This window comes from Alteromonas sp. KUL17, from assembly GCF_006538305.1.
GTDB lineage: Bacteria > Pseudomonadota > Gammaproteobacteria > Enterobacterales > Alteromonadaceae > Alteromonas > Alteromonas macleodii.
This window is the reverse complement of the sequence record NZ_BJKJ01000028.1, coordinates 1-51,041: the sequence shown is the minus strand read 5'-3', so window position 1 is coordinate 51,041 and position 51,041 is coordinate 1. Positions and strand designations below refer to the sequence as shown.

At 46.1% G+C, this 51,041-nt stretch carries 44 protein-coding genes; 9 read left to right on the top strand and 35 right to left on the bottom strand.

Annotated features, from left to right (window positions below):
* Positions 1–40: 40 nt before the first annotated feature.
* The 6 genes from lpdA to ampD form a co-directional block, all read right to left on the bottom strand.
* Positions 41–1,462, bottom strand: a complete 1,422-nt coding sequence (gene lpdA / locus KUL49_RS18075; RefSeq protein ID WP_131138176.1) for a dihydrolipoyl dehydrogenase — start codon at positions 1,460–1,462, stop codon at positions 41–43.
* 132 nt (positions 1,463–1,594) lie between these two features.
* Positions 1,595–3,634: a pyruvate dehydrogenase complex dihydrolipoyllysine-residue acetyltransferase gene (gene aceF / locus KUL49_RS18070; protein WP_131138175.1), complete on the bottom strand. Its 2,040-nt coding sequence runs from the start codon at positions 3,632–3,634 to the stop codon at positions 1,595–1,597.
* Between the two features lie 21 nt (positions 3,635–3,655).
* On the bottom strand, positions 3,656–6,331 hold the full coding sequence (aceE, locus tag KUL49_RS18065) for a pyruvate dehydrogenase (acetyl-transferring), homodimeric type (RefSeq protein WP_131138174.1): 2,676 nt from the start codon (positions 6,329–6,331) through the stop codon (positions 3,656–3,658).
* 211 nt (positions 6,332–6,542) lie between these two features.
* Positions 6,543–7,289 (bottom strand): pyruvate dehydrogenase complex transcriptional repressor PdhR, encoded by a 747-nt coding sequence (gene pdhR / locus KUL49_RS18060; RefSeq protein WP_014950397.1) that lies wholly within the window; start codon positions 7,287–7,289, stop codon positions 6,543–6,545.
* A 365-nt stretch (positions 7,290–7,654) separates the two neighbouring features.
* On the bottom strand, positions 7,655–8,557 hold the full coding sequence (gene ampE / locus KUL49_RS18055) for a beta-lactamase regulator AmpE (protein ID WP_110288249.1): 903 nt from the start codon (positions 8,555–8,557) through the stop codon (positions 7,655–7,657).
* 42 nt (positions 8,558–8,599) lie between these two features.
* Positions 8,600–9,139, bottom strand: coding sequence for a 1,6-anhydro-N-acetylmuramyl-L-alanine amidase AmpD (gene ampD, locus KUL49_RS18050; RefSeq protein WP_131138173.1), 540 nt, complete (start codon positions 9,137–9,139; stop codon positions 8,600–8,602).
* Between the two features lie 183 nt (positions 9,140–9,322).
* Between ampD and KUL49_RS18045 the strand changes: the two genes are divergently transcribed.
* The 9 genes from KUL49_RS18045 to KUL49_RS18005 all read left to right on the top strand — a co-directional run bounded on the left by KUL49_RS18045 (position 9,323) and on the right by KUL49_RS18005 (position 17,048).
* A complete protein-coding gene (locus tag KUL49_RS18045) occupies positions 9,323–9,841 on the top strand; it encodes a TIGR02281 family clan AA aspartic protease (protein WP_014950400.1) in 519 nt (172 codons plus the stop codon).
* 32 nt (positions 9,842–9,873) lie between these two features.
* Entirely contained in the window at positions 9,874–10,728 is an 855-nt protein-coding gene (gene nadC / locus KUL49_RS18040; RefSeq protein ID WP_131138172.1) for a carboxylating nicotinate-nucleotide diphosphorylase, read from the top strand.
* 569 nt (positions 10,729–11,297) lie between these two features.
* On the top strand, positions 11,298–11,735 hold the full coding sequence (locus KUL49_RS18035; protein WP_039227996.1) for a prepilin-type N-terminal cleavage/methylation domain-containing protein: 438 nt from the start codon (positions 11,298–11,300) through the stop codon (positions 11,733–11,735).
* A 71-nt stretch (positions 11,736–11,806) separates the two neighbouring features.
* Complete coding sequence (locus KUL49_RS18030) at positions 11,807–13,015, top strand: type II secretion system F family protein (protein WP_131138171.1); 1,209 nt, start codon at positions 11,807–11,809, stop codon at positions 13,013–13,015.
* A 52-nt stretch (positions 13,016–13,067) separates the two neighbouring features.
* Positions 13,068–13,961, top strand: a complete 894-nt coding sequence (locus tag KUL49_RS18025) for an A24 family peptidase (protein ID WP_131138170.1) — start codon at positions 13,068–13,070, stop codon at positions 13,959–13,961.
* 18 nt (positions 13,962–13,979) lie between these two features.
* Positions 13,980–14,591 (top strand): dephospho-CoA kinase, encoded by a 612-nt coding sequence (gene coaE, locus KUL49_RS18020; RefSeq protein WP_131138169.1) that lies wholly within the window; start codon positions 13,980–13,982, stop codon positions 14,589–14,591.
* 243 nt (positions 14,592–14,834) lie between these two features.
* Positions 14,835–15,587: a cell division protein ZapD gene (gene zapD / locus KUL49_RS18015; protein ID WP_131138168.1), complete on the top strand. Its 753-nt coding sequence runs from the start codon at positions 14,835–14,837 to the stop codon at positions 15,585–15,587.
* Between the two features lie 141 nt (positions 15,588–15,728).
* Positions 15,729–15,956 (top strand): DNA gyrase inhibitor YacG, encoded by a 228-nt coding sequence (gene yacG, locus KUL49_RS18010; RefSeq protein ID WP_014980027.1) that lies wholly within the window; start codon positions 15,729–15,731, stop codon positions 15,954–15,956.
* A 219-nt stretch (positions 15,957–16,175) separates the two neighbouring features.
* A complete protein-coding gene (locus KUL49_RS18005) occupies positions 16,176–17,048 on the top strand; it encodes an aspartoacylase (RefSeq protein WP_069944752.1) in 873 nt (290 codons plus the stop codon).
* Between the two features lie 87 nt (positions 17,049–17,135).
* Here the strand turns inward: KUL49_RS18005 and KUL49_RS18000 are convergent, their stop codons facing one another.
* The 29 genes from KUL49_RS18000 to mraW all read right to left on the bottom strand — a co-directional run.
* On the bottom strand, positions 17,136–18,425 hold the full coding sequence (locus KUL49_RS18000) for a methyl-accepting chemotaxis protein (protein WP_131138167.1): 1,290 nt from the start codon (positions 18,423–18,425) through the stop codon (positions 17,136–17,138).
* Positions 18,426–18,434: 9 nt separating this feature from the next.
* The gene (locus tag KUL49_RS17995) at positions 18,435–18,803 is read right to left on the bottom strand and encodes a response regulator (protein WP_014950410.1); all 369 of its coding nucleotides are present in this window, start codon (positions 18,801–18,803) and stop codon (positions 18,435–18,437) included.
* 16 nt (positions 18,804–18,819) lie between these two features.
* Positions 18,820–19,554, bottom strand: a complete 735-nt coding sequence (locus KUL49_RS17990) for a ParA family protein (RefSeq protein WP_131138166.1) — start codon at positions 19,552–19,554, stop codon at positions 18,820–18,822.
* Positions 19,551–19,808, bottom strand: coding sequence for a hypothetical protein (locus KUL49_RS17985; protein ID WP_131138165.1), 258 nt, complete (start codon positions 19,806–19,808; stop codon positions 19,551–19,553). Before KUL49_RS17985 ends, KUL49_RS17990 begins: the two co-directional genes overlap by 4 nt.
* The gene (locus KUL49_RS17980; protein WP_131138164.1) at positions 19,799–22,429 is read right to left on the bottom strand and encodes a chemotaxis protein CheA; all 2,631 of its coding nucleotides are present in this window, start codon (positions 22,427–22,429) and stop codon (positions 19,799–19,801) included. The genes KUL49_RS17985 and KUL49_RS17980 overlap by 10 nt, the downstream gene beginning before the upstream one ends.
* 4 nt (positions 22,430–22,433) lie before the next feature.
* Positions 22,434–22,799, bottom strand: a complete 366-nt coding sequence (locus KUL49_RS17975) for a response regulator (protein WP_039227970.1) — start codon at positions 22,797–22,799, stop codon at positions 22,434–22,436.
* A gap of 1 nt (position 22,800) precedes the next feature.
* The gene (locus KUL49_RS17970; RefSeq protein WP_039227968.1) at positions 22,801–23,655 is read right to left on the bottom strand and encodes a protein-glutamate O-methyltransferase CheR; all 855 of its coding nucleotides are present in this window, start codon (positions 23,653–23,655) and stop codon (positions 22,801–22,803) included.
* On the bottom strand, positions 23,648–24,289 hold the full coding sequence (locus KUL49_RS17965; protein ID WP_014950416.1) for a HEAT repeat domain-containing protein: 642 nt from the start codon (positions 24,287–24,289) through the stop codon (positions 23,648–23,650). The genes KUL49_RS17970 and KUL49_RS17965 overlap by 8 nt, the downstream gene beginning before the upstream one ends.
* Before the next feature lie 14 nt (positions 24,290–24,303).
* On the bottom strand, positions 24,304–25,341 hold the full coding sequence (gene cheB, locus KUL49_RS17960; RefSeq protein ID WP_131138163.1) for a chemotaxis protein CheB: 1,038 nt from the start codon (positions 25,339–25,341) through the stop codon (positions 24,304–24,306).
* Positions 25,342–25,360: 19 nt separating this feature from the next.
* Entirely contained in the window at positions 25,361–26,908 is a 1,548-nt protein-coding gene (locus KUL49_RS17955) for a chemotaxis protein CheW (RefSeq protein ID WP_039227966.1), read from the bottom strand.
* Positions 26,909–26,944: 36 nt separating this feature from the next.
* Positions 26,945–28,852 carry a methyl-accepting chemotaxis protein gene (locus tag KUL49_RS17950; protein ID WP_039227964.1) on the bottom strand — a complete coding sequence of 636 codons (1,908 nt, stop codon included), beginning with the start codon at positions 28,850–28,852 and terminating at the stop codon, positions 26,945–26,947.
* Positions 28,853–29,226: 374 nt separating this feature from the next.
* Complete coding sequence (gene mutT, locus KUL49_RS17945; protein ID WP_101565594.1) at positions 29,227–29,607, bottom strand: 8-oxo-dGTP diphosphatase MutT; 381 nt, start codon at positions 29,605–29,607, stop codon at positions 29,227–29,229.
* Positions 29,607–32,315: a preprotein translocase subunit SecA gene (gene secA, locus KUL49_RS17940; protein WP_014980040.1), complete on the bottom strand. Its 2,709-nt coding sequence runs from the start codon at positions 32,313–32,315 to the stop codon at positions 29,607–29,609. Before secA ends, mutT begins: the two co-directional genes overlap by 1 nt.
* Positions 32,316–32,496: 181 nt before the next feature.
* Positions 32,497–33,375, bottom strand: coding sequence for a M23 family metallopeptidase (locus tag KUL49_RS17935; protein ID WP_131138162.1), 879 nt, complete (start codon positions 33,373–33,375; stop codon positions 32,497–32,499).
* A gap of 208 nt (positions 33,376–33,583) precedes the next feature.
* Positions 33,584–34,495: a UDP-3-O-acyl-N-acetylglucosamine deacetylase gene (gene lpxC, locus KUL49_RS17930; protein WP_014980041.1), complete on the bottom strand. Its 912-nt coding sequence runs from the start codon at positions 34,493–34,495 to the stop codon at positions 33,584–33,586.
* Positions 34,496–34,709: 214 nt separating this feature from the next.
* Positions 34,710–35,876 (bottom strand): cell division protein FtsZ, encoded by a 1,167-nt coding sequence (ftsZ, locus tag KUL49_RS17925; protein ID WP_014980042.1) that lies wholly within the window; start codon positions 35,874–35,876, stop codon positions 34,710–34,712.
* Positions 35,877–35,984: 108 nt separating this feature from the next.
* Positions 35,985–37,214 carry a cell division protein FtsA gene (ftsA, locus tag KUL49_RS17920; RefSeq protein ID WP_014980043.1) on the bottom strand — a complete coding sequence of 410 codons (1,230 nt, stop codon included), beginning with the start codon at positions 37,212–37,214 and terminating at the stop codon, positions 35,985–35,987.
* A 7-nt stretch (positions 37,215–37,221) separates the two neighbouring features.
* Entirely contained in the window at positions 37,222–37,992 is a 771-nt protein-coding gene (locus KUL49_RS17915) for a cell division protein FtsQ/DivIB (RefSeq protein ID WP_014977223.1), read from the bottom strand.
* A 2-nt stretch (positions 37,993–37,994) separates the two neighbouring features.
* A complete protein-coding gene (locus tag KUL49_RS17910) occupies positions 37,995–38,978 on the bottom strand; it encodes a D-alanine--D-alanine ligase (protein WP_014950427.1) in 984 nt (327 codons plus the stop codon).
* A gap of 1 nt (position 38,979) precedes the next feature.
* Entirely contained in the window at positions 38,980–40,425 is a 1,446-nt protein-coding gene (gene murC, locus KUL49_RS17905; RefSeq protein WP_131138161.1) for a UDP-N-acetylmuramate--L-alanine ligase, read from the bottom strand.
* Entirely contained in the window at positions 40,425–41,555 is a 1,131-nt protein-coding gene (gene murG / locus KUL49_RS17900; RefSeq protein ID WP_131138160.1) for an undecaprenyldiphospho-muramoylpentapeptide beta-N-acetylglucosaminyltransferase, read from the bottom strand. The genes murC and murG overlap by 1 nt, the downstream gene beginning before the upstream one ends.
* Positions 41,548–42,969 (bottom strand): cell division protein FtsW, encoded by a 1,422-nt coding sequence (ftsW, locus tag KUL49_RS17895; protein ID WP_131138159.1) that lies wholly within the window; start codon positions 42,967–42,969, stop codon positions 41,548–41,550. Before ftsW ends, murG begins: the two co-directional genes overlap by 8 nt.
* Entirely contained in the window at positions 42,966–44,498 is a 1,533-nt protein-coding gene (murD, locus tag KUL49_RS17890) for a UDP-N-acetylmuramoyl-L-alanine--D-glutamate ligase (protein ID WP_131138158.1), read from the bottom strand. Before murD ends, ftsW begins: the two co-directional genes overlap by 4 nt.
* A 21-nt stretch (positions 44,499–44,519) precedes the next feature.
* Entirely contained in the window at positions 44,520–45,602 is a 1,083-nt protein-coding gene (gene mraY / locus KUL49_RS17885; protein ID WP_014950432.1) for a phospho-N-acetylmuramoyl-pentapeptide-transferase, read from the bottom strand.
* Positions 45,596–47,005, bottom strand: a complete 1,410-nt coding sequence (gene murF / locus KUL49_RS17880) for a UDP-N-acetylmuramoyl-tripeptide--D-alanyl-D-alanine ligase (RefSeq protein WP_131138157.1) — start codon at positions 47,003–47,005, stop codon at positions 45,596–45,598. Before murF ends, mraY begins: the two co-directional genes overlap by 7 nt.
* Positions 47,002–48,567, bottom strand: a complete 1,566-nt coding sequence (locus tag KUL49_RS17875; protein WP_131138156.1) for a UDP-N-acetylmuramoyl-L-alanyl-D-glutamate--2,6-diaminopimelate ligase — start codon at positions 48,565–48,567, stop codon at positions 47,002–47,004. The genes murF and KUL49_RS17875 overlap by 4 nt, the downstream gene beginning before the upstream one ends.
* Entirely contained in the window at positions 48,557–50,332 is a 1,776-nt protein-coding gene (locus tag KUL49_RS17870) for a peptidoglycan glycosyltransferase FtsI (RefSeq protein ID WP_014977227.1), read from the bottom strand. Before KUL49_RS17870 ends, KUL49_RS17875 begins: the two co-directional genes overlap by 11 nt.
* Complete coding sequence (gene ftsL / locus KUL49_RS17865; protein WP_131138155.1) at positions 50,329–50,664, bottom strand: cell division protein FtsL; 336 nt, start codon at positions 50,662–50,664, stop codon at positions 50,329–50,331. Before ftsL ends, KUL49_RS17870 begins: the two co-directional genes overlap by 4 nt.
* On the bottom strand, positions 50,661–51,041 hold a 381-nt coding region (gene mraW / locus KUL49_RS17860), incomplete at its 5' end, for a 16S rRNA (cytosine(1402)-N(4))-methyltransferase (RefSeq protein WP_131138154.1). The genes ftsL and mraW, both read right to left, overlap by 4 nt.

Here is a 51,041-nt window from a genome sequence, read left to right as displayed (position 1 = left end):
AAAAGAGCGGTTTTTTCGTAGTTCGAACAAAGAAGCTAATTTACTTCTTTTTCTTTGCTTTCGGGTTTGGCAGGTCAGTAATACTTCCTTCGAAGATTTCAGACGCAAGACCAATTGATTCGTTAAGCGTTGGGTGAGCGTGGATAGTCAATGCTACGTCTTCAGCGTCAGCACCCATCTCAATAGCTAGGCCGATTTCGCCAAGCATTTCGCCCGCGTTGGTACCTACCATAGCACCACCGATTACGCGGCCCGTTTCTTTTTCGAAAATCATCTTAGTCATACCGTTAGTTGCATCAGATGCAATTGCACGGCCTGAAGCAGCCCATGGGAACGTCGCTGTTTCATAGCTTACGCCCTGCTCTTTCGCTTCTTTTTCAGTTAGACCAACCCAAGCAACTTCTGGCTCAGTGTACGCTACTGAAGGAATAGCACGTGGGTCGAAGTAATGCTTCTGTCCAGCAATAACTTCTGCAGCAACGTGACCTTCGTGAACCGCTTTGTGCGCAAGCATTGGCTGGCCTACAAGGTCACCGATTGCGAAGATGTGGTCAACGTTAGTACGCATTTGCTTATCAACGTTGATGAAGCCACGGTCGTCAACGTTTACGCCAGCTGCATCTGCGCCAACTAGCTTACCGTTTGGCTTACGACCAACAGCAACAAGTACTTTGTCGTAGCGCACTGGCTCAGCAGGTGCGTTCTTACCTTCAAATGTTACGTACAAGCCATCGTCTTTTGCTTCAACCGCAGTCACTTTGGTTTCAAGCATGATGTTAAACTTGTCTTTGTAGTCTTTCATGAACACTTTCATGATGTCTTTGTCAGCTGCTGGAATTAGCTGATCTAAGAATTCAACTACATCAATGTTCGAGCCAAGTGCTTCGTACACAGTACCCATTTCTAGACCGATGATACCACCGCCTAGTACTAGCATTTTCTCTGGAATGTCTTTCATTTCCAGTGCGCCAGTTGAGTCGATTACACGATCATCTTCTGGGATGAACGGTAGGCTTACTGGCTCAGAACCCGCAGCGATAATCGCTTTCTCGAAAGTAATAGTAGTAACGTCGTCACCATTTTTTACTTCTAGGGTGTTTGCGCCTGTAAATTTACCGAAGCCTTGTACATGCTTGGTTTTACGCATTTTAGACATACCGCTAAGGCCATTTGTCAATTGCTTAACAACGCCGTCTTTGTATTCACGGATTTTGTCTAAATCGATGGTAGGCTCGCCGAAAGATACACCGTGGCTAGCTAGGTGTTTCGCTTCTTTCATCACTTTTGCAACGTGAAGAAGGGCTTTTGAAGGGATACAGCCAACGTTAAGACAAACACCACCAAGCGTGTCGCGTGAGTCTACGATAACTGTTTCAATACCTAAGTCAGCCGCACGGAATGCTGCTGAATAACCGCCAGGGCCGCCGCCCAGTACCACCAATTGCGTTTTAATTTCGCTCATTGTGAACCTCAATCCTGTTCTTGTAGGGTCATGCTATTACTTTTGTGTAATAGCATAACCTAAATGCCACCAAATGGGCTTATAAAATCGTCGAAAATGTTACTGATATTGTAATATTTTTCGACCTTTTATTTAAAGTATGATTCTGCGCAAGTCAGTTAGGTTTGCAGCAACCTCAGTAGAGAATCTTGCACCTACCGCACCATCGATTACTCGGTGGTCGTATGACAGGCTTAGCGGCACCATTAAGCGCGGCTCAAACTCTTTACCATTCCACTTAGGCTTCATCTCAGACTTAGACACACCTAATATGGCGACTTCCGGTGCATTTACAATAGGCGTAAACGCCGTACCACCAATACCACCTAGGCTAGAGATGGTGAACGTACCACCCTGCATGTCAGCCGCTTTTAGCTTGCCTTCACGGGCTTTCTTAGATGTTTCGATAAGCTCTTGAGACAGCTGCTCAATACCTTTCTTATTCACGTCACGAATAACAGGTACAACAAGGCCTCCCGGTGTTTCAACCGCAATACCAATGTTGATAAATTTCTTAATGATTAAGCTCTCGCCATCGTCAGACAGTGATGAGTTGAATACTTCGTATTTCTCAAGGGCTTTCGCTACCGCTTTCATTACGAATACTAATGGTGTGATCTTAAGACCAGACTTAATTTTCGCGTGATAAGCGTTTTGCTCTTTACGGAATTCTTCAACTTCAGTGATATCTGCTTCGTCGAACTGCGTAACGTGAGGAATAGTTGCCCAGTTACGGTGTAAGAACGGACCAGAAATTTTCTGAATACGAGATAACGGCTGCTCTTCAATCTCGCCAAACTTGCTGTGATCAACAGGTTTAACTGGCACGATTTGCAGTACGTTGTCGCCTACTGGTGCGCTGCCAGAAGCGGCTGCTGTGCGAGGTTTCGCAAGCTCAGCTTTCACGTAAGCTTGAACGTCTTCTTTCAAGATACGGTTTTTAGGGCCAGAGCCGCTAACTTGAGTCAGGTCTACACCGAATTCGCGTGCAATACGGCGAACCGAAGGTGAAGCATGTGCTTTACCTGTATTCTTAGCTTCTGGCGCTGGCGGCACAGGAGAACGGCCTTGAGAGGCTTCTTGCTGTGACGCTTGTTTAGGTGCTTCTTGCTTAGGCGCTTCAGCAGGCTTTTCTGCTTTAGGTGCAGATGGTGCCTGTTCAGATGAGCCACCGCTAGTTTCTAGCTTAACAACTAATGTGCCTTGCTTAACTTTATCGCCTGTTTTGATAAAGACTTCTTTAATGGTACCTGCGTGCGTTGAAGGTACATCCATGGTGGCTTTATCAGTTTCTAGCGTAATTAGGCCGTCTTCTTTTTCAACGGTATCGCCAGCTGATACAAGTACATCGATAACGTCAACTTCACCGTCTTCACCAATGTCTGGTACAGCAACTTCGATAGTCTCGCTACCTGCAGACGCCGCTGGCGCTGATTCTTGCTTTGCACTTTCTGGCGCAGCCGGTGCAGATGCTTCAGAAGAAGCATCGCCAGACGCCGATTCACTTGAAGACGAGCCTGAGCCCGCTACTTCCAGCTTGATCACTACCGTACCTTCTTTCACTTTATCGCCAGTACTGATGAATACTTCTTTCACCGTACCTGCGTGTGTTGAAGGAACGTCCATGGTTGCTTTATCGGTTTCAAGGGTAATTAGCCCATCTTCTTTTTCAATGGTGTCGCCCACTGAAACCAATACGTCGATTACGTCTACTTCGTCATCAGAACCGATATCCGGTACTGCAACTTCAATCACTTCGCTGCTGCCAGACGCAGCTGGCGCTGCTTCTGACTTGCTTTCGCTTTTTGGTGCTTCTTCTTGCTTAGGTGCAGCTTCTTTAGAAGATTCATCTGAAGCGTTTTCTTCAGACGCGCCTTCATCGGCACTGTCACCATTGGCAACTTTCATTTCACCAATCACATCGCCTTCTTTGATTTTATCGCCTACTGATACAGACAGACTTACAATCTCACCTTCAAACGGTGCTGGGATGTCCATTGACGCCTTGTCACTTTCAACAGTAACAACGCCTTCATCAGCCTCAATGTTGTCGCCTACGGCAACACATAGCTCGATAACTTCAACTTCGTCACCGCCTACGTCGGGTACGATAATCTTTTGAATATCTGACATATGTTAAATACCTTATCTGGCTTACGCGTAAAGTGGGTTAAGTTTTTCAGCGTTAATTTCAAAACGCTTAATGGCTTCTGCTACCACTTTCTTCTCAACGTCACCGCGCTGAGCCAATTCGTAAAGTGATGCAACCACAATGTATGACGCATTAACTTCAAAGTGAGTACGCAAGTTTTCACGGCTATCGCTTCGACCGAAACCGTCTGTACCTAGGCATCGGTATTCAGTTTCGATGAACGCACGTACTTGGTCTGAGTAGTTCTTCACATAGTCAGTGGCAGAAATCGCAGGACCTGCGTCTTTCGTAATTACCTGACCAATGTAAGGTACTTTTTGCTCAGCTTCTGGGTTTAGCATGTTCCAGCGTGCTACGTCTTGACCTTCACGCGCTAGCTCGTTGAACGAGGTTACTGAGTAAACGTCAGAAGATACGTTGTAGTCGTTACAAAGAATCTGCGCCGCTTTACGCACTTCGTTCAAGATAGTGCCTGAGCCCATCAACTGAACATTCAGCTTAGACTTGTCATTTACAACACGCTCAAGCTTGTAGATACCTTTGATGATTTGCTCAGCAACATCATTACCTTCTGGCATTGCAGGGTGCTGATAGTTCTCGTTCATCAATGTTAGGTAATAGAAGATATTCTCGTTATTACCGTACATGCGACGTAGACCGTCTTGAACGATAACTGCTACTTCGTAACCATACGTTGGGTCGTAAGTAATACAGTTAGGAATTAGGTTCGCTTGAACATGTGAGTGGCCGTCTTGGTGCTGTAGACCTTCACCGTTAAGTGTGGTTCTACCCGCAGTTGCGCCTAATAGGAAACCACGCGCTTGGCTATCGCCTGCCGCCCATGCAAGGTCACCAACACGTTGGAAACCAAACATTGAGTAGTAAATGTAGAACGGAATAGTGGTAGCGTTACACGTTGAGTAAGACGTACCCGACGCAACCCACGATGCCATTGCACCTAGCTCGTTAATACCTTCCTGAAGTACCTGACCTTTTTTATCTTCGCGATAGTAAGCGACTTGGTCGGCATCTTGAGGTACGTATTTCTGGCCTTCATTGGCGTAAATACCTACCTGACGGAACAAGCCTTCCATACCAAATGTACGGGCTTCATCAGGAATAATTGGCACAATACGCTTACCAATTTTCTTATCTTTCAATAGCGCGTTAAGTACACGTACGAACGTCATGGTTGACGATACTTGACGGTCACCTGAACCTTTTAAGATGGCGTCGAATGCACTTAGCTCAGGAATTTCAAGCTGCTCTTCAGCCTGTTCACGGCGAGAAGGCAAGTAACCGCCTAGTGCTTCACGACGCTCGCGAAGGTACTTCATTTCTTCGCTGTCTTCGTCGAACTTGAAGTATGGCAGGTCAGCAATTTTTTCGTCTGCTACTGGAATATTGAAACGATCGCGGAACGCTTTGATTGAATCAACGTCCATCTTCTTAACGTTGTGCGCCACGTTTTGTGCTTCGCCTGATGCACCTAGACCGAAACCTTTAACCGTTTTAGCAAGGATTACCGTTGGACGACCTTTCGTATCAATGGCTTTTTGGTAAGCCGCGAATACTTTAACTGGATCGTGACCACCACGGTTCAAGCGCCAGATGTCGTCGTCAGACATATTCGCTACAAGTGCCGCTGTTTCAGGGTACTTGTTGAAGAAGTTTTCACGGGTGTACTTGCCGCCTTTGGCTTTACAGTTCTGGTATTCACCATCTACCGTTTCACCCATAAGCTGAATTAGCTTGCCAGATTTATCACGAGCTAATAGCTCATCCCAGTAGCTACCCCAAATAACTTTTACCACTTCCCAGCCTGCGCCGCGGAACGTACCTTCAAGTTCTTGGATAATTTTGCCGTTACCACGTACCGGGCCGTCTAGACGCTGAAGGTTACAGTTGATAACAAACGTTAGGTTGTCTAGGCCTTCACGAGAAGCAAGACCAATTGCACCCAAGCTCTCTGGCTCATCACACTCACCGTCACCCATGTAGCAGTAAACGCGCTGACCTGAACAGTCTTTGATACCACGGTTAGTTAGGTACTTAAGGAAGCGCGCTGTGTAGATAGCTTGAAGTGGACCAAGACCCATAGATACCGTTGGGAACTGCCAGTAGTCTTTCATCAAGTGAGGGTGTGGGTAAGACGACAGACCATCGCCAGCACACTCTTGACGGAAGTTGTTTAACTGTTCTTCAGTTAAATTGCCTTCCATATATGAGCGCGCATAAATACCTGGAGAAATATGGCCCTGAGCGAAAATAAAGTCGCCGCCTTGGTTCTCGTTAGGCGCTTTGAAGAAGTGGTTAAAGCCAACATCGTAAAGCATAGCCGATGATGCGAAGCTACCAATGTGGCCACCAAGCTCTAGGTCTTTTTTAGATGCACGCAATACAATCATCAACGCGTTCCAACGAATCGCCGCACGGATGCGCGCTTCGATGGTCAAGTCACCAGGCATTTTTGGCTCTTGCGCTGCTGGGATAGTATTGATGTAGGCAGTAGTTGCGTCATACGGTAGATGCGCTCCGCTGCGACGAGCTTTATCAATAAGTTTTTCGAGTAAATAGTGGGCGCGTTCTACGCCTTCCTCTTCTAAAACCGACTCAAGCGCATCAATCCACTCTTTAGTTTCTTGAGGATCTACATCTTGGTGCATCATATCAGACATGGTGCCATCCTATTTTTTGCTTATATAGAAAATCCTCCCTTAGCATTGCCTCTACTCTTAAAGGCGCTAAAAGAAGGAAAACTAAATTACGTTGTACTCACAGTGACCCAATCTGGCTCACCTGCTTTTGCAGTGGCACAGGAAAAACCTGACCGGCCTCTGCGAATGAATAGCTATCTAGCCCTTATCTTATAAAAGGTCAGACTAGTAACTAAATCTCTAATCGTCGCAATGCGCGCTGTACGCGGGTATCGCGTTGATTAATGGTTAATAGCGTTTTTTCAATAAACGCCAAATGCGTATTACATGCCTGACGCGCAGCTTCAGGGTCGCGAGAAGCAATGGCTTCTACAATTTCACGACGCTGCTTAGCAATGTCTTCCACCGCTTCAGGGTGCGCTGCCAACATGTCAAAGTTTCGTTCAATATTGTCCACCAGCATGCTTTGCATGGTGCTCATTACGTGCAACAACACCATATTGTGTGATGCTCTTGCCATAATGATATAAAACTGTCCTAGCGCCTCAGCTTGGGCACGCTTGCTTTCGTGCGCTTTAGGCGTAGGTACGTCGTTCAATGCTTGCTTCAATGCGTTGTAATCTTCAGGTTGACCACGAAGTGCCGCGTAGTACGCCGCCATCCCTTCAAGCGCATGACGAAATTCAAGCAAATCAAATTGAGTTTCAGGACGCTGGCTAACTAAGTCCATTAGGGGGTCTGTCATGGCAGAATTAAGGTTGCGGTTAACAAACGTACCGCCGCCTTGCTTACGTTCTACCAACCCACGTGCCTGTAAATTACCAATGGCTTCCCTAAGCGAAGGTCGCGATACATCAAATTCAAGCGCAAGCTCTCTCTCTGGCGGTAATTTCTGACCCGCCAATAACGTACCGTCGAGTATCATTGACTCGAGTTGCTCGGTAATCACATCAGAGAGTTTTTTTCGCTGCTGCCGCATGCGCGCTACGTATCCTTCTATTTAAACCGTGCTCTATAACAATAGCGACGTTATAAGAGCGGTGAATGTAAAAAATAATCGTGGAATATTTAATCACAAACACAATTGGTAATACCATTTTACCTATCTAGTTTAAGGCAGATCGATTTCGAGGTAAATACTCACAAGCATAGCAAAGCATTTACCTTTTGCTGGGTGTTAAGCTTTATTGTTGAATTTGTTAAGAAAAATCAGTAACCGCAAACTGGTCTGATGAGGAAGGGAGAATGCAGTAATAGGGGCGAAGCGCCTGATCTACATACAATTAATAAATAGACCAAACGCCCTTCTAAGCCGAGTAGACTAGTAAATGTTAAAAATAATGACTATGCAAGACTGCCTACAAGCGTGAGCGCTGATGTTATTACAAGAAGAAAAATAACATTACGTTTTGCTAACTTTACAAGCACCTTCGGTTCTATTGCTGCATTTTCAGCCTGCAACTGCTGTTCATCAGGCGTTAAAATCTCAGCTTTCGAAGAAATTTGTGTAAGCACATCGTATGCAGGTACATCGAACTGAAGTGCATACTTAATCCACTCAGGCAACGCTCGTGAGAAATGTCCCATCATCAACATGCCAAAAGCGGTAACGCGAACAGGAATATAATCGAGCGCAAACATTAATCTTCCCGCAGCGGCTTTTAAAGGGTGATTTGCATCACACAATGCCTCGGTTGTGCTTCGACTCAAGCTATAAAACAGCGCGCCAGGTGCACCAAAAGCAATAAACCACAGCATCACAGCGGCATAGTGTTGATAGTTAAGCCAGGTAAGGTGTTGGCCAAAAGTTTTGCCTTCTGTACCCGCACTTCCGTCACTGTCTGATTGACTTGCACAATGCCCTAATTGGTCGGTGTACATACTGCACGCCTGAAGGTCTCCTCGGTCAGCAGCATTCAAAAAACTCTTGTAGACGGCTCGCAATGCAGGGCAGCCAATACAGATGAACAAAATTATGCTTTGCTCTATAAACGTAAGAAATGCGCCAAGTACCCAGTATTCAATTGCTCCCAGCACTACAGCGGGAAGTAAAAGAAAGAAATAAAGTGCTGTAGATGAGACCTTTTTAGTCCCCTCCTCATCTTCATTTCCTTCTTGAAACTTAATCAACCCTTTATCTTGAAGAAAAGCACGATATTGAGCGGCATACTTTTCAATATGCCAATTAGGTGTTTTTGTTATCAACCGCTCGAGGCTGAGTACTAATAGCAAGCTCATTAACATCATAGGTATTGAGTTTCCTTTTTTCTGCAGTGCGGATTAATTAAATTATTTAAACCCAGCAACGCGCATTCTATATCTTGCCCAATCGAAAGCTGCACCAGGGTCAGTTTTTCGCCCTGGTGCTATATCATTATGGCCTACGATACGCCCTAAAGTGATCCGAGGATAGTATCTCGTAATAAAATCAGTGAGTTCGCCAAGGGCTTGGTACTGTGCATCGGTGTAAGGCAACGTATCAGTACCTTCAAGTTCAATACCTATAGCATAGTCGTTACAGCGGCTGCGGCCTTGAAATGAAGACAGGCCCGCGTGCCATGCCCGCTGTTCAAAGGGCACAAATTGCTCTATTTCACCCGTTCGATAAATTACACAATGAGCAGAGACCCGTAACCCAGTAATTTCTCTATAGAACGGATGTTCATCAGGATTGAGGGTTCCGGTAAACAATTGGCGAATGCCCGGCGTACCAAACTGTGAAGGAGGTAGTGAAATATTGTGTATCACTAACAGGCTAACGTCTGCGCAGTCAGGACGGGCATCATAATGCGGACTTGCTGTGTACTTTGCTTCGTTGTAAAGCACCATAGTATTTGCTTCGATAATTGATTTTCTGCGTTATAGCCTACATTGTATATGGATATAAGTGTATAGGGCTATACATTGCATTCTAATAAGCTAATCAGCACGTTAGTCCTTTGCTTAAGAGATTACGCCGAGTATTTAGCAATACGAAAAGCGGTGCACCACTATTATAAGAAAGGTAGAAGCATGAATGAACAACAAGACCCGACAGCGTCGACGGGTAAATGGATGGTTGCGCTTGCTTGGATTTGCGGTTTTGGTCTACTGGTTTTTGTTTTCTCAGATCTTTTAGAAAAACAAATTAACCCAAATAGCGAACCAACATCAGAGCGTATTGGTTCACAAACCGAAGTCCGACTTAAGCAGAATCGCCAAGGTCACTATGTGACAACAGGTTATATTAATGGTGAGGAAGTCGTATTTCTTGTTGATACAGGTGCAACTGACGTGGCCGTTCCCGCTCATTTGGCTAACAAGCTTCAACTCAAAGCGGGTCGAGAAGGGTTAGCCAGCACAGCTAACGGCGTGGTAAGAGTCGCCGAATCGACCATTGAAACTTTGCGCATTGGTGAAATTGTGGTGCGCGATGTAAAAGCAAACTTAAACCCCGGTATGCAAGATGACCATATATTGCTGGGAATGAGTGTTCTTCGCCAATTAGAGTTTACTCAGCGCGGAGAATGGTTAATATTGCGTACCCTTTAAATACACAGATAGCATAGATCATAGCGATGAAGATGACATCACCAGACATGCAAGCGATTCGAGAGCAAGTATCGAACGCGCTTATTGAAGATCTTGGCGGCGAATTAATTGCTGCAAACGACATTACGGCGAACCTGATAGATGAAAGCGTCAATGCAAAAGCCACTATTATTACGCGAGAGCCTTGCGTGGTTTGTGGAATCGCATGGGCAAATCAAGCATTTGCACTCATTGACGAGTCGGTGTCGCTAACGTGGCATGTAAAAGATGGTGACAAAGTTGATGCCAACACCGTACTGGTTAGTTTGGAAGGCTCTGCTCGCGCGATATTGACGGCAGAACGTACGGCGCTTAACTTCCTACAAACCCTGTCGGCAACCGCCACTGTTACTGCCTTTTACGCTAAGTATTTAGATGGCTCCAACACTAAAATTCTCGATACCCGCAAAACGTTGCCAGGTTTGCGGCACGCACAGAAATACGCGGTGCGTTGTGGTGGTGGTCAAAACCATCGTGTGGGTTTGTTCGATGCATTCTTAATTAAGGAAAACCACATATTTTCTTGCGGAAACATCGAAAAAGCCGTAAGCCGAGCGAAAACAATGATGCCGGGCAAGCCCGTTGAAGTAGAAGTAGAGAACTTAACCGAGCTTGAACAAGCCCTTAGTGCAGGTGCCGACATTGTCATGCTGGATAATTTTTCTAACGAACAGATCCAACAGGCAGTAGCGCTCAACAAAGGTCAATGTAAACTGGAAGTATCAGGAAACATTACTGATGAACGACTGGCGTCTCTCGCTAAGCTAGGCGTAGATTACATTTCATCTGGAGCTTTAACCAAGCACGTTCAGGCCATTGATTTGTCGCTGCGCATTAATTTGTCATAGCAGAGCAAGAAAGATAAAGAGTCAAATTAAAAGCTGTAAAGGTGGATTTAACATTAGGTAAGCGAATGTGTTGCTTATCCCCTTGTACTTCCACCTTTATAACGCGGCTTCTTTGTTGCACGTGTTTTATTATAAAGATACAGTGTTTCAGTGAAATCTACGTTATCGCAATTATCACTTCCCTATACTGTGGCTTTAAATGCTGAGACCTTAATGGTTGAGGTTGCACAGTGATTTTAAATCACCGAGTAGATGTATAATTTACAATACGATTACTCGTCATTCTGTTCAGTCATTTCTCGATAATGCTTTTTGTGTATAGATAGACATACGCACTTAAGTCATTAACTTTTATACGAAAGTTCAAGTGATAAAGCCTGCCAAGGCGCGGCGAACCGTGTCATACTGAAAAAGCTAGACATAGGTATATTTGCCTATACTTGTCAGTAACAAATAAAATTCTATACTGAGTATCAAGTACCAGGGGCGTTAAATGGACGACTCGGGTATAAACGTCAATTTGAATTAGATTTAAACTTTGCGTGTTATACACGTCCCGGAGAAAAACCATGATGAACATGAATACTAAAAACCAAAAAGGTTTCACCCTAATCGAACTAATGATTGTTGTTGCAATCATCGGTATCCTTGCAGCAATCGCACTTCCTGCTTACCAAAACTACACAGAGAAAGCTCGCTTTACAGAGGTTGTAAACGCTACAGCGGCAGCTAAATCTGCAGTTGAAGTTTGTGCGCAAACTGAGTCAGGCGCTGATGCGGCTGCTATACTAGACGCTTGTGACAGCAACGCGAAGGGCATAGCTGCAGTAGTAACCGCAGCAGATGGTGTGGTCGGTTTAGCTGTTGCTGACGGTGTGATCACTGCAACAAAGCCTACTGACTCATCTATTACTGGTGCCGGAACTTATGTAATGACTCCAACAGTAGACGTGGCGACTCGTCGTGTTACTTGGAATACTGTATGTACTCCTGCAACACTATGTTAATAAACCATGTTGTTACAAAAAAGGTCCAGTGAACGGGCCTTTTTTGTTATAAAAACGATAGAGGACTTATTTTGGCAAAAGCACTTATAACTTTTGTGTGGCAAGGGAAAGACCGCCGAGGTCAGTCAAGGAAAGGTGAAATATCCGCAGCCTCTTTATCAGAAGCAAAAAACCTACTTCGACGCCAAGGAATCTCAGCAAACAAAGTTAAAAAGCTATCTAAGCCTCTTTTTGGCGGAAGCCAGAAAATTACTGCTGCAGACATCTCTGTCATTTCTCGTCAAATCGCCACCATGCTCGCCGCCGGTGTTACCCTTATTCAATCGTTAGAAATGATTTCCCAAGGTCACGCCAATTCTTCAATGCGCAAACTTCTTGGCGAAATAACCGATGAGGTAAAAGCGGGTAATCCACTTTCATCAGCGCTTAGAAAGCACCCCCTTTATTTTGACGATTTATATTGCGACTTGGTTTATACCGGTGAGCAGTCGGGCGCACTTGAAACCATTTATGACCGCATTGCGACCTATAAAGAAAAGGCCGAAGCACTAAAATCAAAAATCAAAAAGGCGATGTTTTACCCTATCGCAGTTTTGGTTGTTGCTTTTATTGTTACGACCATCCTTCTTATATTTGTTGTGCCGCAGTTTGAAGAGATTTTCAGCAGCTTTGGCGCAGAACTCCCTGCCTTCACCCAGTTCGTATTGGCTATTTCACGGTTCGTCCAAGACTACGGTATTTTTATCGCCATAGGTATTGGTGGTGCTGGATTTATGTTTATGCGCACCTATAAGCGAAGCCAGAAGCTACGTGACACGGTAGACCGCAACATTTTAAAAATTCCCGTTATCGGCGAGATACTAAAAAAAGCCAGCATTGCGCGATTTACCCGAACCTTAGCCACAACTTTTGCAGCAGGTGTGCCGCTTATTGGCGCACTTGAATCCGCCGCAGGGGCATCGGGCAACGCGGTATACCGCGAAGCCATTTTATACATGCGTAAAGAAGTGGCGGGCGGTATGCCAATGCATGTTGCAATGCGCGCTACACAAGTATTCCCTGACATGGTGACGCAGATGATTGCCATTGGTGAGGAGTCGGGCGCGGTTGATGAAATGCTCAGCAAAATTGCCACCATATATGAAGCTGAAGTCGATGATATGGTAGACGGTTTAACTAGCCTACTTGAACCTATGATCATGGCCGTACTTGGCGTGGTAATCGGCGGCTTGATTGTGGCTATGTACCTCCCTATATTCCAGATGGGTAACGTGGTATAACGTGGCTCAGCACCAAAAGAACGAAAATCAACAATTATAAGAACCACATACCATGGACGCGATAATTACGCTTAGTCAGCTTTACCCTGCTGTATTCTATTCCCTAGTCTTTTTTGTAAGTTTAATGGTTGGCAGTTTCTTGAACGTGGTGATTTACCGCTTGCCTATTATGATGGAACGCAGCTGGCAGCAAGAGTACCAAAGCTATTTTAGCGAGGGTGCGCCGACACCTCACGATAAAAACTCAACAGCGTCAGAGGAAGTATTTAATCTTGTAAAACCAGACAGCACATGCCCTAGCTGCGGCCACAAAATTCGCGCATGGGAAAATGTTCCTGTTATTAGCTACCTGTTCCTTAAAGGTAAATGCGCTAAATGCAAAGTTGGAATATCAGTTCGTTACCCGCTGGTTGAATTGTTTACTGCTTTAGCCTGTACGTTTGCGGCCTATCAATTTGGTGTCACATCGCAAGCACTATGGGCCGTATTGTTTACTTACATACTCGTTGCTCTGCTGTTTATTGACTTAGATAAGATGCTATTACCTGACCAGTTGACACTGCCTCTACTGTGGTTAGGGTTATTGTTGAGCACGCAATACATTTTTGTAGGCACCACCGACGCTATTATTGGCGCAGCGGCAGGTTACTTAAGTTTATGGTCTGTTTATTGGCTATTTAAACTTGCCACTGGCAAAGAAGGCATGGGCTATGGCGATTTCAAGCTGCTCGCCGCACTTGGCGCTTATACGGGCTGGCAAGGTTTGCCCATTATTATTTTGCTCTCTTCGTTTGTTGGCGCAATTGCAGGCATACTCATAATGGTGATTCAAAACAAAGGTAAGTCGCTGGCAATTCCTTTTGGTCCCTATCTCGCAGTGGCGGGTTGGCTGACACTGCTTTTTAAAGATGCCATTATTACCACCTATCTTGATTACGTACTTTAGTTAGAAGGTGCCGGCATTATGAATAAGCAGACTCCCTTTGTAGTAGGTCTTACTGGCGGGATAGGTAGCGGTAAATCTGCTGCCACTGATATTTTTGCGTCGTTAGGCATAGACATCGTGGATGCCGACGAGGTCGCAAGAGATGTGGTTGCTGTGGGCTCACAAGGGTTACTTCAAATAGCTGAGCATTTTGGCGAGCATATTTTGCTTGAAGACGGTAGCCTTGATCGCGCCGCACTTCGAGAGAAGGTTTTTGCTAACCCAGATGAAAAAGCCTGGCTGAACGGCCTTCTCCACCCGCTTATTCGTTCTCGCATGCAACAGCTAATCATGGAATCGACTTCCCCCTATTGCATCTTGTCTGTTCCACTATTGGTTGAAAACAAGCTTACTGAAATGTGTAACCACGTAGTAGTGGTTGACTGCCCTGAAGTGCTTCAGCTTGAACGCGCCTTAAAGCGAGATGGTAGCTCTGAAGCAACGATAAAAAGTATTATGGCGTCACAAGCTAGCCGTAAAGAACGGCTGAGCGCTGCAGACCATGTATTAGACAATAGCACCAGCCTAAACGCCCTCTCTTCGCAAGTTTCGGCCTTGCATGAACACTTACTTTTGCTATCTAAAGCGTGAAGTTGATAGACGAAGTTAACGCAAAAACACATCCCTAATAACTAAATTCACCACCTAAAAGCAGGGCGTTACAGCCTTACGGATTGATTTTTGAAACTTTTTTGACCAATTAACGTCAAAGTAAAGATTTGGCGAACAAGTATACTTGGCTTAAACGCTTTGATGCTTTAGGCTTGTTGCCTTTCACTGTTCAGCTAAATTTTTAGCGACATTTCTCTAAGTCTATGTGTTTTAAGGGGTTCCATGGGTCACGCTGTTTTCGAATTTCCACTAAAGGAAAAAGTACGTAACTATTTACGTGTTGAGCAGCTGCTTGGACAACTTAAAATTACGGCTAAATCAGAACATACTCATCTGCAGCTGGTGTTCTTTGAACAGCTTTTCGAATTACTTGATCTCATTGAAAGACTGGATCTTCGCTCCGATCTTACCAAAGACCTCGAAGCCCATGAAAAGAACTTGGTGTATTGGTCTAAGCACCCGAAAATTGACAGCACCGCCTTAGAGCAAGCGCTAAAAACCGTGCTTACCCTAAAACAAAAGCTAAAAACAGATCGCCGTTTTGGTAGTGCTTTGAAAGAAGATAAACTGCTAAGCGCAATCAGGCAGCGCTTTGCCATTCCAGGTGGCGCGTGCAGCTTCGATTTGCCCAATCTTCATTTTTGGTTACAACAACCCCTTGAACAACGCCTCGCTGAAATAGCGCAATGGCTTGAAACGTTAGCCTTACTCGATGATGCTATTGCTGTTAGCCTGTCGTTCATTCGCGAACGAGGTCAATTTGTCAATGTGGTTGCTGACAACGGTTTTTATCAAGGCGCTGCAGAAGATAAAAACGAGTTAATTCGCGTTAAATGTAGCGTTGATGAAGGGTATTACCCTACGCTTAGCGGCAACAAATACCGTTACGCACTCCGCTTCATGCTATTTTCTCCTCAAGAGGGCCAATCTGGCGCAGTGGACAGCAGTATTCAGTTTCGTTTAGCTGCCTGTTAAACTTAAGACCTGTTGATGTTTGATGTACCGCAAAGATCAAAAGATCAGCAGGCCAGAGTCTTTAATTTATTATTTCCCGTCTGCGGTAGTATAAGCAAATCGCAAACTTCGCCGTTTAGACGTATTTCACTGGAGTAAATAATGGAAGTGAAATGTCCTATTTGTGCCAAGCAGGTTGTTTGGGCACCAACAAGCGAATATCGCCCTTTTTGCAGTAAAAAATGCCAACTTATCGATTTAGGTGAATGGGCCGCTGAAGACAGAAAAATAGCCGGCAAGCCTGCAGAAGACGCAACGCCCAAGCATATCGATGTTGAAGAGATAGAGGCGATGCTAGCACAGCAAACAGATGACTTCTTTAAGCACTAATACGCGCTGTTTTTCCCCACAATTTGGCAAACACCAGTATTTAGGTAAATTCCACTAAGACGTATTCTCGTACAAAGCGCAGTGGTGTAGTATCGGTTTACTTGATCTCCAAGTCGTGGGTAGATGCGCAGACAGCGAACGTATTAATTCATCACAATATTACTCAATAGCTCGCTGCGCAGCCTTCCTCATCCTCAACCTATACAAAAAGGAACATGAATGTTTAATTCTATCGCGCTTGTTGGTGGTACTCATGGAAATGAAACCAGTGGTATTCAGCTTATTCGAAACTGGCAACAGTTTGGGCTACCTTCGCGATTTAATGAGCTAAATGTTTCGTTAAGCATCGCCAATGAAGCGGCCATTGCGGCAAACGTTCGTTTCGTAGACGAAGACTTAAACCGTCAGTTTACCTTTGAACGTTTATCGAATAACAATTCTGCGAAAGAAGCTGAGCTTGCTAAGGCTCTTAACCAACAGTTAGGGCCTAAGGGTGATTCGAACACAGATTTTGTGATTGATATTCACAACACCACCAGCGAAATGGGTGCTACGCTTATCATTTTGGAAGCGGATGAATTTCATATTCAGCTGGCGCGATACGTAAAGCAGCAAATGCCAGAAGCCAACATTTTGGTAGAAGACGAAAAGCCCTACCTTGAACATGGTTACCTGTGCACCACTGGTAAGAAAGGTGTAATGATAGAAGTGGGTGGGCAGCCACAGGGCGTGTTAAGAGAAGATGTTTACCTTCTAACACAAACCATGGCTGAAGCAATATTGGATTTTTGTGCCGCGTATAATAAAGGGCAAATCAGTACTGACGCTTTGCCTGCCTGTGAAGCTTTTCGTTTAGGCGATAACGTGTCTTTTCCGTTAGATGCTAATGGAAAACGTACCGCCATGATCCATCATTCACTGCAAGATAACGATTTCAAACCTCTCATACCTGGGGCACCTGTATTTCGGACGTTTGACGGCAAAGATATCGTGTGGGAAAACGAAACTGAAACCTACCCGCACTTTATTAATGAAGCCGCTTATTTCAAACTGGATGTGGCATTTGCCACCGCTGAACGAATAATGCTTTAAGCGTAAGTTATCTTGTTATTTGACTTACCAGCAAAAGAATAACAAAAGCACAGTCAGAAAGGCTATTGGGCCCTGATGGGCCCTCAGCTAAAAGAGTTCTATTTTTGGCTCTCGCGCCTCTTCAAACTCATTTTTCTCTTCTGTTGAAGATTCATTGATGTCAAAATGGATTTTACGCTGATCTTCCATAACGTATTTTTCAAACATTTCTTTCGTGCTTAAATTAAAAGACTCGTCAAAATGTTCGCGATTATTGATGTAAGACGAGAATTGTCCGAACAGGCTAACAATGGCATCTTGCTCTAACTTCACGTGTTCGGTGCGCTGGCGAATAATATCTTGGAATTGAATCTTGGCTATTGCACCACTCACTTTAGACGCCACTTCTGTCGCGCTTTGTGAAAAGCATGCCAGCATTTTGGGATTGAGTTCTTCTAATACCCGATAGTGGCTCGTAATGTTTTCTAACGATTCAGAAAACCCCGTTAATAGTTCACACGTATCGTTAGCACGCGTTGAATTAAGCATTTTCTCTCCCTGATGATGCGCGGCATCAAGAGCGGACTTTATACCTGATTCTATTTTTTCAGCCGCTTCTGAAGACTGGGAAGACAATATACGTACTTGCTCTGCCACTACCGCAAAGCCCCTTCCGTATTCTCCGGCTCTAGCTGCTTCGATAGCCGCATTTAGCGCTAACAAGTTGGTTTGTGAAGCAATATTTTTAACCAGTTCCGTAAGTTCTTTGAGGTTCTCAACTTCACGCATTACCCCTTGAATCGCTTCTGTATCTGCAATTTGCTGTTCCCGCTGGGTGCTTATCATGGCTTTAATATTCGATAAGCGCTTTGCAGCCAGCTCAAACTCATCGGCGCTTTTTTCTTTGCAGCTAAGCGCGTTCTTCTGCCCTAGCTCAACGTTATCTATACTGTCTTGAATGCTACTTTCAATTTCGTACAGCGCCTTCATCAATTCCATCGATGCATCTTCTGTGATAGCGCTTATGCCGTCCATTTGGCCTTTGAGTATGGCTACATATTCACTGACTTGAGCATGTGTTTCGTTGAGTTGCTCAGACGTTTCTTGTAAATAACTCTCCTGTTTATTAAGACTGGCTTTGAATACGCTTGTTTGCCTATGCGAATACCATGTAATAAAACTCAAGAAACCCAGAATTGTGGCAACGGTACCTGCTTGCCCATTTAATAGCTGTGGCGATATATTCAACGAAATTGCCATGCTCAATATAGACACACCAACCAAACCGCTCCAAAGTAAAAGTGAGTCCTGAACTTTGTTCGTCTTATCCTTAAGCACTTTAAACTTCTCAGCGAGTACCAACTCATAATACTGCTTTGTTTTTTCAAGTACTTTCATAATCTAACCTTATGCAGTTGGCACCAACTGCTTTACTACACCTAATAACTGCTCTGGCTCAACAGGCTTAACAAGCCAACCTGTCGCGCCCGCCGCTTTCGCTTCTTCGCGACGACTCTGTTGTGATTCAGTGGTTAACATCAACATAGGGGTGAACCTGAACTTAGACTGCTGTTTCAACGTTTTAATAAGCTCTATGCCGTTCATACCTGGCATGTTTAAGTCTGTGATAATTAGTTTAGGACTGATTGATTCAAGGGCTGTCATAGCCGCTTCCGCACTCTCTGATTTTGTGACCGTATAGCCCGCTCGTTTTAATAACATTTCCATGCTCATTAACATGGTGGCCGAGTCATCTACTAAGTGTATTGCGCTCATTGCATTACCTCTCGTGTTAGCCAATTAATTGTTTACATAATTCAGTATAGTCATGTGCGCCACGACTGTTAGGAGCATAGGCAAATACAGGCTTATTCTCTGCAAATGCCTCGGCGAGTTTGATGCTCTTTCTAATGGGATTAAGCACTTTGCTTCGTCCATAGCGCCCGTACCAGTTACTTAACTCCTGTCTGTGCAATTTTAGATTTTGTTCTACCATGACGGGTAAAATAGTGAGTTTGGTTGCTCTAAACTTTCGCTCTGCCATTGCATTTCTGCGGGCATTGAGCAGTTTCTGAACACCGTCACTTGCCAGTGGAAGGGGCGTTGCTGGAATAATAATGTCGGTCGCTGCCGATAGCGCAGTCATAAGCTGCGGGCTCAATGTTGGCGGTGTATCAATAAGAACAATATCGAAATGTTTCGTTACCGCTTCCGAGTCGCACCAGTTACGCAATACATCTAGCGTGATTTTTTCATTTGTATTCGCATTACAAGTATCAACATCGGTGGCATAAATGTTGTCAGCGCACTTCACAATAGAGGTAAAGAAGGTGTTGAGAGGCAGTTCAGTTATATCGCTTTGTTGTACGCACCCTAGTGCTTTTAAGCCATGCATAACATGGCCTTGATTATCAAGATCCAACACAACGACCCGTTTATTCGCTTGTGCGAAGCCATAAGCGAGATTTACCACCGTAGTGGTTTTCGCCGTACCGCCTTTGCGATTAGCCACCGTGATCACTCTCATTCGAACCACACTTTACTCTGCTTGTTTTGCATCATTTCAGTCAGCCAATATAGTGCATCAGCTTCAGGCCACGCGCTCACTTTTGGCTTCTTAGCTAGCAATACCTGATACACAGCGGTATGTGCGCTACCTAAGGCTTTTAAATTAACTTGTCGGGAAGTCTCTTCATTCAACCAAGCAAAGAGCGCTTCAGCTTCTTCTATTTCACAGTGCCCGGTCATGACCGCGACTTTCTTTTTGTAAGCTATAGGCATTTTGCTAAAACCTCTTGAACGTTGATAATCAATAACACACGTCCGTCGCCAAGCAGCGCCGTTCCCGAGAAGTGAGCGTATCCGGCCAACACGCCTTCAAGCGGTTTTTGAATGACGTCAATCCCTTCGTGAAACTTATCAATGATTAATCCAAACTCTCCCTGAGGCGTTGATACCACAAGAATTGAATGCTCTTCCCTTTCTTCGGCTGCTTCGAAACCTAACGCTTCACGCAAGTCACAAAGAGGTATGAGCTTTTCGCGGATAACCAGTACGTGTTCGTTGCGAATACGCTGGATATCGGCAGTAGGCACTTTGACAGTCTCAACAACGGCATCCATTCCAACACCAAACATTTGATCATTCACTTCGAACATCATTACTCGGTTCACTGACATAGTTTGGGGCAGCAATAGTTTGAAAGTACTTCCTACTCCCACTTCGCTTTGCATTTCGATTGTGCCGCCGGCCTGACTAACCATCGTTTTTACCGCATCCATTCCAACGCCGCGCCCAGATAAATCTGACACTTGCTCAGACGTAGAAAAACCAGCGGCAAAGATTAATTGTAGCGCTTCATTATCATCCAAGTTTTCAAGCTGCGTTTCGCTGATAACCCCTTTTTGAAATGCCAAAAGCTTTATTTTTTGAGGGTCAATGCCTTTACCATCATCGCGAATCTCTATGATTACGCTATCATCAAGCGGCGTTGCAATGAGGTCGATGCGACCTACTTCAGGTTTTCCTGCTGCAAGTCGCTCTGCAGGAGACTCTATGCCGTGATCTATGCTATTTCTTAGCAAGTGAATAAGCGGTTCAGATAAGGACTCAATTAAATTTTTGTCAAACTCGGTATCTTCCCCCTGCATACACAACTCGATTTTTTTATCGAGCTTTCTGGCTAAATCCCGCACTAAGCGAGGGTAGCGTTGAAATACGTGGGAAACAGGCACCATACGAATCTGAAGCACTGCACTTTGGAGCGATTCTGTTAATCGGTTAACAATGGAAAAATGGGCTTTGATTTGCTTACTGAGCTTTCTACTGCCTCCCTCTTCTTCTGCCTGCTTTGCAAGATAAGGCAGAGAATTTTTGGCAACGGTTAGCTCGCCAACAATGTCCATTAAGTAGTCTATTTTTGACTGATCGACCTTGAGCATTTTCACCGCTTGGCGTTCAGCTTTTACAGGAGCAGCCGTGTCTTCTGTCGTTTCTAGTGCGTTAGCTGGCTGTGTATTAGCTGACTGTGTAGCCTCAGCTATCGCGTCATTCGACGTTTGTTGTGCTTGCTCGTCATTTGCTTGCGCTTGAATTGTTTCCTCATCTAACGCATTACTAATGGCAACCGCCAGCGCGTCCTCATTTTCAAACTCAGCGCCCAGAATATTACCCACCAGCCCTGCGATAGAAGGAAACATGAACTCAGATTTATAGTTATCCGAATTTAGTAGCGTGAGCTGTTGTGTCAGCATTGCTCGTTCATGCAACGCTAAGTTTTTTGGCTTAGACGCTTCTCTTCTCGAGTCTCCTGCTTCGTTTGTCGAACTATTACCGACTTCAGGAGACGTATTCATATTAGTGTCTGTACCTGAACATCCATCCTCTCGGATTTCGTTACCAAGAAAACTCAAATCGTCGATTGAAGATAGCAGGCTCAGCACAGCCCTATTAGCGCTGCCATCTTCGCTGTCGTCAAAGTTCAGTGAGGCAAGCAGTAGTCCAGCGCTAGCATGCACTTGGTCTATGTCTGTGTCATTCAGGGCACTGTTCAAGGTTTCGTCGTCGATAGCCTCAACGCACTTTAGAATTTTACCGGTGCATGCAGCTTTTAAGGCTTGAGTGGAAAAACTAACGCAAGAGTACTGCCCCTCGTAATACGCCATATGCTGTTTAATTTCATCTTCGCTGGCAACGCCAAGCGCTTTGATTGAAGTGAAACAGTTATAGATATCTGCATCTTCGCCTAATTCGGGCATTTCAATATTAAACGCCTTTATTCCAGGTAAGGCTACGGTGACATTTATTGGGTCTTCTCCGCGAAAGAAGCAGCCTTCGTCGGGCGTGTACTGAATGAAATAGCAATCTGGGCCAGTCGCTTTACAAAGTAGGTCTAAGTCAGCGTTTCTACCAAAATTGGCGATCAGTGCTATGTGCTCTTCGCTTAGCGTTTGCAGGTCTGCTATTGGGCTTTCGTTGTTAACGATGGCGCTGCTTTCATCGACTTCACTCGATGCTGTCGGGTCGATAAAGTGTCTTAATTGAGCACTAAGCTGTGTCGATATTGGTTTCCATTGCTCTACATTCTGAGAACCTACTTCGAGCTCGTCGAACCATATTGAAATTTGGTCTAAGGCTTCAAGCAACAAATCGCCTATATCATCGCTGTAGGTAACCTCGTTAGACCTTACACTATCAAGCAAATCCTCTGCTGCGTGAGCCAAGCGAGTCAAAGGTTTAATATCAAATAAATCAGAAGAACCTTTAATGGTGTGCAGGTCGCGAAAAATTTTGTCTACACGCTCAGAAGCTGGGCCCGACGATTGAATTTCTAAAAGCTCTTGGCTCGCCGACTCTAAATTCTCGCGGGACTCGCCAATAAACACATCAAGTAATTCACTCATTGGCTTACCCCCCAATCACTGCACTTACTACTGACTTCAACGTGTCTGCATCCACAGGCTTCGTCATGTAATAGTTTGCCCCACATTGATAGGCTCGTTCGGCATCTTGATTAGCCGACTCGGTGCTTATCATGATAATGGGGACCGCACGTAGTGCCTCATTGAGCCGTATTTCCTTACATAGCCTATAACCGTCCATCTTTGGCATGTTCACATCAACAAGAAACAAGTCCACATTTGTACCTATAGCTTTCTCAAGCGCTTCTACACCATTCTCCGCCTCTTCGATAATTCTGTCTGGCGAAGTCACCAGCATTTTGTGGAACATTCTTACCGTAGAGGCATCATCAACAATCATTACTGTTTTCATGTTATGCCCCTCCTGTAAGTGGCTTCTGGTAAGCAATCACATCACCGAATTTGCGTACTTTAAACATAGACGAAATACGGCTCATAGATTCGCTGTGCCCTAAAAAAATGTATCCACCTGGTTTCATCGCATCAAAGAGTACCTGCGCCGCCTTCTTACGCGATTCATCATCAAAATAAATGAGCAAGTTTCGGCAAAAAATGAGGTCAAAATGCCTAAACTGCTTCATATTATTTGCGGATAAAATATTCGCGAGCGTAAAGGATACGGACTCACGTATGTCATCACTAAGCTGGAATTGCCCATTGATTTCTTTGAAATACTTCTTCACCAGCGGGAGCGGTATGTTCTGAACAGAGCGCTTGGAATAAAGCCCTTTTTTTGCTGATGCCAGCACGTTGCTGTCAATATCAGAAGAGATGAGCTCTACATCTCTGTGCGCCAACCCTTTCCAATACTCGATAAGATATATCGCTATTGAGTAAGGCTCTTCGCCCGTACTCGAGGGTACTGACCAAATGCGCAAATCTTCTCCGGCAGGACGATAACCATCTAACTCATCCATTATTTCTCTTGTCATCGCTTCAAATTGATATTCTTCGCGAAAGAAATACGTTTCATTGACAGTCATTGAATTCACGAGGTTTTGAAATTCTTCACCTGACGCTTGGAATCGCATGTAAGTGAAGTAACCTTTAAAGCTCGTATGACCTGTAGCCTTCATGCGTTCATGGAGACGTTTGTCTACAAAATAGCGCTTCGAGTCTTCGAAGTGGATCCCGGTTTTTCGGTAAAACATAGAGCGAAACCGTTCGAAATCGGCAGCACCTATTTTGTCTAGTGCTACACTATTCATCGGCGTTTCTCACTTGATTACGAATTAGTGAAATAACAAACTGAATGTAGTTATGATTCGGAAATCGGCTTTCAACAGTTTGCAAAATATCCAAAGTAGACACATCAGCAATTTCAGCCAGTTTGTCCAGTGCAGTACCCACAACGTTTTCATTGTCGTCATTTAGAGCGAATTGGTGCAGCCAGTTCACTGCATCTATGTGAGCAACCGCACCTATAATGTCTACGCAGAAAATACGGGTGTCAGGGTCCTCGTCGTGCATGAGTAAATTGACATTCGCAGCAAAAATATCAGGGTTTTGCTGCATAAGCTCAATAGCCCCATTTCGCAATTGCACGTGTTCGCTTTTAAGCATGGTAATAACCTGCGAGGCATGACTTTGAGTCATATCATGCTCGAGCGCGCTAAATAAAGCCTCGATCACTGTTGGGTCATCTTCTTGTGGCAATCGATATATAAAGGCGTCGTGCGCATCTTTTTGGCCACTCAAATCTCTTACTGCCCACCGGCGCACATCACTGTCGCTCGAGTTTAGGTCGCTAATGAGTTGCTCTTTCGTTCGAGGGTGTTCGCGCTTTTCCTCAAAGTCATCGGAAACATCGGCAATAGGTTCTACTTTCTTCTTGAGACCCATAATTACTTCTCCTCTTAACGACAAAGCGCGTTCAATTTAGATGCGACTTTGGGACTATCTAGTACGAAGCTGGCGCAACCCGCTTCAATAAGCTCTTTTGGCATACCGAAGACAACTGAGGTCGCCTCACTCTCTGCGATCGTTGTCGCACCTTCTTTAAACGCTTTGCTCATAGCGGCAACACCATCACACCCCATTCCGGTCAGCTGTACGCACAGCATAGAAAGTGGCTTGTAGCAGTTAAGTGCGCTGTCTACCATACGATCCACACTTGGATGCCACAGAAAACTTGGGCTTGATGGCACAGGGCGCGCTGAGACTTCACCGCCGATTTTTGAGAAGGCAAGATCAGCATCCCCTTTTGCAAGATAAACATTGCCAGCCTTTATGGGCATCTTCGCATTCACCTCAACCACGTTGAGCGGACTGATTCCGTCCAAGCGCTTAGCCAGCGCACTGGTGAAAGAGGCTGGCATGTGCTGTGAAATAACGATAGGAATCGGAAATGCGGGGCTTAAGTTAGCTACCAGGTGTTCAAGCTTTTTGGGACCACCAGTGGAAACGCCTACCAGAACGACTTCAAAGGGTACGCTCGTTTTGTGGCGAACAACTTTCTGTGTCACGACTGGGGGCGGTTTAATTGTAGGACGCTGTGGTTTGCCAGTTTTGGCTAGGGCGTGAATTTTGTTTATTAAAGGCGCCTCTAAATCTGAAATATCCCGCGAAACAGTGCCCCCGGTTTTTAACACAAAGTCACTTGCGCCAAGCGCGAGTGCCTCTAGGGTAATGGTGGCTCCCTTTTGCGTAAGCGAAGACACCATGATAATAGGACAAGGATAAAGTTTCTTGAGCATCGCCAGACACGTCATGCCATCCATTACCGGCATATTAATGTCCAGTGTTATACAGTCTGGCTCGAACTCTACAGCTTTAGTTAGCGCTTCTTCGCCGTTACGTGCTACTTGAACAATAAAGCCCTCTTTCTCGAAGAGTTGCGTGAACAGCTTTCGCATTAACGCGGAATCGTCGACGATAAGTACTTTTACTGTCATAAATAACCTCGAATATTAGCTAGCATTGCTCTTGAGCTTTAGATACCGCATTGTCATCGAGCAAGACTTTGGGCTCGATAATTTGAATAATGCGTTTTTCATCATTCAGCTTAATCAGGCGGTTTAAGAACTCAGATTGCATCTCAGAAAGAGAAGGCGCTTCTTCAATAGTCTGTCTAACGACGGTCTTCACTTCGGCAACACCATCAACGATGAACCCGGTACGCTGTTTATCTTTAGTAAGAACAACGATGCGCTGACGCTCTGACGTTTCGCTGCACGGCATACCTAAGCGGCTGCGCAAGTCGATAACCGGCAACACCGTACCGCGAAGGTTAACAATGCCTTTCAGGTAATCTGGCGTACTCGGCACACTTTCAAGCTTTTCAGGTACTCGAGTAATCTCTTGCGTATCGTCAATGCTTACACCGTATTCTTGCCCATTAATCCAAAAGATGACGTATTGCTCGCAGTCATCTTCATCAATTGCTAAATCGTTGCCATCATTCATTTGAGACTCCTGCTGAATATCGGCATCAAGACTGGTTAAAGCGCTCATCAGCGCACGGCTGTAGATGTTAGAAAGGTTGATAATAGACACCAGACGTTTGCCGCCATCGCTGCGGTAGACCGCTTCAAGCAGCCCCGATTCCGCGCCGTCATTACATACCGAAGGAACAGATTCCAGTTCAGCTTCAGAAATAGACACCACATTACTGACTTTGGCTACCACAAAGCCAACGCTACCAAACTCACTGTTTTGTGTTACTACAATGCGCGATGCTTCGTTAATTTCAGTGCGCATCATGCCAATGGAGTTCGACAAGTCGACAATGGGAATGATGCGGCCGCGCAGATTGACCAGCCCCAAAACAGAAGGTGCACTATCCGGAAGTTGCGATATCTCTGCGGGAACACGCACAATTTCTTCTACATCTTGAAGGTGAAATGCGAACTCTTGTTCCTCTAGTGAGAAGCACACTAACTGCTGTAAATTTTCGTCCTCTTGAGAATCTTCAGGCGCATCGTTATCAATATGCTGCATTCCCGACAGCTGCATAGTATTGCCATCTTGCTTGATGACTGCCTGTGCTTTTGCAAGCGCAGAAACATCAAGGATTTGCTCTACAGGCTGGTCGCTTTGTTTAATGATGCCCTGCATATAGTCGTAGGCGATAGAATCCGTCATTGAGGTTTTATCGATAACAGCATCGCTGCTAACACTGTAGACGCGCAGTACTCTGTCTACCAGAAATCCTACGCTACCAAGCTCAGACTCCACTACAACTACGCGGGTAACGTCACTCTCTTGTGACTTCGCTCCAAGTAAGATTGTGCTTAAGTCATACACGGGCAATACGTTCCCACGTAAGTTTGCTAAGCCAATCATTTGTGCGGGACCAAGGGGGACAGACACCATAGTCGGTACGCGAATGATTTCGCCCACCGCAAGCATAGGAAAAGTGAAACGCTCCTCGTTGACCATGAAGGACACGAACTGTTGTTCACCACCTGACATTGGCTCAGTTTCGTTTGCGGTCTCGTTATTCGTATTTTCGTTACTCATGAGGCAAGCTCCTCTATTAGACACAAGCGCTATGGATTAGCCGTTTTGCATTTCGTCAGCCACTGAAGCAATTTCTTCAATGGACTTGGCCAACACTTCCATGCCTTTACTTTGCTGGTCTGCTGCGTTAAGTGCCTGCTGACAGTTACTGCTCGCTTGCTCATTTGCCGTTGCAATTTGCTCTAGTCCCCGCTGGGCCTGTGTAACACCCGCGGCAATTTCTTCACCCCGCTCTTTCATTGCCTGGTTATATTGCACAACTTCGTCGATATCAGTCGCAATTTGCTCGACATCTTGCGTAGTTTGCTTCGCTTTCATGACCTCTCTAGATGCACTTTCAGCAACATTAGTTAAGTCTGTTTTTACGCTCATTGTCTGGTCTTGAATGGCTTTGATGAGGTCTTTTATCTGCTCTACATTTTCAGCAGCTTCATCTGCTAGGCTTTGAATATCTGCAGACACGACCGCAAAACCTTTGCCATACTCACCTGCTCGCGCCGCTTCTACTGCGCCGTTTACTGCCAACATGCTGGTTTTCACTGATACGGTGGTAATAGTGTCGATAACCTTGTCTATTTGGCGCGTCATGACTTCCATCTCACTGATAGCACTCACATTTTCTTTGCTAGTTTCAAGGGCCAGATTTATGCCGCTAACCATTCCCTCAATCAGCGCACGGTTTTCTTTAAGTAATCCAGTAATAGCATTGCCTTTCTCTAACGCTACATCACACTGCGCAGAGGCTTTATCAACACCTTCTCTTAACAGGTCGATATTTCCCACGGCTTGGTCGACAGAGCTTGCTGCCTGCTGCGAACCGTTATTCACTTGAGTCAACGCCGTCATTATTTCACTTGATGAGCGATTGATTTCTTCGAGGGTTGCTGACAGCTCTTCAGCTGACGATGCCACCTCTTCTGCGCTCTTGTTAATGTCTGTGCTGTTTTTAAGCTCTTCGGTAATTATTTCTAGTGACTGTGCAGCCTGTTCAGCTTGAGACAAAGCAACACTCTGCTCAGAGACATTAGATGACACTTCCTGGGCAGCGGTTGACTGCTCGTCGGCCGCGCACGAGATTGCTTCTGAACCAGTTTGAATTTCTTTAGCCGCTGCATCCATCGATTTGACTTGTGCCTGTAGTTCACCCGCACCGTCAGCAATGCTCTGCATGTCTGATTTTATGGTGATAAGTTGCTCGGTAACCGCTTGGCCTTTGGTCACTTCCTCAAGCGCCGCTTGCGATGATGATTTAACGGCATCAGAGACACTGTTAGATTGCTGTTGAATACGCTCTATCTGCTTAGCTATATCTGCAGCACTTTTGTCTGACACTTCTGCGAGCGCGCGAACCGTATCGGCGACTACAGCAAATCCCTTTCCGTGCTTACCAGCCCGTCCCGCTTCAATAGCAGCGTTAAGCGCTAGCAAGTTCGTCTGATCGGCAATGCGGGTCACTTGTTTGACAGCTTCGCCGATGTTTGATGCTTGTTGCTCTAACTCGCTCATCATTACTACAGAGCGTGATTGATGCTCAGATGCGGTTTTAACGCTGGTCATCATGGTGCTTAAATCACCGACAACGCGTTCAAGATAGGTTTGAAGCTCGTTGGTTTTGTCCATTGTCGAGCCTGCCAGTTCAAGCTGTGCAACAAGACCACCTGAAATCTGTGTGATAGCCGCTAAGCTTTCTTGGCTGGCACTGCTTGATTCTTCAGCGCCCGCCGCTATTTCGTTAACTGCAGTGGATAACTGATCGGTTGCGCTTGAGGCCTGATTTATACCACTTGCTAATTCAGTCGTGGCGGAAGCAACGCGCTCTGCGGCTTGCTGCTGCCTCGCGAGTGTTCTTGCTTTGCGGCGCTCCTCTTCCGCTTCTTTACGCATCTTTGCATCAACTCGCACTGCTGGTGCGACTGTTTGTTCGGTAGATTTTTTGAGCGCCATAAGTAACCTCGATATGTGAATGGCTGTGAAAACACTATTCAAATATCGTTGAGAACCGGGCGCATTAATGTATTAAACGAAATACGTTTGTATGGAGAGGGGTACGTTGTTTCCGTAGAAACATAATTCAACGGCAAAATGGCGCAAATGTCATAAATGACACTTTTTTACATATCAATATAAAATCAAAAACTTATATACGTGTGTTCTAGAAAGATGATGCTAGCGACTTTGTCAAAGTACAATAGTCTAATGCGCTTCTGAGGATTGAGATTAATTTTTAAAAAAATCACCGAGGAATTAGCAACTTATACTTAGGTATAAGAAAAAAGCGGCTGAACGCCGCTTCACTTTGTACGGTGGATAACGCAGAACTATTGTAAAGCGTTAATTATGGGAACGTTTGCTTCAGGAAAGTCAGAGGCGTTTAGTGACGTTACCTTGACCCACCGCGACTGTTGGCCTTCTTTGCCGTGCGGCTCGCCGGTAAAATCACACACGCGATGAACATCTAGTTTAACTTGCTTGTCGCCGTAATCATGGGTGATCACAATCACAGGCTCGCTGCGGTTCACAATAATCCCAACTTCTTCAGCAAGCTCTCGCTTCAGCGCCTGTAGAACGGTCTCACCGTCTTCTACTTTGCCGCCGGGAAATTCCCATTTTCCGCCCTGATGAACATTGTCAGGGCGAAGAGTAATGAATATTTCATCGCCGCGGGCGATAACGCCCACAGCAACATGTACTACTTTCATTACTTAAGCTTGCCGTGACACTGCTTATACTTTTTACCAGAGCCACAAGGACATGGGTCATTACGGCCCACTTTCGCACCTTCGCGAACTTGCGTACGTACTTTGTCACTTGCCTCTTCTGGCGTTGCGTTCGCTTCTTCGTGCTCGAAGTTCTTTGGCACATCGTCAGCTTGACGACGTTGTTCTTCTACTTTTTGCACGTCTTCTTCAGCTTGTACTTTTACACGCGCAAGAATAGTGATCACTTCAACTTTAAGCGCTTCTAACATTTGTGAGAACAAAGCAAACGACTCACGCTTGTATTCTTGCTTAGGATTTTTCTGCGCATAGCCGCGTAAATGAATACCCTGGCGCAGGTGATCCATTGCCGCCAAATGCTCTTTCCAATGGCTGTCTAGGTTTTGAAGCATTACCGCTTTTTCAAACTGGCGCAGTACCTGCTCGCCCACTACCGCTTCTTTCTGCTTATAAGCATCAACGACTTCGCCAAGAATGCGCTCGCGAAGCTTCTCTTCGTAAAGTTTGTCGTCATTTTCAAGCCAGGTCTTGATTGGCAAGTCTACGGCGAAATCGGCACGCATGCGCTCTTCAAGTCCGCTTACATCCCACATTTCTTCAAGAGACTGTGGCGGAATGTACTCATCGACAACACTTGAAATAACGTCTTCACGAATAGCCGCGATAGTCTCGCTAATATCGCCTTCATCAAGAAGCTCATTGCGCTGCTCGTAGATGACTTTACGCTGGTCGTTGGCCACATCATCGTATTCAAGCAACTGCTTACGAATGTCGAAGTTACGACCTTCTACTTTGCGCTGTGCATTCTCGATGGCTCGAGTTACCCACGGATGCTCAATGGCTTCACCACGCTCCATACCTAAACGCTTCATCATGTTGCCCATTTTTTCAGAGGCAAAGATACGCATAAGTGCGTCGTCTAATGAAAGGTAAAAACGGCTTGAACCCGGGTCACCCTGACGGCCCGAACGACCGCGAAGCTGGTTATCAATACGGCGAGACTCGTGACGCTCTGTACCAATAATGTGTAAACCACCTGAGGCAAGCACAGCGTCATGGCTTTCTTTCCATTCAGCTTTGATCTTCTCGATTTGCGCTTCAGTTGGATTTTCAATCTTCTCTACTTCTGCCTGCCAGTTACCACCTAACACGATATCGGTACCACGACCTGCCATGTTAGTCGCAATCGTAACCGCGCCTGGCTTACCAGCCTGAGCGACGATATCTGCTTCGTGTTCGTGGAACTTAGCGTTAAGCACTTTATGAGGAATTTTCGACTTCTTAAGAATGCGAGAAATGAGTTCTGAATTCTCGATAGACACAGTACCCACAAGCGTAGGTTGACCGCGTTTAACGCACTCTTTAATGTCTTCAACAATGGCTTCGTATTTTTCTTCTGCCGTTAGGTAGATGAGGTCAGCCATATCTTTACGCTGCATAGGACGGTTTGTCGGAATAACTACCGTTTCTAAGCCGTAAATATGGTTAAATTCGAAGGCTTCTGTATCTGCTGTACCTGTCATACCCGCAAGCTTGTTATACAAGCGGAAGTAATTCTGGAAGGTAATTGACGCAAGGGTTTGGTTTTCGTTTTGAATACGAACCCCTTCTTTCGCTTCTACAGCTTGGTGCAGACCTTCAGACCAGCGACGGCCTTCCATCGTACGACCCGTATGCTCGTCAACAATAACGATTTGGTCTTCTTTAACGATGTAGTCTACGTCTTTAGCAAACAACTTGTGTGCACGAAGCGCAGCGTTAATATGATGAAGCAGTGAAATATTACCTGCAGCAAACAGCGACTCGCCTTCAGGTAGCATGCCCTCTTGTTGAAGAATTTCCTCAACGTGAATTTGACCGCGCTCGGTAAGATGAATTTGTTTTGCCTTAAGGTCAATCGTGTAGTCACCATCGCCCTCTTGGCCTTCTTCATCCTCTTTTTCTTGCTGAACAAGTTTAGGAATAATGGTGTTGATGCGGCGATATAGCTCTGAGCTATCTTCGGCCTGACCAGAAATAATAAGTGGTGTACGGGCTTCGTCGATAAGAATTGAGTCAACCTCATCCACTACCGCATAGTTAAGCGGGCGCTGTACGCGGTCTTGTGGGCTAAATGCCATATTGTCACGAAGGTAGTCAAAACCAAATTCGTTGTTCGTACCATAGGTTACGTCAGCTTGATAAGCTTCACGCTTTTGCTGCGGCGACATACCAGGCACGTTACAGCCCACACGCATACCTAGGTAAGTAAATAACTGGTTACTCCACTCAGCATCACGACGAGCAAGGTAATCGTTCACAGTAACAACGTGAACCCCTTTACCTGACAAAGCATTAAGGTAAGTTGGCAAGGTAGCAGTAAGCGTCTTACCTTCACCCGTGCGCATTTCTGAAATTTTACCTTGGTGAAGTACTTGACCACCTAACATCTGAACGTCGAAGTGACGCATGCCGTATACGCGTTTACTTGCTTCACGCACCGTAGCGAAGGCTTCTACAAGAATATCGTCAAGGGTTTCACCCTTTTCAATACGCGCTTTAAATTCGTCTGTCTTAGCCTTTAGCGCCTCATCGGAAAGCTTTTCAAATTCTGCTTCCAGTGCATTGATGGCATCTACGTTTTTGCGTAATTTTTTTAATAGTCGGTCGTTTCTACTACCGAATACTTTTCGAAGGATGCTTGAAAACATTAGCTTTATTATTCCACTACTTGTCGAGGCGCCGCACAATGTGCACAGCTAAATTAAACGTATAAAACACAACGGTAACCACGCTGTGTTTTGCGATGTTCTAAAATTATGCTTCTTCGTTTTAGATGACTTTTAATGAGTAAAGGCACCGTCTACGAGAATTACCTGGCTGCTACCTACGCTACTTTTTGTAGACAAAAGGCAGAGGATCGACTTGTTTTCCGTTTCTTATTACTTCGTAGTGAACATGAACGCCAGTTGAGCGCCCCGTATTGCCCATTTTAGCGATAGGTTGCCCTTTGGTTACCACGTCGCCTATTGAGACAGTAAGGGTGTCGTTATGCCCATAGCGGGTAACAAAACCATCACCGTGATCAATTTCTACAAGTTGGCCATAGCCGTAGCGATCACCAGCCCAGGTCACAATACCTGCGGCAGTTGCCACTACGTTTTCCCCTGCCTTACCAGCGAAATCTAGCCCTTTGTGCATAGTTGGTTCGCCGGTAAACGGGTCGGCCCGCATACCATAATAAGAAGACAACCACCCTGACTCTATCGGACGACCAGATAATTGGCTCTGTTCGTGGATATGGTGACCCCTGACCAAACTTTCAAGCATAGACAACTGTTGAGACTTCAAATCGAGTGATTGCTCTAGTTTGGCTATTTCGTGAAGGACGGGATCGTCTTGAAGGTTGTCCGGTATCGATACCGGTACGAAAGCGTCCAGGTCAGCCGCTGACATACCTAATTCTGTTGCGATTTGCTTACCTTTCTCGTCCAGCAGGGTAGCCTGCGCAGATAACTCTGCGACGTGAGAAAGCAAAGCTTGTAATTTGACCGTTGTTTGCTGTTTTAACGCTTCAACGTCTTTTTGTCGTTCGTTGACTTCAGTCTGTGCCAAACGAACTCGTGCAATATCTTCTGATACCGATTCTGTTGAACGGCTCGACACTAGCATAAAAATAGACGAGAGCACGGTTGCGCTCACAAGCGTACGGACACTAATACTGTGCCTATAGCGTTTATTTTTACCAGCGAGTGTAATTGTTAGTTTCATACCACGAAGAAAATTGCTGTTTCACGCCACTCTTTTCATACCACTTCATACCACGATGAATGTGTTTTTAGCCAAAGGCGATAACCTTCGACCTATCGTTTTTATGTCGCATGGGTGAAATTTATATTAATTATTCGGCTACTGTATCATTTATTTCAGTAAATGCCATACGAAAAAAAGCCGCCCGTAAGGCGGCTTTTTAAAATTCTTACGCTAATGCGGGCTGTGCATAACGAATTGGTGCTGTTTCCTGCGAATCGTAGGTTACGAACTCCCAACACTCTTTTTGCGCAAGTACTGCATTTAATAGCTTGTTATTCAGACCATGGCCTGTTTTGTACGCACGCAATTCACCAATTAGACTATGGCCGCCAAGGTATAAGTCACCGATAGCATCCAAAATCTTATGCTTTAAGAACTCATCGTCATAGCGCAACCCTTCAGGGTTGAGTACGCGGAATTCGTCCAACGCCACTGCGTTTTCCATGCTGCCACCCAACGCTAGGTTGTTAGCATTCATGTACTCTAAGTCGCGCATAAAACCAAAAGTTCGTGCACGGCTAACTTCGCTTACATATGAGCATGAATCAAAATCCATCACCATATGCTGACGAGTTTGACTGATCACAGGATGATCAAAGTCAATTTGGAAATCAACGCGGAAACCGTCATAAGGCACTAATTCGGCCCACTTATCGCCATCTTCTACACGAACTGGCTTTTTAATACGAATAAATTGCTTAGGCGCGTTTAGCTCTTCGATACCGGCAGATTGAAGCAAGAATACGAACGGGCTAGCACTTCCGTCCATAATTGGCAGCTCGTTACTGTCTACTTCAACAATAATATTGTCGATACCTAAACCTGCAAGCGCAGACGCTAAGTGTTCTACCGTTTGGATAGTCACACCGTCTTCGTTATTCAGGCACGTACACAGCATGGTATTACCTACCGCGTTCGCACGCGAAGGTATGTCAACATGTGGTTCAAGGTCAACACGCCTAAACACGATACCCGTGTTTGCTGGCGCAGGTCGGAGAGTCATTGTGACCTTTTCCCCTTTATGAAGCCCAATTCCGGTCTCTTGTACCGATTGCTTGATTGTACGTTGTCTAATCATCTGCTTAAGCTTTTACCTATTAAAAAAAGCGGGCGCGAATTATAGTGAGTTATTACTCACATGTCAAAAAACACCCGTTCTGACGGATTTAACTCTGTCAGATTACGTATTTAATCAACCTATCCACGCGAAATTTTTCACGTTGTGTAAATACACCTTACTAGGTGAGACATCACAAACGCGAAATAATTCCCTTCCGTTTCAGGCAGCTAAATTAGTCTGCCTGCTTACGAAGAAACGCAGGAATATCTAAATATTCCAAATCATTTTCTGGCTGTGCACTGTCGTCGGCCTTCAGCGCCTGATTGCCCTCTGTACCGCCTACTGCAGAACGTGGTTCACTTGATTGCGTGTTACCGTATTCTTTTGCAGGCTGTGTTAGACGAGAGCCTTCAGAGCTTACTAGCGAAATGTCAGGCTTGCGCTCTGCGCCAATACCGGTTGCAACAACCGTAACGCGAAGCTCGTCTGTCATTTCCATATCGATCACTGTACCCACAACCACTGTGGCATTCTCTGAGGCAAACGCTTTAACGGCGTTACCAACAGTCTCAAACTCGTCGATGGCGAAATCTGGACCCGCAGTGATATTTACAAGAATACCGCGCGCGCCTGACAAGTCGATATCTTCAAGAAGCGGACTGGCAATCGCGGCTTCAGCAGCTTCTTCAGCACGGTCTGGACCGCTTGCAGCGCCACTACCCATCATCGCTTTACCCATCTCAGACATAACGGTACGTACGTCTGCGAAGTCAACGTTGATTAGACCAGGACGGGTAATCAGTTCAGCAATACCTTGAACTGCACCGCGTAATACGTCATTTGCAGCGCTAAACGCTTGAAGAAGCGGCGTGCCTGGACCCATTACTTTAAGTAGTTTTTCGTTTGGAATGGTAATTAGCGAGTCAACGTTGTTAGACAACTCAACAATGCCCTGTTCCGCAAACGAGGTGCGTTTTTTACCTTCAAATGGGAATGGCTTGGTAACTACCGCTACCGTAAGAATGCCCATTTCACGAGCAATTTTTGCCACTTCTGGCGCTGCGCCCGTTCCTGTACCACCGCCCATACCGGCAGTAATGAAAACCATGTCTGCACCGTCTAGCGCCTGACGAATGGTTTCTCTGTCTTCTTGTGCTGCTTCTCGACCAATGTTCGGATCAGCACCCGCACCTAACCCTTTTGTTACACTTGAGCCAATTTGAAGTGTAACGTCTGCACTTGAGCTGCGAAGCACCTGCGCATCGGTGTTAACTGCAATAAATTCTACGCCTTCAATGCTTTGAGACACCATGTGCTCAACGGCATTGCCGCCGCCACCACCGACACCGATGACTTTGATTACGGCTTCTTCGCCGTGACTATCCATTAATTCGAACATACTTACTCTCCGGTTGTACGTCTTTTAAACACTACGCCAGGTCATTCCCTTAGGCTAATTGCTTCCTGCTAGCCTTGATGCCGTAGCTATAGCGCCCCCAAAATAAAATTAAAATTCACCTTTAAACCAGCTTTGCACTCGATGAAATAAGCTTTCACCGGTCTTCTGCGTACTGGACTTCTTATTGTCAGATTGTACTTTGCCATATTGCAGCAGTCCTACGACTGTCGCAAATCCAGCGTCATCAACATATTCGGACAAGCCTTTTACGTTGATGGGTTTGCCCACGCGCACGGGCATCTGGAAAAGTTCTTCGGCAAATTCCACGGCACCTTCCATCTTAGCGGTACCGCCTGTAAGCACAAGGCCTGCAGCGATTTGCTCTTCCAGACCGCTGGCACGAATTTCATCATGTACCAGCTCAAAAAGCTCTTGATAACGAGGTTCAATCACCTCAGCTAACGTATGACGAGACATCACTCTAGCTGGGCGTCCGCCCACACTAGGCACTTCAATGCTGTCTTCCATACTCACCATATCCTTCAATGCACAGGCGTAATTCACCTTAATTTCTTCTGCATTGCTAATAGGTGTTCTAAATATTTTAGCGATGTCGCTGGTAATTTGATTACCCGCAACCGGTATTACCGCCGTGTGGCGAATAGCGCCATCGGTGTAGATAACCATATCCATAGTACCACCGCCGATATCAACCACACACACGCCAAGCTCGCGCTCGTCGTCAGTCAGTACCGCATAACTTGATGCCAACGCTGAAAAGATCAGCTGATCGGCATTAAGTTCACAACGCTCAACACATTTCACCATATTTTTCGCCATATCGTCGGCACAGGTTATAATGTGAGCATCCGCTTCCATTCTTACTCCCGACATGCCAATAGGGTTCTTAATCCCTTCCTGCACATCAATAGTAAATTCTTGTGGTAACACGTGTAGTAGACGACGTTCCGCTGCAATTGGCACACTGCGCGCTGCATGAATAACGTTATCTACGTCTTCTTGTGTTACTTCCTGATTGTTAATCGGTACCATGCCATTTTCATTTTGGCACTTGACGTGTCGTCCCGAGATAGACATAAAAACTGAAGACACACGGCAATCTGCCATTAGCTCCATCTCGTTTACAGCACGCTGGACCGATTTCACCACCAGGTTCAAATCGTTAACGCCGCCCTTATCCATGCCTTTCGATGCATGGGTGCCCACGCCAACAATACTGATTTGATCATCTTCTAGTAATTCACCCACAACAGCTTTTACTTGGCTGGTGCCGATATCTAGTCCTACAATCAAATTGCGTTCAGCAGGTTTTGACATGGTTTCCTTAACTCTCTTCATCTGTGGCGCTGTCGTCTTTCCATCCGACTGCTACGCCCGTGTCATAGCGAAGGTCGACGTATTTCACCGCCTTCTCTTGTTGCGCCAGAAGTGGATAAACATCAATAAAGCGTTGTAGCCTATCGATAAACTCCTGACGTCCTAAATTCAATTTAATGCCGTTTTTCAACTGCACTTGCCATGCAAATCGCTCGCTTAAGGACAGCTCGTCTAACGTCATATCCGTCGTAGCAATCAACGCGTGCATGGCGTTGTAGCCTTCAAGGGCGGTTTTTTCGCTGCCACCCGGGCCGTAAAGGCGCGGTAGATCTAACTTCACGCCTTCGTCGTTAAACGTATCGCCATAAGGATTTAACAACAAATCTTCATTCCATTGCGCAACCGGCTGCTGCTCAACCAAATAAATTTTTAACGTATTTGGCCACTTCTTTCTTACTGACGCGCGATAAACCCAAGGCTGCGCTTCAACAAGCTCAAATACTTCGTTGACGTCAAGCGCGAAAAAACTTCCAGGCTGCGCCTTGCGTATTAACCGCTCTAGCTTGGTAATATCGATGTGCTGATAATCACCAGAAAAATCGATAACCTGTACCGGCATTTGCTGTTCATCCTGCAAATACTGGTTTGCTTTAAGCCCACCAAACACTAATCCAGCAATAACAAACAGTAAGAAAGCGACGCCGCCCCACACTGCCGTTTTACTTTTGCCGCTCTTTGCAGAAGCGGGCTTACCTTGATTAGTATTGGTATCTGCCACGTTTACGCCTTGTTTGCAACGTCATCAAAACTGGTAGAAAGAATACTTAATACCAGTTCATCAAAAGTTAATCCTGCAACTTTGGCTGCCTTAGGCACCAAACTTTTTTCTGTCATGCCAGGCACTGTGTTCGCCTCTAGCAAATAAAACTGCCTTTGGTTGTCCTGCATAACGTCAATTCTACCCCAGCCGCTGCCAGAAATAGCATCAAAAGCACGGGATGCTAGTTTTGCTAGCTGTGCTTCTTGCTCTTCAGACAAGCCGCTTGGGCAATAGTATTCTGTTGTATTATCCTGATATTTCGCAGCATAATCATAGAATGTATGTGGAGTAGACATGCGAATAGACGGCAACGCCTGTCCCTGCAATACAGAAACAGTGAATTCGGGGCCATCTATATACTGCTCTAACAGGACTTGATTATCGTATTTAAAGGCGTCCTGAATGGCAGTTTCGAGCTGTTTAGCGCTTGTCACTCTCGCCATGCCAATACTCGACCCTTCTCTGGCCGGTTTCACCATGACTTCATTCCCCAATTTATCCATTATAGCGCTGCACTTACCAGCTTCAAAGTGCCTTTTATCAGCAATTTCATATTTTGCAGTGGGTAAGCCTAAACTTTGCCACACTTGCTTAGTATGAATTTTGTCCATTGCCAGCGCAGAACCTAAAACTCGGCTTCCCGTGTAGGGGATTTTTAGGAACTGAAGGGCTCCTTGCATAGAGCCATCTTCACCACCGCGACCGTGCAGCATAATGAGCGCTCTATCGACGTTAAGGTCGATAAGGTCGGTCAGAGGTCGCTCTGCTGGGTCAAACGCAAACGCATCTACGCCTTGTCGTAACAATGCATTTAACACCGCATTGCCCGAATTAAGCGATACTTCCCGTTCAGCAGAGTCACCGCCGAGCAGCACAGCTACTTTGCCATACTCGTTCGGCGAGTGGGTTTTCTGTGAGTGAATACTTACTGAAGGTGTAAACATCTTATTCCCCTTCCTTTGCAAGTGTGATCGGCTCTAGCGCGTGACGAGCTAAGAGCTTAGCAATTTGTCCGATGTTGCCCGCCCCTTGGGTCATAACGATGTCGCCATCTTGCATGATATTCGCCAAAATAGCTGGCAAGGCGTCTTTGTCACCTACGTACACAGGCTCTATTTGTCCGCGCTGACGAATGGAGCGGCATAGCGCTTTACTGTCAGCCCCTTCAATAGGTTGTTCACTGGCGGCATATACATCCAGAAGTAAAAGAGCATCAACGCTCGACAGTACTTCAACAAAATCTTCGTAAAGGTCGCGGGTGCGCGTAAAGCGATGTGGTTGATAAACCATAACCAAGCGTTTATCAGGCCAGTTTGCACGGGCCGCAGCAATAGTTGCCCTTACTTCCGTTGGATGGTGACCATAGTCATCCACCAAACACACCTCGCCTTTGCTGGTATTAAACGTACCTAATTGCTCAAATCGACGGCCAATACCACCAAAGCTGGCTAATGCACGAATAATGGCTTCATCATCTACACCTTCGTCGGTTGCCACTGCGATAGCAGCAAGGGCGTTAAGCACATTGTGGTTACCGGTGAGGTTCAACGTTATATCTAACGGTTCGCGTTCTGGGCGAATAACCGTAAAATTCGCTTTACCAAATGACAGAGAAACATTTTCTGCGCGATAGTCATTATGTGATTCAAAACCATAGGTAAGAATGCTTCGACCTATACGATGGCGAATTTCTTGAATATTTGCATCGTCACCGCACACGATGGCCTGCCCGTAAAAGGGTAGGTTCGACAAGAAATCAACAAAGGTATCTTTCACCTTTGAGAAGTCGCCACCATAAGTATCCATATGGTCGGCTTCAATATTGGTCACCACAGAAACCATCGGCTGCAAGTGAAGGAAGGACGCGTCGCTCTCGTCAGCCTCTGCGATTAGATAACGGCTTTTACCCAAACGCGCATTCGTACCAGCACTATTAAGCAAACCGCCGATAACAAACGTAGGGTCATACTCCGCTTCTGCGAAAATCGTTGAAATTAAACTGGTTGTAGTCGTTTTGCCGTGGGTACCCGCCACCGCAATACCGTGGCGGAATCGCATCAATTCTGCCAGCATTTCTGCACGGCGAATAATCGGAATGCGCTTTTCACGAGCCACGATAATCTCTGGGTTTTGCTCGTTGATGGCGCTAGACACCACAATAACGTCCATGCCTTCAACATTTTCCGCACGGTGGCCTATTTTCACATCAGCACCTAATTCGCTTAGCCGCTGTGTCATTGGCCCTTCTTGAATGTCAGAGCCAGCAATAGCATAACCTTCGTTTAATAATACTTCGGCAATACCACCCATACCGGCACCGCCGATACCAATAAAGAATATATTTTTAACCCTGCGCATTTGCGGGCTTTCAAATGGGGTTTTAAAAACCATTAGTCCCCTACTCCTACCACGCTTTTAACGTGGCTTACTACATTTTCCGTGGCATGAGTGCTTGCACATGTTTTCGCAACAGCACCCATCTTTAAGCAGCCTTCAGGGTGTTGTAACCACTGACGCACCGCCTGCCCTAAATTTTCTTTTAATACAGATTGAGCAATCATCAGTGCCGCATTTTGCTTAACTAACGACTGCGCATTTTTTGTTTGGTGATCGTCTACCGCAAAAGGTAGCGGTACGAAAATCGCCGCGCGTCCGGCAGCTGCAACTTCACTTACCGTAAGCGCACCAGCTCTACAGACAACAAAGTCTGCCCATTCATAAGCTGCGGCCATGTCATCGATAAAGTCGCTGACATCGATTTTCGACATATCTGCGCCCACCGACGTGTAGGCTTTGATGACACCTTCACTGTTACCTTTACCGCACTGGTGTTTTATTGATAAACCTTCTAGCACACCGCATGTTTCTGGGACGGTTTCATTGAGAATTTGCGCGCCTAAACTGCCGCCTACGACAAGCATATTCAGGCTATCCGTTCGCTCACTGCTGTTTTCAAGAGTGGCTTCGCCATTACTCGCGTTAATGTCTACAGATTTGGGCATTACCTGCCAAATTTCATCACGGACAGGATTGCCAACAGTATGCACCTTAGCCCTTACACCTGAAAATTGTTCTTTAGCATCGTTAAAGCCAAGCAATACGCGGCTTGCGATTTTACTAAGCAGCTTATTGGTCATGCCCGCAGCAGCATTTTGCTCATGCACTATCACAGGAATACCTAAGCTTTTTGCGGCAACGCCGCCTGGGCCGCTGGCATAGCCGCCAAACCCAATAACGATGTCAGGCTGTAGGCGTCTTATAATTCGTCTTGCTGAAAACAAGCTTTTTACTAAAGCAACAGCACCTTGAAGACGTGCCGTAACACCTTTGCCACGAAGCCCTTTTACCGGAATAAAGTGAATAGGTATGTCGTGCTTAGGCACAACTTGCGCTTCCATTCGCTCGGCGGTGCCTAGCCAATGAATGTCCCAGCCTTCCTTTCGAAGCGCGTTTGCCACTGCAAGGCCTGGGAAAACATGCCCGCCTGTACCGCCAGCCATAATTAAGCAACGCTTAGCCATTATCTGCCTCCTGCGCTACCCGCGCGAGTATGGCTTTAATGCCAGCTTTGCCTTCATCTTCCGCACTTGATGTTTTAGTGGGTTTAGCTTCAACCGTCGCTGTAGAAAAGTCAGCTTCGTCGCTCTTGTCCTCTGCACTCGCCCCACTTTCAGCATGTGCCGCTTTAGATTGCGACGCGTTAGTAGGAATAGGCTTTTTACGGCGGGCTTTGCTTTTACCGGACTTGCTATCGCCTCGACCAATCGCCTGTACGCCATCAACCCGTAATTCAAAATCGATACGAAGTAATATGGCTACCGCTACTGACATAATGATAAGTGACGAACCGCCGTAACTAACTAACGGCAGTGTTAACCCTTTGGTTGGCAGGATACCCGCGCTTGCACCAATATTTACCGCCGTCTGGAAACTGAACCAAATGCCTATGCTGTAAGCCATGTAACCATCAAACGCTCGCCCTTTTTCAAGTGCCTTATTTCCAATACTTAGTGCACGTAATACCATCCATAAAATAAGGCCAAGTACGGCAAGCACGCCAACAAATCCGAGCTCTTCAGCTAAAATAGCCATAACAAAGTCAGTGTGTGCTTCGGGTAAGAATTCCAATTTTTGTAAGCTATTGCCCAGGCCTTGCCCAAACCAGTTACCGCGGCCATAGGCCATTAAAGACTGGGTAAGCTGATAACCAGCACCAAATGGATCGGCCCAAGGATCTAAAAAGGAGGTAACCCGTTTCATTCGGTATTCTTCAAACACAATAAGCGCGACAACCGCCAATATGCCCGCAAACACCAATGCAAAGAACTGCCAAAGTCGTGCACCTGCTAAAAACAACAGGCCAATTGTGGTGGCAAACATCACGACTACTGTACCTAAGTCGGGCTGAAGCAAAAGCAACATTGCAAGTGCAAAGAACACCACAAGGGGCTTTATGAAGCCTTTTAGATTCTCGGTAACTTCTTCGTATCGGCGTACTAGATACCCTGCCAGATAAGCGAAAAAGTAGAGTTTAGCGGGTTCAGCGGCTTGCACCGTAATAGGACCGATGACTAACCAACGGGTACTGCCGTTCACCGTTCGACCAACAAGCAATACTGCTACGAGCAGCGCAATCGCCGCGAGTAACAGGTACGGGTTAGTGGTACGCCAAAACTGCATCGGCAGTTGAAGGGTTATCATTGCAGCCGTCAAGGCACACGCAATATAAATACCGTGGCGAATAGCAAAATAGAAGGGATTGTCGTGCAGCCTATCGGCCACCGGCATCGACGCCGAGGTGACGATAATAATGCCAATACTCATTAGCGCGAGCGCAATTAAGATAAGCGTCACGTCATATGGGTGCGTTGCCGAAGGCTGTCCGTCGTGCTTCGCGGCAAATAACGCGCTAAGTTTGGTAGAGGCAGTCATCATGATGAGACCTCCACAGCGTCGTCGTTCTTACTGTGTAAATTATGTAGGTCGTGTACATCTTGTTTAAACACATCACCGCGATGCATATAGTTTTTAAACATATCTAAACTTGCACACGCAGGCGAAAGCAATACCACATCACCAGGGGCTGCAAGCCTCGTTGCTGCTTTCACGGCGTCTTTCATGGTTGCCACACGAGTAGTATGCGCAAAACTCTTTTCAAACAGGTGTGCATCTTTGCCCAATGCAAACACGTGCGATACATATTTAATTAAATAAGGCGAGAGGCTGGCTATATCAGCACCTTTAGCGTCACCACCTGCAATAAGAATTAGCTTCCCTTGTATAGTCGGGGCTAACCCTTCAAGGGCCGCGACGGTGGCACCAATGTTGGTTGCTTTAGAATCGTCGATATAGCGGATGTCATTTACACGAGCTATTTCCACACAGCGATGTGGTGCAGATTTAAAACTGTATAAGTGTTTAACCGCGAGATCTGGCGAAACACCTAGCTGAAGGCAAATACCCAATGCAGCCATGATGTTTAGTACGTTATGCATGCCCGCTAAATGGATATCGCTAAGGGCAATGAGCTTTTCGCCATTAAACGTAATGTATAGACTTTGTTCATCGCCAAGCGTACTTCCGTCACCGCCAAAAAACGCAATCGCAAACCCTGTGGTCGACTCTCCCAGTCCATATTCAACGATGGTTTTTGACGCTAGCGCGTCGGCATTAGATACGCCATCAGATACTGCATTAGAGACGGCATTTGATGCAGCATTCCCCTTAGCATCAGCAATAAGCTGCTCGTCTGGCGCAACAAACTCACCGTCTCGCCATACAATCGCAGATTTCGCATTATCAAAAATGCGATGCTTGGCATCGATATAGGCTTCAAGGGTACCGTGACGGTCTAGGTGATCATCGGAAATATTAAGCACTGTGGCTGCTTCAAGTTCTAGGCTAGACGTAGTTTCAAGCTGAAAACTTGATAGCTCCATCACCACTACATCTGCATCACTTTGAAGCGCTTCAAGCACAGGGCGACCTACGTTGCCCGCTTCAATACTTTTTACACCACAGCTTTTAAGCAGATGGTTCACTAATAAAGTAACTGTGGTTTTACCGTTAGAGCCGGTTATACCTACTACGCGTTTTGCTGGCGTAGCGCCGTTTTTGGTGGCATTTAAACGGGCGAACAACTCAACATCGCCGATTACTTCAACGCCACACTTCTGCGCTAAAGCTACTTGTTCAATGTTCAGAGCAAGCCCCGGGCTTAACACCAAGGTGTCTACACCAACAAAGTAATCTTCGCTTAGGGCAGTGCAAGAGACCTTCTCTGCCATAAACGCTTGCATGTCAGTATCAAGAGCAGAATCAGGGTCGGTAACTAGAGTAAAATTAGCACGGGTATCAAACGCTTTAACCGTTGCCTGCTTTTGCAACAAAAAGCGCACGCAAGCCTGACCTGTAACACCTAGGCCACCGACTACATAACTATGCTCACGTACGTTATACGACATTACGATTTATCTCTTTACCACTTATCTAAGTTTAAGGGTAGCTAAACCCACTAAAACCAAAATGATTGAAATGATCCAAAAACGCACTATTACGCGCGGCTCTGGCCAGCCCTTCAATTCATAGTGATGGTGAATAGGCGCCATACGAAAAATACGCTGGCCACGCAATTTGTAAGAACCTACCTGAAGGATGACCGACAGGGTTTCCATAACAAAAACACCACCCATGATGATTAACACGAGTTCTTGGCGCACTAATACAGCTAACACACCTAGTGTGCCGCCTAGCGCTAGTGAGCCAACGTCACCCATAAATACTTGTGCCGGATACGTGTTAAACCATAAAAAGCCTAAGCCTGCACCGACCATGGCGGTACACACAATCACCAGTTCACTGGTGAGCGGAATATGAGGAATATTCAGGTATTCAGCAAAGTTCGCATTACCTGTCACATAGGCGAAAATGGCAAATGCGCCTGCCACCAATATAGTGGGCACAATGGCAAGTCCATCCAATCCATCGGTAAGGTTCACCGCGTTACTTGTGCCTACAATGGCAAAGTAGGTAATAATGATGAAGAACGCACCTAACTGCGGGAACACTTCTTTGAAGAAAGGCACCAGTAGTGAGGTTTCAGCGCTTATTGTTGCACTGCTGTATAGATAGAATGCGACGCCTAACGCAACCACAGATTGCCAGAAATATTTCCAACGGGCGATAAGCCCCTTCGAATCTTTGCGGATCACTTTTCTGTAGTCGTCAACAAACCCAATAATACCGTAAGCCACAACCACGGTAAGGGTTACCAACACATAACGGTTAGTCAGGTCAGCCCAAAGCAGGCCGCTTACTACAATTGCTGCGAGTATAAGTAACCCGCCCATAGTGGGTGTGCCTGATTTTGACAAATGGCTTTGCGGGCCATCGTCTCGTACAGTTTGACCAATTTGCATACGCTGCAAATAACGAATCATCTTAGGGCCAATAAGAATGGCAATAAGTAATGCGGTCAGCGTGCTTAAAATTGCACGAAGGGTAAGGTATGAAAATACGTTAAACCCTGAATCGAATTGTGTCAGCCAGTCGGCTAGCCAAATTAACATGCTATTCGCTCCCGACGGCTATCGTGCTTTCCCAGCGCAGAGGCCTCTACCGCCTCTACCACACGTTCCATTCTGGAACTGCGTGAACCTTTAACTAAAATTGAAATATCGCGCTGCTGCACTAACAAATCACTCTCCATTGCGGCCAACAAACTTTCAACATCGCTGAAATGGCCACCATTTTCATTAAACACAGCACTGGCTGATTGACTCAAAACACCCATGGTATACAGGTAATTAATTCCTTTTTGTTTAGCGTATTCCCCCACCTGCTCGTGGTAAAAACGCGCTTTTTCACCCAACTCTTTCATGTCGCCTAGAACAAGAACGCGGATACCTGAAAAGCTACTTAGCGTATCAATTGCCGCATTTACAGATGCCACGTTGGCGTTGTAGGTGTCATCTAACAGGCGAACCTGTTCGGTAAGCTGCTTTACATTCAAGCGGCCGCTAACTTGCTTCATGGCAAGTAAGCCGTCGCGCACGTTTTCTAGTGTGGCGCCAACTTGCAGTGTTAATGCCGCAGCGACAAGGGCATTCCCCACGTTGTGAACGCCAGGAATAGTAAGCTGAATAGACATATCTCCTTGCGGGCAAACCAAGTGGAATGCGGCGCACCCATCTAGCCCAATGGTGATATCTTCTGCTCTAAAATTAGCATCGTTTTTCTGCTGGGGCGAAAACGTTAACGTTTTGGTCTGTTTAAGTTTGCCTTGCCAAAATTCAGAAAACTGGCTATCAACATTGACTACCGCCACGCCGTCACTGCCTAAGCCTTTAAAAATTTCACTTTTGGCGCGCGCTACACCTAGCAAACTTCCAAAGCCTTCTAGGTGAGAAGCGGCGGCGTTTACGATAGTCGCGACGTCCGGCTTAACAAGGTTCGTGGTATAGGCGATTTCACCAATGTGATTTGCGCCTAACTCCATCACTGCATATTCATGCTGAGGTTCAAGGCGTAGAAGGGTTAGCGGCACACCGATATCATTATTGAAGTTACCGTTTGTGGCTAATACATTGCCTCTTCGCTCCAAAATAGCGGCACACATTTCCTTTACGGTGGTTTTGCCACTGCTTCCGGTAATCGCAATCGTTTTGGGTGCCACATAAGCTTTTACTGCCGCACCTAATAGACCAAGTGCTTCTTTGGTATCTTCAACCATGATGACAGGTAACGAGGTTGCTACGTCTTCACTGGCAATAACCGCACTTGCTCCCGCTTTCTCCGCCGTTGAAATAAAATCATGGCCGTTAAAATTCGGACCTTTCAAGGCCAAGTAAACTGCGCCATCTTCTAGGGTGCGGGTATCGGTACTTACTGCAGACACTTCAACGTCAGCAGCGCCTTTCAATAATTTTCCATTAACCTTTTCGGCTATCCATGACAGCGTTGTTGTTATCATTTGCTGTACTCCTGTTGCAGTCGCGCCACAACTGCACGTTCGTTATAGTTAGTCTTTTTGTCACCGATAATTTGGTAATCTTCATGGCCTTTTCCGGCCACGATGATGATGTCGCTTTCATGCGCATGCTCAAGGCAATGACGAATAGCTTGCTCGCGATCGGGAATAGACACTGCCAGCTCACGGTTTTTCAAACCCGCAATGATATCCTCGGCGATAGATTCAGGGCTTTCACTGCGGCTGTTATCTGTGGTGATCACAATAGCGTCAGCACCAACCTCGGCAGCCTGCCCCATTAACGGTCGCTTGCCTTTGTCTCTGTCCCCGCCACAGCCAAACACACACCACACTTTGCCCGTTGTATGGAATTTGGCGCTTAACAGCACTTTCTCCAGAGCGTCTGGTGTATGCGCGTAGTCCACCACCAAGTTAGCGGCACCCGTTACAGAGAAAACTTCCATTCGCCCGGGTACAGGCGTGATCGCATTTACCGCGTTAACCACGTCATCAAAACGCTCACCTTCAGCGAGTAACGTACCTATAGCACTCAATACATTACTGATATTGAACTTTCCGAATAGTGGCAGCGAAATAGCAGCGCTTCCCCACGAACTCACCAGTTCAAAGCTACATCCACCTGCATGATAAGAAGCATTTGTGGCGAAACAATGGCGACTTTGAGGATTGTTATGCTCTCGCAAGTATTCACTTTCACCGCTTCCATCCAGACCACTTTCGTCTATACCTGTCCAGATGCGTGTAATCGACTTATCTGCTGCACCATCCCACTTCTTACTTTCATCATCATTAGCGTTTAATACCACAGCCTTTAAACCTGGCTGCTGAAGCAGCAAGCGCTTGGCTTTGCCGTACTCTTCCATGGTGCCGTGGTAATCGAGATGATCTCGAGTAAGGTTGGTGAAAACAGCGATATCGGTTTTTACTGTACCAAGCCGACCTTGAACCAATGCGTGAGAACTTGCTTCGAAGGCCGTATGGCGCACTTCACTTTGCACAAAGTCTGCCAACAAATACTGCATACGTATGGCATCGGGCGTAGTGTTTGCTGCCGGCGTGTTCGACCACTGGGTTTCATCGCCTTCAAACACACTGCTCCCTAAAGTTCCGATGCTTGCACTACGTGTACCTAACGCATCCTTAAGCTGGGTAAGTAATTGAACTGTAGAGGTTTTTCCGTTTGTCCCTGTCACTGCTACCGTCGTCATTTTCTGAGCAGGGTAGTCGTAAAATGCAGCAGCTAATGCAGAGAGCATTTGTGGTAATTCATACAGCGAGATAATGACGCTGTGGTCACGCATTTCCATCTGACCATGGGCACTACTGTCTTCAGTTTGCGCCAGAATTACACGGGCCCCTAAACTTATTGCCTGGGGTATAAAATCTCGACCATCACGTTCGTGGCCCTTAATTGCCAAGAACGCTAAGCGTGTATTTACTTCTCGGCTGTCTAGCGTTAAACCTTCAACGCGGATATCTGGGGCGTCTACACCAAATTTCGCCAATAAAGCTTTTATACTTTGAATAAAGGCACTAACTACCACTTTGACCTCCTTTCAATAAGCGGCTAGATGTAACCTGCTTGTCATCGGGCGTAACGTTTAACATGTGCAGTGCGCCCCCCATAATTGATGAAAAGACAGGTGCAGCGGTATCCCCCGCGTGATACAAATCACCGCCAGGTTCGTTGATCAATACAATTGTCACTAATCTTGGGTCAGACACAGGTGCGATACCGGCGAAAATGTTGACGTACTCTTCGCCGTACCCGCCGGCCACCGCTTTTCGGCTTGTTCCTGTTTTCCCAGCAACGCGATAACCTGGTACCGACGCTTTTGTTGCTGTGCCGCCACGCTGGGTTACGCTTTCCATCATTTGAACAATAGCGTTAGCGTTTTCTTCGCTGATCACCCGCTCAGATTGAGCCTGCCATGAAGGTTGCTCTGGCGACTTGATGACATTAAGCGGTGTTTTAATACCGCCGTTCGCCAACGTTGCGTAAAGACGCCCCAACTGTGCAGTGGTAACCGAAATGCCGTATCCAAATGACAGCGTGGCTAGCTCAAATTCAGACCAGCGGCTGCGCTCATGAAAGATACCGCTACTCTCACCCGCCATATTAAGCCCGGTATCGCTCATTAAGCCCATATTGTAATAGGTATCCAGCAGGAACTGTTTAGGCACAGAAAGCGCCAGCTTCGACGTCCCCATATTTGAGGAATGCTGAATAATTTCTTCTAGCGTTAGTTCGCCGTAGTTGCGCGAATCTTTTACTAGGCTGCCGCCTAATCGCATCCATCCTGGATGAGTGTTTACTGAGTCTTCAGGCTCCACTTCACCGAACTCTAATGCAGTAAGGACGGCCAGCGGTTTTAGCGCCGAGCCTGGTTCGAACGCATCGGTAATAACCCTGTTACGCATTCTGTGCGCAGAAATATCGCTTCTGTCATTCGGATTGAACGACGGTGCATTCACCATGGCTAACACATCACCGCTTTTTACATCGATGACAATGGCGGAAGCCGAGCTTGATTGGTAATAAATCATGGCTTCTTTAATTTCTTTATAAGCAAGTGCTTGAATACGCTGATCGATGGTCAGCTGCAGGTCACCGGCTTTTTCACCAGACTTTGTTTCCAAGATCTCTACCTGACGGCCTTTCGCATCGCGGCGAATTTTACGAGAACCCGGCGTGCCCGTTAGCCACTCGTTATACATGCGCTCCAAGCCTTCAACGCCCGTGTCGTCAACATCGGTTACGCCGATTAACTGCGCTGAAACTTCACCTGTAGGATAGTAGCGGCGGCTTTCACGGCGAAGATAAATGCCTGGAATATCAAGTTTATCAACGTACTCTGCCATGGCAGGCGACACCTGACGCTGCAAGTAAACAAAGCGGCGTTTGGGGTTTGCCACTTTTTCTTTGAGTTCATTGACGTCTTGGCGCAGTACATCTGCCAGCGCTTCCCAACGGCGTTCTTCCTCGAAGCCGTTGTTTTCATGGATAACCTTCGGGTCTGCGTAGATGGCCCGAACAGGCACACTCACCGCCAGCTCAACACCATTTCTATCGGTAATGAGCCCGCGATAGGTTGGCATGTCACGGGTTCTTAGTGTGCGGTTGTCGCCCTGTTGAATTAGCTCGTCTGGCTCAATAACTTGAATATAGGCTGCACGGGCGGCTAGCACGCTGAAAACTAGCATAATAACAACAAGCACAACGACAAAGCGCCAGTGCACTAGGCTTGGCGTTACATTTTGTTTTGCACCGGTTTTTTTACGTTGGCGAGAAAGTGCTGTTGTACTCATTTTAACTTCACCACTACTTCATCGTCTGCGGTTGGACGGTACATTTCTAACTGTTTTTCAACCAGGTTTTCTATCCGGTTATGCTCGGTCAACGCGCGTTGCTCAAGCACGAGGTTACGCCACTCGACATCAAGCTCATCTTTCTCTTGCATAAGGTCTTCAAGGGCAATGACCTGCTGTCTGTTGTGATGACTGCTTAGTGTCACTGCCATGGCACTTGTGATAACCATTAAATACAACAAAACCCGCAACTTGTTGCGGGTCAAATCTGAAACAATTATTAGCAGTAATTTAAAATTAGTGCTGGCCTTGTCTGGCGAGGCTTTGGTCATAACTTTTCTGCCACACGTAATACCGAACTGCGAGAGCGAACGTTGTTCGCAATCTCCTGTTCTGAAGGTTTTATCGCTTTGCCCAAGGCTTTTAACACTTTATCTGCATCTATTTCAGCCTGAGTAATCGGTAAGTTGTGCGGTACTGATTTCCCTTTACTTTGATCCTTAATGAAGCGTTTTACTAAACGGTCTTCAAGAGAGTGAAACGAAATAACGGCAAGACGTCCTTCTTTCGCCAACACCTGTGTCGCGGCTTTAAGGCCAACACGAAGTTGCTCAAGTTCCGCATTGATATAAATGCGAATGCCTTGGAATGCACGGGTTGCCGGATGTTTAAACTTATCCTTTACAGGAACCGCTTCGTCGATAATTTT

Coding starts and splice junctions, on each gene's coding strand:
- lpdA (WP_131138176.1), bottom strand. CDS start 1,462: ATGAGCGAAATTAAAACGCAATTGGTGGTACTGGGCGGCGGCCCTGGC.
- aceF (WP_131138175.1), bottom strand. CDS start 3,634: ATGTCAGATATTCAAAAGATTATCGTACCCGACGTAGGCGGTGACGAA.
- aceE (WP_131138174.1), bottom strand. CDS start 6,331: ATGTCTGATATGATGCACCAAGATGTAGATCCTCAAGAAACTAAAGAG.
- pdhR (WP_014950397.1), bottom strand. CDS start 7,289: ATGCGGCAGCAGCGAAAAAAACTCTCTGATGTGATTACCGAGCAACTC.
- ampE (WP_110288249.1), bottom strand. CDS start 8,557: ATGATGTTAATGAGCTTGCTATTAGTACTCAGCCTCGAGCGGTTGATA.
- ampD (WP_131138173.1), bottom strand. CDS start 9,139: ATGGTGCTTTACAACGAAGCAAAGTACACAGCAAGTCCGCATTATGAT.
- KUL49_RS18045 (WP_014950400.1), top strand. CDS start 9,323: ATGAATGAACAACAAGACCCGACAGCGTCGACGGGTAAATGGATGGTT.
- nadC (WP_131138172.1), top strand. CDS start 9,874: ATGACATCACCAGACATGCAAGCGATTCGAGAGCAAGTATCGAACGCG.
- KUL49_RS18035 (WP_039227996.1), top strand. CDS start 11,298: ATGATGAACATGAATACTAAAAACCAAAAAGGTTTCACCCTAATCGAA.
- KUL49_RS18025 (WP_131138170.1), top strand. CDS start 13,068: ATGGACGCGATAATTACGCTTAGTCAGCTTTACCCTGCTGTATTCTAT.
- coaE (WP_131138169.1), top strand. CDS start 13,980: ATGAATAAGCAGACTCCCTTTGTAGTAGGTCTTACTGGCGGGATAGGT.
- zapD (WP_131138168.1), top strand. CDS start 14,835: ATGGGTCACGCTGTTTTCGAATTTCCACTAAAGGAAAAAGTACGTAAC.
- yacG (WP_014980027.1), top strand. CDS start 15,729: ATGGAAGTGAAATGTCCTATTTGTGCCAAGCAGGTTGTTTGGGCACCA.
- KUL49_RS18005 (WP_069944752.1), top strand. CDS start 16,176: ATGTTTAATTCTATCGCGCTTGTTGGTGGTACTCATGGAAATGAAACC.
- KUL49_RS18000 (WP_131138167.1), bottom strand. CDS start 18,425: ATGAAAGTACTTGAAAAAACAAAGCAGTATTATGAGTTGGTACTCGCT.
- KUL49_RS17995 (WP_014950410.1), bottom strand. CDS start 18,803: ATGAGCGCAATACACTTAGTAGATGACTCGGCCACCATGTTAATGAGC.
- KUL49_RS17990 (WP_131138166.1), bottom strand. CDS start 19,554: ATGAGAGTGATCACGGTGGCTAATCGCAAAGGCGGTACGGCGAAAACC.
- KUL49_RS17985 (WP_131138165.1), bottom strand. CDS start 19,808: ATGCCTATAGCTTACAAAAAGAAAGTCGCGGTCATGACCGGGCACTGT.
- KUL49_RS17980 (WP_131138164.1), bottom strand. CDS start 22,429: ATGAGTGAATTACTTGATGTGTTTATTGGCGAGTCCCGCGAGAATTTA.
- KUL49_RS17975 (WP_039227970.1), bottom strand. CDS start 22,799: ATGAAAACAGTAATGATTGTTGATGATGCCTCTACGGTAAGAATGTTC.
- KUL49_RS17970 (WP_039227968.1), bottom strand. CDS start 23,655: ATGAATAGTGTAGCACTAGACAAAATAGGTGCTGCCGATTTCGAACGG.
- KUL49_RS17965 (WP_014950416.1), bottom strand. CDS start 24,289: ATGGGTCTCAAGAAGAAAGTAGAACCTATTGCCGATGTTTCCGATGAC.
- cheB (WP_131138163.1), bottom strand. CDS start 25,341: ATGACAGTAAAAGTACTTATCGTCGACGATTCCGCGTTAATGCGAAAG.
- KUL49_RS17955 (WP_039227966.1), bottom strand. CDS start 26,908: ATGAGTAACGAAAATACGAATAACGAGACCGCAAACGAAACTGAGCCA.
- KUL49_RS17950 (WP_039227964.1), bottom strand. CDS start 28,852: ATGGCGCTCAAAAAATCTACCGAACAAACAGTCGCACCAGCAGTGCGA.
- mutT (WP_101565594.1), bottom strand. CDS start 29,607: ATGAAAGTAGTACATGTTGCTGTGGGCGTTATCGCCCGCGGCGATGAA.
- secA (WP_014980040.1), bottom strand. CDS start 32,315: ATGTTTTCAAGCATCCTTCGAAAAGTATTCGGTAGTAGAAACGACCGA.
- KUL49_RS17935 (WP_131138162.1), bottom strand. CDS start 33,375: ATGAAACTAACAATTACACTCGCTGGTAAAAATAAACGCTATAGGCAC.
- lpxC (WP_014980041.1), bottom strand. CDS start 34,495: ATGATTAGACAACGTACAATCAAGCAATCGGTACAAGAGACCGGAATT.
- ftsZ (WP_014980042.1), bottom strand. CDS start 35,876: ATGTTCGAATTAATGGATAGTCACGGCGAAGAAGCCGTAATCAAAGTC.
- ftsA (WP_014980043.1), bottom strand. CDS start 37,214: ATGTCAAAACCTGCTGAACGCAATTTGATTGTAGGACTAGATATCGGC.
- KUL49_RS17910 (WP_014950427.1), bottom strand. CDS start 38,978: ATGTTTACACCTTCAGTAAGTATTCACTCACAGAAAACCCACTCGCCG.
- murC (WP_131138161.1), bottom strand. CDS start 40,425: ATGGTTTTTAAAACCCCATTTGAAAGCCCGCAAATGCGCAGGGTTAAA.
- murG (WP_131138160.1), bottom strand. CDS start 41,555: ATGGCTAAGCGTTGCTTAATTATGGCTGGCGGTACAGGCGGGCATGTT.
- ftsW (WP_131138159.1), bottom strand. CDS start 42,969: ATGATGACTGCCTCTACCAAACTTAGCGCGTTATTTGCCGCGAAGCAC.
- murD (WP_131138158.1), bottom strand. CDS start 44,498: ATGTCGTATAACGTACGTGAGCATAGTTATGTAGTCGGTGGCCTAGGT.
- mraY (WP_014950432.1), bottom strand. CDS start 45,602: ATGTTAATTTGGCTAGCCGACTGGCTGACACAATTCGATTCAGGGTTT.
- murF (WP_131138157.1), bottom strand. CDS start 47,005: ATGATAACAACAACGCTGTCATGGATAGCCGAAAAGGTTAATGGAAAA.
- KUL49_RS17870 (WP_014977227.1), bottom strand. CDS start 50,332: ATGAGTACAACAGCACTTTCTCGCCAACGTAAAAAAACCGGTGCAAAA.
- ftsL (WP_131138155.1), bottom strand. CDS start 50,664: ATGACCAAAGCCTCGCCAGACAAGGCCAGCACTAATTTTAAATTACTG.